This is a genomic window from Luteimonas sp. S4-F44, from assembly GCF_022637415.1.
GTDB lineage: Bacteria > Pseudomonadota > Gammaproteobacteria > Xanthomonadales > Xanthomonadaceae > Luteimonas.
Genome location: NZ_CP093340.1, coordinates 3,171,097 through 3,228,767 on the forward strand (window position 1 = coordinate 3,171,097; position 57,671 = coordinate 3,228,767).

Genomic DNA, 57,671 nt, shown 5'->3' on the forward strand with positions numbered 1-57,671 from the left:
GGCATCGTCTCCTCGACCCTGCTGACGCTGCTGGTGCTGCCCGTGCTGTACCGCTGGGCGCATCGGCGTGAGCGCCGGACCGCGGAGGCGGGTGTGTGATCGAAGCCCGCGCCGATGCAATGTCACATCGGCGCGAACCGGCCACAGCCGCGCAGTACCAGCCCAATCGAGAGCCATGCTGCCTGGAATTCGCAGGCGAGGTTGACTAGAGTCTGCAGATCAACCGCGCGTTCAAGCATTCCGACATGGCAGCAGGCCCGTCCTCAGATCGCTAAGCCGCAGCGACGTGTTCCATCAGTCGTTGCGGCGGTCTTTCCTCGATCTCGAATCACCGAGCAGGCAGATCGCCGCCAGATTCCACTCTGCGCGGGTGCTTTGCCATGTCCGAGAATAAATCCCCTACCTGGGGCTACTCCCTGCCATCGACGTTGCTGCTGATGGTGCCCTTCGATCTGCTCGCCTCACTGGCGATGGATGTGTATCTGCCGGTCGTCCCGCAGATGCCGGCCGCGCTGGTCACCTCGCCGACGATCATCCAACTCACACTCAGCGTCTACTTGCTGATTCTCGGCCTGGGCCAGCTCCTCTTCGGCCCGCTCTCCGACCGGATCGGGCGCCGCCCCGTGGTCCTGGGCGGTGCAGGCGCCTTTGCACTCGCCTCCTTGCTGCTGGCCATCACCAGCAGTGGCGGCCAGTTCCTCGTGCTGCGCGTGATCCAGGCCATGGGCGCCTCCGCCGCGCTCGTCGGCACGTTCGCCACGGTCCGCGACGTGTATGCCGACAGGCCCGAGAGCGCGACGATCTACGGGGTGTTCAGCGCGATCCTGGCGTTCGTGCCCGCGTTGGGCCCGATCCTGGGCGCGGTGGTGGCGCTGACCCTGGGCTGGCGGGCGATCTTCGCCCTGCTTGGCGTGATCGCTGTACTCGCGCTCGTCCGCGCATGGCCGCGCTGGCATGAAACCCGCCCCAGGGCGGCATCGAAGCAGCGGCCGCGCCTGGCATCGATCCTGCGTAACGGGGCCTTCTGGGTCTACACGCTCGGCTTTGGCACCGCGATGGGCAGCTTCTTCGTGTTCTTCTCCATCGCGCCCCGGGTCCTGATGGACGGCGCGGGCTGGAGCCAGATGGCATTCAGCCTGGCCTTCGCCTCGGCGGCAGTGGCGATGATCCTCACCACGCGCGTCATCCCCGCATGCGTCAAGCGCTGGGGTATCCAGGGCTGCTTTGTGCGGGGAAGCTGCACCCTGGCCACCGGCGCGATGGTGCTGGCCGCATTGTCCGCGTCCACCGCCCCCGGCTTCGTCACCTTCGTCATGCCGATGTGGCTGATGTGCGTGGGCATCGTGCTGGTCGTGTCCGTCACCGCGAACGGCGCTCTTGGTGATTTCGCGGATGCGGCCGGCACCGCCGTCGCGCTGTACTACGCCATCCAGAGCCTGATCGTCAGCGGCGTGGGGACCCTGTCGGTGCTGATGTTCAATGGCGCGACGCCCTGGCCGCTGGTGGCGTACAGCCTGGCTATGTCGACGGCAAGCCTCGTCGGCCTCGCAGCATTGCGACGGAGATCCGCCTAGCGGCTGCATCAGGAGGCTGAAATGTGACGCGTGTCGCGAGCTACGACCTCCGGACTAAGGGACACCCCTAGTTCGCGGGCCACGCACACCACTGGAGAATAGAGCAAGCGCCCCGATGGGCGTTGCCCATGCCAGCCAGGGAGCGAACCGATGGCGATCGATGGTATCAACGCAGCCCGCGTCTCCGACACCTCCAGCGTCCCGGCCGACTACACCTCGCCCAGCCGCGCCGAGCTCACCGAACTGGCCAAAGCGCTGCACGATGTCGGCGAGCGCAGCGGCAAGAAGGACGACTACGACCGCCGCCTGCAGGCGCTTGCATCCGAATTCCTCCCTACGCTCAGCCAGGAGGATCGCGGACGCTTCATGGGCGCGATCCTGGATCGCGACAAGGGCGCGCTGAAATCCTGGCTGCAGAGCGACCGGCTCGACAAGCTGGTCGACGATGGCCGGCTCGGCGAAAGCGACCGGAAGCGGGTGGTCGATGCCGTCGAGCGTGGCTATGCCGACCAGCACGTGGAGCAGGACAAGGCGTCCGAGTTCATCGACACCGCCAAGGTGGACAAGGCGAGCGATCGGCCGTCGGACGCACCGAGCAAGGACGACCTCGTCGACCTGCACAAGTCGCTGCACGATGTCGGCGAGCGCCGCGCGCGCAAGGACGACTACGACAAGCGCCTCGCGGCGCTGGCGACCGACGAACGCTTCCTGAGCGGCCTGGACGACAACGACCGCGGCCGGTTCATGGGCGTGGTGTTCGAGCGCGACAAGGGCGCGCTCAAGTCCTGGCTGCAGAGCGACCGTCTCGACAAGCTGGTCGACGAGGGCCGCATCGACGATAAGGATCGCAAGCGCGTCGTCGACAGCGTCGAACGCGGCTATGCCGATGGTCATATCGACGAGAGCCGCGCATCGGAATTCATCGACACCGGCAAGGCCGACGACCGCTCACGCGCATCATCGGCCGACGATGACAAGGACAAAGACAAGGCCGCGCCGAAGTCCGTCACCGAGGACGGCTACAAGGTGGCCGGCGCCAAGGAGGACGTGGTCTACGACGACATCAAGAAGGTCTCGTATCCCGGCGAATTCGACGGCGGCTGGCTGCGCGTAGACACCAAGGGCGGCGACAAGCTCGCGGTCGGCCCCTCGGACGCGCCCGACCTACACGCGCTGGCCGAGCGCAAGTATCTCGACGAGGGACAAGGCACCGTCGACCAGACTCGCAAGGACGCCCGCCTGCCCGCGACCAAGGACACCGACCTGTTCGCCATGAAGACCGACGTCGAACAGGATGGCGACAAGCTCAGCGTCGGCGAGGCCGCGATGAAGCTGACGATCGACGAGATCAAGGGGCGCAGTGACCTCTATGACGGCAGCGCCCAAGCCCAGTTCCTGCGCCTGGTCGAAGCGCGCAGCGCGGTCACCAACGGGCGACCGATCCATCCGGTGTATGAGGACCGCATCAGCGGCGCGTTCAAGAGCACCCGGACCCGCACCGAGAATCTCGTCCGGCTCGAACAGGCGGATATGCAGGAGATCTTCGACGAACGCGCGCTCAACCGCGAACTCGATTCGGCGATGCGCAACGAACAGGTCGCCGAACTCTACCAATCCAAGCTCACCGAGGCGGTCGGCAAGGTCCCGAAGGACGAGCGCAACAAGCTGGCCGACCGCCTGGAAAAGGTCGTCGGCAGCGCCGATTACGTGACTGCAGCCAACCAGCTCGAGGAGAGCGAACGCCCGCTGGCGAAGGCCGACGTCGAGGACGCGCTCTCGCAACTGGCGCTGATCGATCCCGATCGCGCCGGCGAAGCAGGCCAGACCTTCGCGCTCAATGCGCTCGCCGGCGAGATCGACAAGGTCTTCGCCGACCCCGCGCTCGTGACTTCGGAAGCACGCGTGGATGCCGTGGATGCCGGCCTGGGCGCGATCAAGAACGGCATCAGCAAGGCCAAGCTGCCCTTCGACATGGCCGGCAAGCTCGACAGCGTGCTGAAGGCCGACAAGACCGTCAAACAGGACTTCTCCAAGCTGCTCGACGGCATGCGCAAGGGCGGCCACGACGACATCGACCAGGTCTTCTCCGACACCATGTTCGCCAGCGACAAGAGCGCCCAAGCCGACATGCGCAGCCTGGTCGGCGATCTATCGTCGAATGGATTGCTTCCCGCGATCACCGGCGCCATCGGGATGACCCAGACGATTCGCTCGCTGGTGAGCAACGGCCTGGGCGAAACGCCCGAAGAAATCCTCGGCACTGTCGGCGGCGTGCTGGGCATGACCGCATCACTTGAAAGCGGGCGCACCCTGCTCAAGAACGTGGCGTCGACGCTCGACGGGTCGGCGACCGACCTGCTGGGCATGCGCAGTGAAGACACCAAGCGCCTGGGCCTGGACAGCGTGCACACCAACCAGGCCACCCGCGCCTACCGCGACGCAGTCGCCGACGCGCCGCACGGCCCCGGCAAGCTCGCCGTGCCGGACCAGGACAAGATCGCCCACGGCCTCAAGGACCGACTGGGTGATGCCAGCGACAGCAAGTTCGACCGGCGCGTGGACGCGACGATGAAGGTCGCCTCCAAGCTCAAAGGCCACGCGGCGGGCATGCTTGGCGTCGTCACCGGTGGCATGGGCCTGGACGACACCGCCTCGGACGCCGACCGCGCGGCCGGCGTGCTCGGCGTCATCTCCGGCTCGACGGACGCACTCGCCGGGATCGTCGGCGAGCTGACCAAGGATGGCCAGCTGCGCCCGGGCGTGAACCGGTTCCTGGCCGCCGCCGGCGGCGAAGGGGCCGCGGTGGCCGGCCAGCGGATCGCCGGCGCAATCGCGCGCGGCGCGGGCCCAGTGGGCTTCGTGCTTACCGCCGTCTCCGAACTGGTCTCGGTGTTCACCGGCAACGCCAAGGCCAAGCAGACCGCGAACGAACAGCACGGCTGGTTCAACGCACTGGCCGACGACGGCGTCATGCAGTCGGACTGGAACGTCAAATACGACTACGCGCGCACGATGCTGGGCGAGTTCGACAACCTGCACAACGACCACGTCAAGAACGCCCGGGCGCTCAAGAGCGCCGACTGGGGCGGCCGTCAGGCGCCGGAGGACCGCAGCATCTTCGACTTCCACCGCGACGAATTCGCGCACTTCAAGCAGGAGTGGGAGAAGAACCGCGGCGCGCCGACCTACGTGACCTTCCTCGACCCGGGCAAGCGCAAGGCGGACTTCAAGCGCGAAGCCGACGCCATGGACGAGGTGAAGGCCTACAAGAAGGAGTACCCGACCTATCACCCGGGGTATAACGATTGGGTGCTGGAGCCGTAGTATCACTCGTCGGCGCCAGCTCATGAATTAAGCCCGCGATGGGCCCATCGCGCCCGGATCTTAGACTTCCTCCAATCTCCATCTGCATCTCTGCCCTTGCTCATTCGATCCATCATTGTCTCGAAGTATCTGGGCCGGCGCAGCTTCAAACCAGCAGTTGATAAATGCCGCAAGCTACGATCTGAATGAACTTCTTGCGCGCCGACCAATCAACATAAAGATAAATGGCCCGACTATTACCCTCATTGCATCGGTCAACGCAGCTCGAATCATATGCCCTTGTAACCTCATCACGCGAGAAGCACCAAAGAATCCAGAGAATCGGCCACGAAGCGCTGCACGAAGATAACTGCGGATAGCGGCATCATATTTTTTATCAACAGATTCATGATAATAAGCAAAAGCAAGGTCAACCTCTGGAGATCGCTTGATTTCACCTGCCGCCCGAATTGCCTTCAATGCCGACGCTTCATTGGAAGCCCCTCCCATTCGCAATAACGCGCTTGCTAAATACAGCAACGGCGCAGAATCTTCGTCTCCAACGAGATGGACAACATGACGGTAGTGTCGAACCGCCTTACTAAGGTCGGCCTCGACATCGTCGCCTCCATACTCAAACGCGAGACCTTTCATAAAATGAGCTGCGACCTCATGAGAGCTGTTGCGCTCCGCTAACACCGCATCCAGAAGACTGAGGCACAACTTGATCTGTCCTGCTTCAAGAGCCCTTGTGGCAGCGCGAATCGTCTCGTATGCGCTCACGGCCCGCTCCATATAGGTCTTGCAGTCTCCCCTGCCTGCCTTGATTGCTCGCTAATACGCTGACGATTCTGACGATCGCTTACCCACTGATCAGGTCTACCATCTCTTCCTGGAGCACATGTTCCCAGAGCGACACATACTTGAAAATCGCGCTCCCTCACCTGAGGCGACCTGCATATTGCGGCTCCTGCGGCAGCCATCTCGGGCCCAACTGCGACCGCAGTAGCACCGCCCATTAGCGTGCCGTAGCTCGCGGCGCCAATAAAGACAGGACCTGAGATCGCGTGATTCATTTGTGCCGTCAAATCACTGGGAAGCTGGTGCGCGGAACGCTTCATGAGGTTTCGAGCATGCGGAAAAAATTCGCGCCCATCAGGATCAACATGACTAACCGGATTACCTCCGGCATAAGCGTAGGTATTCAATCCGCCCGCCAAACCAATCGGATCGCTCTACAAATAAGATCCCGTGCACCCGTCGTAATCGCGGAAGCTGTTGCACCAGAAGCCTGTCTCCGTGCACACATCTACCCCATCTTCCTCGATTCGGAGAAGCGCAGGGTCTGCGATATTCACAATTCCGAGCTAGAGGCTGAAGGCACCTGTCATTTTTCGCCTACTCGACTACCCTCTTCACCTATAACCCTTTGATCCGACTAAAGCTAGATCAGTTTTTCTGATTCGATACTCCCCGCCTCCGCCAACAACGTTCTCGAAATGCGGCACACGCCTAGGCAAGAAAACGACTATGTAAAATTCTTCTGTTTGGCTAACACCCATATCGTAATTACCCGGCTCTCGAGAGAACTCCAAAAGTTTTTCTGCCCCCTCAACAACAGGATGACCCGAATACTCAGAAGCTAAATCAATCTTGAATTTCTCATAAGCAATACTAGCCGCCTTAGCAATATCCGAACCATGGATCATCCGCTGACCATCAGAGTTAGCGTGCGCCATCGATGCAAGCAACATAAAACCGGAGAACACTGCTCGACATCCAAAATTCATGACCCCTCCATCATATGCACGAGCAATTGCCAATATTACTTCTGGGCTCATCAAGCAACTCTACGCGCGGCCGACCAAGCAAATTATGACTGTACTTCTTTATACTTAAAGAAGGCGTTCCGAGATAGCCTGCACCCCCATGGTCGAAGCCGTTATTGTAATAGACCCGCCAATCACCTTGGGAGAAGTTTTCAGTATCGTAATAAGAACTAGGCCCGCCGTGAGTGTGATAGAAGCCAACGGCTCCTGAAGGCCCAGGCCCCAGATCAACTTTACTCCGAACACCGGCATCGGGTTCGGTGTATGAGTAGCCACCACCTTTTAACGAATGCACCCACCCGCCATACTCAATGTTTTTGCGGATTGATATGGGATTAGAGTCAGCAATGGCGGCAGCTCCTGCATCATCGCGGGTCTGATAGCAATCTCTTGGAGCCAATCCCAATGGGTCGACTAAGTTGACTGGGCTGCCCATAACATAAGAAGGAGCACCCGACCTATCACCCGAGGCATAACGATTGGGTGCTGGAGCCGTAGCGTCACCTATAGGTCCGTACCGCCCGTCACTTGGCTTCAATACGACACAACGACCAACTTTAAATTGAAACAGCGGCACTCGATTCTGCAGACACTGCACTAGATGATTAATAACCCCAATCAATTTCTATGAATCCTTTGATTCGCAATCCTTAACCACTCCATCTTCGTTGACCCTGTACCTCTCGCGCCCCTTCAAGCCTCGCTCCAGGACTGGCTTAAGTACTATCCATCTCTGCGTGTAGTCCCCCCTGGCACCATTCGCCCTCAGCCGAGGATTTTGGGGTGGCGGTGGCTCTATCACGAACTGATATAGAAATGGGCCAAAGACCGGCACTAGAAGCAGCACACCTCCTGCAAACTTTTCAAAGATGCTCCGCTCACTTCGGAAAAGCCTAACCAAAAGGATCAGACCGAAGATCCACGCGATAGCCACCAATGAAAACATCACGCAGTTCATACCTTATAAAAATCTCTTGCCACACTAGAAAAAAATGAAGTCCCGACCAAAAATCCATCTCCAATAGTCAATAAAAACCCAAAAGCCGCCTCATATCCAGATTGGACATAAGCCCCACTTAAATATATCAGCACACAACCAAAAATAAGCAACGAAACAAGTATAATCCTCGCCCAGCGCTTGAAAAAGTATAAGCCCGCATATGTCAGCATATACATCACGAACAGTATTTCACTTATTACCTTCAGCCAGTCACCGCTGATCGCCGAATCAGCGCCATCGAAATAGGCGGCAGCCTCTAGATTTTCGCCGTACAGTAGCCCCCACGGAAAGAAGAACCAGATCACCTGCCCGACCGCCAGAACAATGAGGCATACCCTGTAAAGGATCTTGATATTCATCATAAGCATTCCATCAAGGTGGCGAGATCACACGCATCTGATTCGGCCGACAAGAACACCCGGCCTGCGATACCGAAGTTGATGCGCTAGGGCATGAATTCTGCTCTGGACACGCGCACTGCACCACCTCAACACTACAGAAATATGCATCACAACCCTTTACTGTTACACCCCCCCCAAGGGTCGGGCGCATCCTGTCCTGCATTAAAAAGGTCGGGATTTCTTCCCATTTCTTCAAGTTGAAGCTGCCTATAGATCCAGCGCATCTCCGCCCGGGTCAACCCAATGCCCCCGTTTCTTTCTTGAAAATGATTCCACGAATTCCGAGGTCTATTAGCTCGAGCACCTTTCAGACCGAGAGGATCGATAGAGCTGACCGGATTGCCCTCTACATACGCATAGCTATTCAACCCACCCGTCAAGCCAATCGGATCGCTCTGCAAATAAGTCCCGGTACGCCCGTCGTAGTCACGGAAGCCGTTGTACCAGAAGCCGGTCTCCGCATCGTAGTACTGCCCGGGGAATCCCAAGTTGTAGTCGCCGATCGTGCTGCCGAGCACGGCGCGATCATAGGCATAGTTGGCGGCAAGAGTGATGGTTTCGGTTCGTGTCACTGACCACTTCCGGCCGCCCGCGGCGGTCCGTATGAGTGAAGTAAAGCTGCCCGCCGCGCGTGAACCCGATCGGCTCACTGCCTAACCAAATATGGTCTGTCCACTGCCCACTCGTCACCTCTGACATCAAGGTGTTCTGGCCGCCGTACACGAACCGAGTGCTGACAAGCGGCCCGCTCTTGGCCGTCCGCTGACCGAGCGCATTGACCGCATACGTCGTGGTGCCAGCCGGCAGATGGATATCAGCATAGTTGGGGTTGGTATAGGACGCAGCGACGTCTCGCTGCACCGACACCAGCCGGTTGAAGCCATCGTAGCCATAGGTGGTTGTCGAGCCTATGAATTGCTGTTTGGCGCGATTTCCACGACCATCGTAGGTCAGGGTTTGGTTTGCCGCCACAATCGCCCGATTGCTGCCGGTCGCGACTTGGTATGCCTCGCCATGATCCCATTGGTGAAACGTCCGATTTCCATTCGGGTCGAGCGTGAAGTATTGATTTCCTACGGGCGAACCGACACTCACAAGTCGAGAGACGACGTCGTACTCGAAGTTCTGGCTGTACTGTGCTCGCGACCAGTTCTGGATCCATGTCACTTCGTCGATCGCGTTGTAGCTATAGGTGTGGCCTAGCAAGCCATAGTCGTGCGTCACCGTGAGGCGTCCATCTAGGTCGTATTCGCGATCCTTCACGATACCGTTGCCGTAGACCAGCCGCTTCATCGCCCCTACTGGTGCGTGCTGAAACTGATCGGCCACAGTGCGGGTCACGCCATTGATCGTGGCCTGGATCACAGCCAGCCGGCCGCGGTGGTAGCCGTAACCGACCGACGTGCCACCCGGGTAGCTGACGCCACCAAGACGACCGAACGCATCGTAGGCGTAATGTGTCCAGTCATCCGAATTGGGCGTCACATCACGTGTGACGGTGATTGCGCCCGCAGCCGTGTAGCCGAAGTGGCGCGTGCCTGTTGCAGAGTCCGCGTTACACAGGCGGCCCTTGCCGTTGTCGCACCAGTCGTACCCATACGCAAGGCTGGCAGTGCCACTGTTCGTCTCGGCCAATCGCCCGAGCCCATCGTAGGTATAGCTCAACCAGCTGCCATCATTGCGCGTCATCCGGGTGCTCAGCCCTGCCGCGTTGAACTGGAACGTCGTGACGCCAGTGTCGGGGCTGGTCTGCTTCAGCACCTGGCCGAAGCCGTCGACGACATAGACGGTGGCGTTGCCACGTGGATCTGTGACCTTGGTCAGCAAGTCGAGCGCATTATACTCGTAGTACGTCGAATGGCCCAGTGCATCGACCGTCCTGACCACACGGTTCAGCGCATCATAGTGATGCGTTGTGACATGGTTGTAGGCGTTCTTCTCGGTCAGAACGTTGCCATTGAGATCATAGGTGTAGGTCGTCAGCTGACCATTGTTGCCCCGTACCCCGCGCACGCGGCCGAGTTCGTCGTAGTCGACGATTCGACGGTAGGCGATACCGTCAGTGGACGACAGCGCGCCTACCGATGTCCGCGGGCCGGAGACGATATCGATCTCGATGCCCACCGGCTGCTGACAGATGCCCGTATTGGGATTGCACCACCCGCCTCCGCCCGGCGGTGGGTTGGGAGGTGGGTTGGGCGGCGGATTCGTGCTCGACATCGCCGGAATCCGGAAGCTACCGGAATTGGCAATCGTCAGATTCGGATTGCCGGACGGCGAGATGCCGTGGACATAGATCGTTCTTCCACCATGCTGCTGGCGCATAGCGGTCGTGATAGGGATACTGAACCGGTGCGCGGCGCCTTGCGATTCACAGGCTGCCGCAACAGCGGACTCGCTCGGCAGGTTGGCGTTGTAACCGCTGAAGCCAGTACCCGACCCCGCCGGACCGCCCAAGTACATATGCACCGGGATCGGCGCGTCGTAGTAGGACGCGCACGCCCACCCCGAGACCGAGTACCCGGCACCTTCATTACCGAAGACTCCATCGATCACGCCACGAATGGTGCTGTCCGGCGGCGCGGGCTGCAGGCCGCTGCGCACGACCGTCTGCGTCACCAGCGACATCGGATCAAGGGTGTACTCGATTACCGCGTGGCTGCCGCCATCCTCTGGCTCAGACTCGGCCACCAGGCGCCTCGCGGCGTCGTAAGTGTAGGTGCGCACCTGCCCATCGGGTCGTGTAACCGCACCCAGTAGTCCGCTGGACAGATATCGATATGTGGTATCGGCAGCGGTGCCAGTCGGGAAACGGCGGGCCCGGACCAGGCGGCCGCGCGCGTCGTATGCAAACTCCGCCACGTCACCATTCAAGCCGGTGACCTTGCCAGGTTGCCCAAGTGCGTTGTGGTCGGCGAAGGTCACAGCGCCGATGCTGCTTTCCTGGGCGGTCAGCGCCCCCGTTGCGTCGTAGCGACTGACGACCTGATCGCCGGTGCCGGCGATCGGCCGGTCGACGGTCGTCGATGCCAGCATGCCATTGCCGTGTGCGGTGTATGCAAAGGTGGTCTTGCGCACTTGTCCGGCCACGCCGTTCGCACTGAGGTTCTTCGCGGCGACCGAAGTCAGCCGGTCCTTGCTGTCGTAGGTCCACGTGGTTTCGACCTGCCCCGGCAATGTCTGCCGGGTCATCCGATTGGTCGAGCTCCAGGCGTAGGTCGTGGTCCGTTCGACTGGGGTGCCGACCGCCTCGCGCAGTTCCAGCAGCTGGCCCTTGGCGTTGTAGGTCGTGTAGGTCAGTTTGCCGTTGAAGTCCTCGGAAATCGACGGGTAACCGTTGGCATCGTAGACAATCGCCTTGCTGGCCGCAGCGCAGTGCGCCGACGCGAGCCCGATAGTCGCGATCAGCCTGCCGTTCTCGAACTCGTAGCTGGTCTGCTTGCCCAGCGGATTGGTCACCATCGTGCGCCGGATGGTGCCGGTCGGCGCGCTCGCGGCCACCGCCATCGGCGCCATGGCGGCCGTGCGCAGACGGTCGCCGATCGAGAGCGGATGCGTGCAGCGGCCCGTGTTCGGATCGCAGCTGCCACCTGCCGGCGGCGGAGGTGGAGGCGGCGGTGCCGGGGATGTGGACGGGTTGAGTTCGTAGGCGAACGTGTAGCGCTCGACGCCGCCGGCGTGCTCACTCAGTGTGGCGTCCATTCGCGTCGTAAGCAAAGTTCGAGTAGCGCACGCCGTTGAACGACTTACCGGTTAAACCGCCCGGAAAGCACGAATCCTCATAGTGATACTGCACGGTCGTGCCGGGCGTACCCGGCGGAGTCACCGTCGCCAGCCGATGCCGGCCACTGCCGAGCGCATTGGCGGTGTAGGTGAAGGTGTAGGCATTGCCGCCCGGGTCGGTCACCTTCGTCAGCTGCCCATTGGTCCAGGTGAACTGGACATAGCGCCCCGAGGTATGGGTCACCCGCTGCAGATAGTTGTTGCTGTAGCTGAAGGTCCACGCCACGCCCTGCCGGCTGGCCAGGCGCGTGATGTAGCCGTTGGCGTTGTACTGCTCGACCAGCCCGTCTTCGCTGTTGTGCGTGTAGACGTTGCCCGACAACGTGACGTAGGCGATGGCCTGCGCCTTGGCCTCCTCCCAGCGCCCCGAGGCGGTCCGCTGGAACTTGATGCTGCGCCCATCGGGACGCTGCAGCCAAATATTGGCCGAGTTGGGGCCCGGCTCCGCCGATGTCAGCGAGTAGTCGAAGTTGCTCAGCCAGTGCCGGCCAAAGATCCCGGTGCCGGTCCAGTAATGGTTATAGGTGCGCGTGAGCGAAAGGCCCATCTCGACATCGGCCGCGAAGTCCGTCTCGAACTCGACCTTGTTGCCGGTGGAGAAGACGACCGGATTGCCTGCGGTCATCGGCGCGCCGGTGGTCTGATCGCATTGCATCTCCGGGTCGCGGCTTTGGCTGGGCGCGCCTCGATCGCCGAGATTGGGCCGGATCGCGCTCACGCCCCCCAGCATCGGAATCCGACCGCCACCGCGAACCCCGATGACCCGGACCGCGTCGAAATTCACGATCCCGCTGCCGCTGCTTACACGAGGCGTCGTGACGCGTACGGTCTCCATCGTCGTGGGCGCGCTGACGTTCTCCGAGACTTTGACGGTGTCAAACGTCGCTGCCGCCATGAGCCGCCGCGTCTTCCCACTGCCGGTCTGCACCGGCCCGCCCTTCCTGTGCATGCACCACTCCCTGGCACAACCAGCGGATGCCCCCTGCATTGCGCCGCGTGCGAGCAAGGAAACTGCGCCTCGTAGGTATCGATGTCAATAGGCGTGGAAGCTTGTAGTCAAAGCGTTACATGGGACCGCTTCGTCCAGCGCGGAGTCTGAGCGGATCCCGGTGTTTCGACAACGCCAAGGCCAAGCAGACCGCGAACGAACAGCACGGCCGGTTCAACGCACTGGCCGACGACGGCGTCATGCAGTCGGACTGGAACGTCAAGTACGACTACGCGCGCACGATGCTGGGCGAGTTCGACAACCTGCACAACGACCACGTCAAGAACGCCCGGGCGCTCAAGAGCGCCGACTGGGGCGGTCGTCAGGCGCCGGAGGACCGCAGCATCTTCGACTTCCACCGCGACGAACTCGCGCACTTCAAGCAGGAGTGGGAGAAGAACCGCGGCGCGCCGACCTACGTGACCTTCCTCGACCCGGGCAAGCGCAAGGCGGACTTCAAGCGCGAAGCCGACGCCATGGACGAGGTGAAGGCCTACAAGAAGGAGCACCCGACCTATTACCCGGGGCATAACGATTGGGTGGTGGACCCCTGATGCCAAACCGCTATCGGACTGATCGCGCGCCCGGCTCCCAGCATCCAGGGCTAATTGGAGCTAGTCAGCGGCAATAGATCTGCTGCGTGCGCTCAGATTTATGGTCCCCGCCTCTCGATCGAGATCGGGAGGCACCATGCCGAAGTCTAGTGGGATCGCAGCGCGAGATGATCGTGCGGAAGCTTGCTGCCCCTCTACCGAGCCAATGATTCTCAGAATCGATGTCTACCCGGAACAAGAAGTACTGGCGACCGCCGCCATCAAGAATTCTGGATTTCTGCGCATAACCCTAACTAAATCCCCCTGCTCGAACAAACATCACAAGTGAGATCAAAGCGAACATCACAAACAAAACATGAGAGATCAGGAACAAGACAAGCACGAATCGATCAAGTAAGCCTGACGTCCTGTACACGTCGGCCCAACCGATGTATGGAAACTTCTTCAGGAAGACATCTCTCTCCAAGAACTCAGGCCTTCCAAACCGCTCCCAATCACCACGTCTTCGCACCCGAAGACGGAAGACCGCCGTCTCTCTTGTCACCATCATGACGAGAATAAGAAACATACATAACATTGATATCCAGAATATCATCTGCCGCACCCACACTGATTCGAAACCGGCGTTCCTATGATCTTGGCGCCACCATACAGAGGCGACATCGACGCGTCCCATCCTGCCTGCCCACCGACACCGACACTTGCGACAGAGCCCAAACGTACATGTGTGGCAGCCGCAGCACCACCCACTGCCAAGCTTGCTCCGGCCTTAGATCCGGTTGCCACCCCCGCGCTGGCAAGGGCTATCGTCGCGCACACCATCTGGTCATGCACGCACTCGGACATCCGACTCGCTAATTCCATGACTGCCCCCGAAGGCTCATAGCACGATGGGCTCACCGCCCATCCAGATGTAGTCAGTCCATTGCCCGTTGGCCAGCTCCGACATCAGCGTGTTCTGGCCGCCATGAACAAACCTGCTGCTTCCCAATGGCCCGCTCTTGCTGGTGCGCTGCCCCAGTGCGGCCGCCAGGCACCGGAAGACCGCAGCATCTTCGACTTCCACCGCGACGAGTTCGCACACTTCAAACAGGAGTGGGAGAAGAACCGCGGCGCCCCGACTTACGTCACCTTCCTCGACCCGGACAAGCGCAAGGCGGACTTCAAGCGAGAAGCCGACGCCATGGACGAAGTGAAGGCCTACATGAAGAAGCACCCGACCTATCACCCGGGGCACAACGATTGGGTGCTGGAGCCGTAGGACGGCATACCGGAACCCGCGTCAATACAGAAACAAGGGCCGATAAATTCTTATTCTGAGATTAAACAGAATGAAAGAACGGGCGAGTGCTGAACGGCTGAAAAGTCACGCAATGCGATCGACCGCATTTCTCCACCTCTCCAAACAGGCCGAGCATATCCTTTCAAAAGCTCCACGCCCTATTAAAGTTGCGTAAACCCGATCAAAGCGCTGCCATCCACAGGCGAACCGCTCACTGCATTAGTAATCTTCCACTTCCAGGAACAAGGAAAATCCACGGCCAAGCTGATGAGGCTCAACTGCTACTCAATCACCACCCGAGCCTGCGACCTGCCAATCAGCTTGCACGACGAAGTCAACTTGCGCGCCCAGCACCCCTTAGCAATTAATTTGATTTCTCGTGAGCCCTAGCCATGCACTTACCAACGGCCTCATCATCTGCTGCCCTCTTTATACAAATATAGTCCTTCCTGGTGTAAGTTCGCCCCTCCACGCACCCCCGCATTCTCACACCCCTTCTGCGCTCGAAATAGGAATAGTCAACATCTTCGCCGAATAAAGATCTTCTAAAATCAGCCTCGCGATCAAGAACAAGTTCGCACTCCTCAGAACTCAGCCGTGTACCGCAAGCAGCCAAAGCAACCAAGATCAACGAGAAAATGAAGGCCCTAGATGGCCAGTTGAGGGAATTCCTAAGGGCAGCCACCGCCCTACCGCACATAGCTGTTCCCAAACGCAAGAACATCACGAACATTCTGCTCATTGACGGAATCCCCAGAAAGACCATTTTCCTTCATAATGCCGGAGCCGTGATCCAAACCCAATAAATGCCCGGCCTCATGCGCAAAGGTCGCGCCACCCCAGGAGTTTGACATGTACCAAACTCCCCAGTTTCTGTCCGACGTTTCAACCCAAGACGTATCTGACCCGGCGTTCACGGCAACTTGGTTGGCATTCCCCGGGTCCCATACCGCCTGCGGCAAGACCACTGTTTTTACGTTTAAACTGCCGAATCTCCCAGACCATCTGGACTCGATATTTCTGGCAATTTCCCCTACTTGCTCTGGGGTCGCCCCTTTGAAATTGATGGGTATTGCAATACCCACATTTTCACCCCTCCTGCATATATACCCCACAAGACCAAGAGGATCTATCGCATTAATCGGATTTCCTGAAACATAACTGTATGTATTAGCCCCGCCTCTCAACCCAATCGGATCGCTCTGGAGGTAAGTCCCGGTACGCCCGTCGTAGTCGCGAAAGCCGTTGTACCAGAAGCCGGTCTCCGCATCGTAGTACTGGCCGGGGAGCCCTAAGTTGTAGTCGCCGATCGAGCTGCTCAGTACAGCGCGGTCATAGGCATGATTGGCAGCGAGCCAACGCGGAGACTGGTTGCCATCGCTCACGACTTCGGGCCGCCCAAGCCGATCGGTGTGAGTGAAGTAAAGCTGGCCATCTCGCACCAGACCGATCGGCTCGCTTCCCATCCAGATGTAGTCGGTCCATTGCCCGTTGGTCAGCTCCGACATCAAGGTGTTCTGACCACCATAAACGAACCGGCTACTCCCCAATGGGCCACTCTTGGCCGTTCGCTGACCGAGCGCGTTGACCGCGTACGTGGTTGTCCCCGCCGGCAGGTGGATATCGGCGTAGTTCGGATTGGTATACGCCGCCGCAAGGTCTCGCTGTACGGACACTAGCCGGTTGAACCCGTCGTAGCCATAGGTCGTCGTCGAGCCCTGGAACTGCTGTTTGGCGCGATTCCCACGTCCGTCATAGGACAGGCCCTGATTGGCGGCCACTATCATCTGGTTGCTGCCGCCTGCGATCTGATATCCCTCTTTATGATCCCACTGGTGAAGGGTGCGGTTTCCGTTGGCATCGAACCAGAAGTGCTGATTGCCCACCGGTGACTCGATGCTGGTCAATCGCGACAGCGCGTCGTATCCGAAGTCCTGATTGAATTGCGGCCGTGACCAATTGTCGATCGCCACAAGCTCGTCGATGGCGTTGTAACGGTAGTTCTGTCCTAGCATCACGTGGTCGTGTGTTTGTACCAAGCGGCCGTCCAGGTCGTGGGTGCGCTCCTTGGGCAAACCATTGCCGTACACCATCCGCGTCATCGCCCCCGTCGGCGCGTACTGGAACTGATCGGCTACGGTGCGAGTGACGCCGTTGGTCGTGGCCTGGATCACGGCGAGTTTGCCGCGGTGGTAGCCGTAGCCAACCGCAGCGCCGCCAGGATAGACGATGCCGCCAAGACGACCGAGCGCGTCATAGGCGTAACCCGTCCAGTGGTCGGAGCTCGGCGTTATATCGCGCGTGATGGTAATTTGACCTTCGGCGGTATAGCTGAAGTGACGGCTGCTCGTTGGCGAGTCGGCGTTGCACAGGCGGCCCTTGCCGTTGCCGCACCAGTCATACCCATAGGCAAACGAGGCATCGCCGGTGGTCGTCCCGGTCAGCCGCCCCAGCCCATCATAGCTGTAGCTCAGCCAGCTGCCATCATCGCGCGTCATCCGCGTTTTCTGTCCCGCTGCGTTGAATTGGAACGTCGTGACGCCGGTATCCGGACTGATCTGCCTCAGCACCTGTCCGAAGCCATCGATCACATAGACCGTAGCGTTACCGCGCGCGTCTGTAACCTTGGTCGGCAAATCGAGCGCGTTGTACTCGTAGTACGTCGAATGGCCCAGTGCATCGACCGTCCTGACCACACGGTTCAGCGCATCATAGTGATGCGTTGTGACATGGTTGTAGGCGTTCTTCTCGGTCAGAACGTTGCCATCGAGATCATAGGTGTAGGTCGTCAGCTGACCATTGTTGCCCCGTACCCCTCGCACGCGGCCGAGTTCGTCGTAATCGACGATCCGACGGTAGGCGATACCGTCAGTGGACGATAGCGCCCCTACCGATGTTCTCGGGCTGGACACGATATCGATTTCAATCGCCAAGGGATCGTTGCAAATTCCAGTCCTGGGATCACACCAGCCGGGCCGATCAGGCCAAGGTGGATTCGTACTGGGCATCGTCGGGATACGGAAGCTTCCGGAAGCTGCGATCGTCAGATTTGTGCCGCCAACCGGTGAAATGCCATGGACGTAGATCGTCTTGCCGCCATGCTGTTTGCGCATGGCCGTCGTGATCGGGATATTGAATTGGTGTGCGGTTCCCTGTGACTCGCAGGACGCAGCAACGCCAGGTTCACTGGGCAAGTTGGCGACGTAACCACTGAATCCGACCCCCGAACCCGCCGGGCCGCCCAAGTACATATGCACGGGGATCGGCGCGTCGTAGTAAGACGCACACGCCCAGCCCGAGACCGAATACCCGGTGCCTTCGTTACCGATGACGCCATCGATTACGCCACGAATGGTGCTGTCCGCCGGCGCGGGCCGCGCACCGCTGCGCACGACCGTCTGCGTTATCAACGACATCGGGTCAAGGGTGTACTCGATTACCGCGTGGCTGCCGCCATCTTCCGGCTCGGACTCGGCCACCAGGCGCCTCGCGGCATCGTAGGCGTAGGTTCGCACCTGGCCATCGGGTCGTGTGACCGCGCCCAGTAGCCCGCTGGAGAGATATCGGTATGTGGTGTCAGCCGGAGTGCCCGTCGGGAAGCGGCGGGCGCGCATCAGCCGGCCGCGCGCGTCGTATGCAAATTCCGCCACTTCGCCGTTCAAACCGGTCACCTTGCCCGGCTGCCCAAGCGCATTGTGATCGGCGAAGGTCACGGCGCCGACGCTGCTTTCCTCTGCGATCAGCGCACCCGTCGCGTCGTAGCGACTGACGACCTGATCGCCGGTGCCGGCGATCGGCCCGTCGACGGTCTTCGATGCCAGCATGCCATTGCCGTGTACGGTGTATGCAAAGGTGGTCTTGCGCACCTGCCCGGCCACACCGTTTCGCGCTGAGATTCTTCGCAGCGACCGAGGTCAGCCGGTCCTTGCTGTCGTAAGTCCACGTGGTTTCGACCTGGCCGACCAGGGTCTGACGCGTCATGCGGTTTGTTGCGCTCCAGGCGTAGGTCGTGGTGCGCTCGATCGGCGTACCGACCGCCTCTCGTGTCTCGATCAACTGCCCCCTGGCGTTGTAAGTCGTATACGTTTTGTTGAGGTTGAAGTCCTCCGTGATCGATGGATAGCCGTTGGCGTCATAAATGATGGCCTTGCTGGCCGCCGCGCAATGTGCCGACGCGAGCCCGATGGTCGCGATCAGCTTGCCGTTCTCGAACTCATAGCTGGTCTGCTTGCCCAGCGGGTTGGTGACGATCGCGCGCCGAATTGTCCCCGTTGCTGCATTTGCGGCCGTTGCCGTCGGCACGCTGGCGGTGGTGCGAAGCCGGTCGCCGACGGACATCGGTACGCTGCAGACACGCGTTCTCGTGTCACAAACACCGCCAGACGGCGGTGGCGGTGGGGGACGCGGCGCGGGCGGAGCCGAGGCATTGAGCTCGTAGGCGAACGTGTAGCGCTCGACACCGCCGGCGTGCTCGCTCAGCGTGGCGCGCCCGTTCGCGTCGTAGGCAAAGTTGGAATAGCGCAACCCGTTAAACGACTTACCGGTCAAACCGCCCGGAAAGCGCGCATCCTCATAGTGATATTGCACAGTCGTGCCGGGCGCACCGGGCGGCGTCGCCGTCGCAAGTCGATGTCGGCCGCTGCCGAGCGCGTTGGCCGTGTAGGTGAAGGTGTAGGCGTTGCCGGCCGGATCGCTCACCTTTGTCAGTTGGCCATTGGTCCAGGTGAACGGCACATAGCGGCCCGAGGTGTGCGTAACCCGCTGCAGATAGTTGTTGGTGTAGCTGAAAGTCCACGCCACACCCTGGCGGTTGGTCAGCCGGGTGATGTACCCATTGATGTTGTACTGCTCGATCAACCCATCTTCGGCGTAATGCGTATAGATACTGCCAGATAGAGTGACATAAGCGATGGCCTGCGCCTTGTCTTCCTCCCAACGGCCCGATGCGGCTCGATTGAACTTGATCCGCCGCCCATCAGGACGCTGCAGCCATACATTGTCCGCGTTCGCGCCGGTTTGCGACGCCGTCAGCGAGTAATCGAAATTGCTCAGCCAGTGCTGGCCAAATAGCCCGACCCCGGTCCAATAATGGTTGTATGTTCTCGCCAGCCTGAGCCCGAATTCCTCGCTCGACTCAAAGTCTGTTTCGAACTCGACCTTGTTTCCAGTCGAGAATACGACCGGATTCCCGGCTAACGTCCCGCAACCGATCTTTGGATCTCGCGATGCCGAGGGCTGCCCACGATCTCCTTCGTTTTCTACGATCGCTTTAACAGGCGGGAAGGTCGGTATTATGCCGCCACCTCCACCCCCGCGACCACCTCCACCGCCGCCACCGCCGCCCCCACCACCCCAACCTCCCCAGCCGCCACCGGATGGCAGCCTGGGAGTAGTCACTTTGATCGTCTCCTCAGTACAACCGCCCTGAGAGTTCTCGATACCATTTGGGCAACTCGTCCCGCTTGAAACAAGCGCCCAAGCAGAACTCATGGAGAGCGCGGACACGCCGAACAACAGAACTAACGAAGACAGCTTTCCAAAACCAGCGCCATCAAAATCTGCCGTCCTATGCATATGTAGGTTCCTAGCACGGCCAGTCGATGCCCCCTGCATCACTTCGCGTGCAAGCAGGAAGTTGCGCCGCCCAGTTACCAATGTCAATAGGATGTAAAGCGCCTCCTTTCAGCTGATCGGCACTTGTGTGGGAGGACCCTAGCAAGATGGACATGCACCAACAGCCATGACCTACGATCCCCTGATAGATCACTTCACTGACGGAGCATCGCGAATCACGGCAGATACTGACTTCACGCGCTGCGACACTCAGTCGCACCCAACGCGTCCTCATGCGCGCCTCAACCCTAACGCTCGCGGCTAGACTTCCGTCATGTCCGGGAGCCGCCGTTTCAGACGCGCATTCGCATGGCTGTCGCTGACGGCCATGCTGCTGCTCGCGTTGCTGCCGTCGGTCGGCAGGCTGGCTGCTACACACCATGAGGCTCCGCGCACGATCCTGGTGGAGCTGTGCACGACGGGCAGCGAGAAGCTGGTCAGCATGGTCGACCCGTTCGCGCTGCTGGACACGCCACCGGCCGCGCCGATGGATCACGGCGACATGCCGGACTGCGCCTACTGCCCCCTGCTTGCGACCACGCTGATTGCGGTGCTGTGGCTGGCGTGGTCGCTGGCGCCGCACATCGCCTCACCACTGCCCGTGCTGCGCACGCCACGCGTGCTGACGCGGCATCCCTGCGGTCTGGGCTCGCGCGGACCACCGCTGGCAGCCTGATCCGAGCCGCCGCGACCTCCGGGTCGCTTCCCTCTTTTGCGATGGCCGCGCGTTGCGCGGCATCGTGCGTGCGCGCGTGTCCAGGCCGCGTCGCACGCAACACCGGATCCTGCCCATGCTCCGTTCCACCTCGTTCGGGCTGTTGTTAGCCCCCGCCGCGCCGTGCGCCTTTCGATCGTTGGGTCCGCTCGCCGGGCTGATGGCCCTCGCGCTGTCGCCTTCCGCACTGGCGCAATCGACCCCGCAGTCCAATCCCTCACCCACTACGCTGGACGCCTTGCAGGTGCGCGGCCAACGCCTGCGCACGCTCGATGCGCCGCAACACACCGGCAGCCGCTTGGGCCTCACCCAGCGCGAGACGCCGGCCTCGCTGCAGGTGATCGACCGCGAGGAGATCGCACGCCGGGGCGCCCGCACCACCCGCGAGGCCTTCGAGCTGGCGCAGGGCGCAATGGTCGGCAATGTGCCCGGCAACCCCGCCGTCGTGACCCTGCGCGGCTTCAGCGGCAACACCGTCTCGGTGCTGCACGACGGCGTGCGCCTGGGCGCGTCGACCTTCGTCACGCGTGATGTCGACACCTGGTCGCTGGAACGCATGGAGGTCCTGCGCGGCCCGGCCTCGGTGTTGTACGGCGAAGGTGCGATGGGTGGCGCGATCAACCTGGTGACGCGTCGGCCCAGCACCGACGGCGCAGCAATCGACGGCATGCTCGGCATCGGCAGCTTCGGCACCCGCCGTGCCGGGCTGGGCATCAACCAGCCGATCTCGGACACACTCGCGGTTCGGATCGACGCCAGTGGCTTGCGCGCCGACAGTCTCTACGACATCGAGCGCAACGCGGTCGAGACGTCCACGCTGTCGGCAAGTGCGGCATGGACGCCGCGCGAGTCACTGTCGATGCTGCTGTCCTGGCAACACGCGCAGGACAAGAGCGCCGGGACCTATCAGGGCGCACCGATGATCGCCATCGAGGACGCGATCGCGCCATCGCGTGTGGTGCGCAGCGCCGATGGCCTGGTGATCGACCGCGCCACCCGCCACACCAACTACAACCCGATCGGCGCCTACACCAGCGCTCGCAGCAATCTCTTGCGCTGGCACACCACCCTCGCGCTGTCGCCGACCTGGCAGCTGCGCAACGATCTGGCGTATTACCGCGCCGATCGCGATTTCGTCTACTCCGACGACTGGCGTTACGACCGCGGCACCGGCCTGTACGCCCGCAGCGTTGAGCGCGTGGTCCACGATCACCGCTTCTGGAACGAGCGCCTGGCCCTCGCCTACCACGGCCCGCTTGCGGGGCGGCGCAACCGCTTCACCGTCGGCGTGGAGATCAACGACACCGACTTCATCAATCCACGCCAGAGCGGCCTCACCACACCGGTCACACCGATCGATCCAGTACTGGGTACGTTCCCCGGCGCCGATTCGAACGCCTTCACCAGCGACCAGGTCTTCCGGACCGGGCTACGCACCCATGCGGTGTTCGTGGAGGACGCCTTCAACCTCACGCCGCGCTGGCTGCTGGTCGGCGGCGTGCGCTACGAGCGGATCGACCTCGACCGCGCCATCGACGATCGCATCAGCGGTGCCCGCACGACATTCGCGCCGCGCTACACGCCGCTCTCGTGGCGCCTGGGCAGCGTGTTCGACCTGCGCGACCACCTGCAGCTGTACGGCCAGGTTTCCACCGCGGCCAGCCCGGTCTCGAGCATGCTCACGTTGCAGACCGCGTCGGGCCGCTTCGATCTGACCGATGCACGCGCAGCCGAGGTTGGCCTGAAGGCCGAGGCCTGGGATACGCTCCTGTCGCTGACCGCCGCCGCGTACCGTATCGAGCGCGACGGCATCCTGACCCGCGATCCGGCCAACCCGATGATCAGCGTGCAGGGTGGCCGCCAATCCTCGCAGGGCCTGGAGCTGGCCGCCGACCTTCAGGCGACGCGCGGCCTGCGGCTGGAGGCTTCGGCCACGTGGGGCCGCGCACGCTTCGATGAGCTGATCGAAGCCGGCGGCTTCGACCGCCGCGGCCGTCGCCCCAGCAACGTGCCCAATGGCACCGCATCACTCGCAGCAACGTATCGCTTCGCCAGCGTGCCCGTCTCGCTCGGGGCCAGTGGCCACCACGTCGGCGGCTTCTACACCGACAACGCCAACACCTATTACGTGCGCGGCCGCACGACGTTCGATGCCTGGGCCGGTTACGACTGGCCCCGCGTGTCGCTGGCGCTGCGCGTGCGCAACGCCGGCGACGCCCTCTACGGCGAGTACTCCGGCTACCCCGCCACTCATGTCTATCTCGGCGCGCCGCGCAGCGTCGAGATGACTCTGCGCACGCGGTTCTGAGCATGGCCAGGTCCATGTCCGCCCCCGCACCGCGCCCCGGCAGCGGCCGCTATCGCCTGTTCTGGCGCTGGCACCTCTATGCCGGCCTGTTCGTCGCGCCTTTCTTGCTGGTGCTCGCAGTCACCGGCGCGATCTACCTCTTCAACGATGAACTCAACGACGCGTTCTACCCGCACCTGCGCTTCACACCCGCGCCCTGGACGGAACGCGTGTCCCTGGGCGACATGATCGACGCCGCCCACGCCACCGTACCCGACGCCACGCCGACACGGATCGACCTGCCGGCAGACAATCGCCGCGCCGCACAGGTGCGTCTTGAGCTGGCCGACGGTGCAAGCCGCATCGCCTATGTCGACCCCGCCGACGGCACCGTGCTCGGCGTCCTCGCACCTGCGCGGACACTGGTCGGCATCGCGGACCGGCTGCACGGCTCGCTGATGCTCGGCACGTTCGGCCGCTACGTGATGGAACTCGCGGCGTGCTGGACCGTAATGCTGATCATCAGCGGTCTGTATCTGGGCTGGCCGCGCGCAGCCGACGGGCGCGGGTGGCGCATCGCATTACCGGATCTGCGCGCCCGCGGCCGCCGGCTGTGGACCTCGCTCCATCGCGCCACCGGGCTCTGGGTCGCGCTGCTGGTGCTGTTCCTGGTCGCCACCGGCCTGCCGTGGGCGGTGTTCTGGGGCGGCTGGATCCGCGGTGGCGCCGAACTCGTCGGCGAAGGCTACCCCGCGGTCTACCGGCGCTATGCCGCGCCGCAGGCACCCCAGGTCGGCGACGCCTTCAACGACGTGCCGTGGACCCTGCAACACGCACCGATGCCGGCCGCCGATCCAACATCGGGCCACCACGACCATGGCGCGTCCGCACCACGGCCCGGTGCTCGGCACTGGACGACGGCCGGCCTGGAACGTGCGATCGCCCACATCCGCGCCGCCGGCACCGACGACGAGCTGCGCGTGTTCCTGCCCAGCCAAGCCCGCGGCGCACTGATGGCCTACACCTATCCCGCGCGGCCGCAGGGCCAGGTCACCTACCACTTTGATCGCGAGGGCGCGCTGCTGGTCAGCACCGGTTTCGACGACTACGGCGTCGTCGCCCAGGCGATCGAACTAGGCGTGCAACTGCACATGGGGAACTACTTCGGGCGGCTCAACCAACTGGTGATGCTCGCGGCCTGCATCGGCGTGGTGGTGCTGGTCGTCACCGGCACCACGATGTGGTGGCGTCGGCGTCCGCCTGGCCGTATCGGTGCACCCGCCTCCAGCACCCGCATCCCGACCCGCGCCCTGCTCGCGCTGCTGCTGATCTCGGCCGTTGTGCTGCCGCTGCTCGCCACCTCGCTGCTCGTGGTACTCGCGTTCGACCGCTGGGTGCGGCCGCACATCGCGGCCTTGCGTTGGCTGCGCTGAGTGCGTCTTGCCGGGCCGGGACGTGCACACCTCGAGCTTGGTTGAACGTGAAATGTAATGTTATTACATGATAGATTGCGCGCCCGCGCTGGCCCCCAGGTCGGCGTTTCCCCCGTCCCAATGCGACTCCCCATGCCCGCCCACCCCCTGCATCTCGCCCTGATGGCCGCCCTGACCAGCGGCGCTGCGCACGCCCAAGCGGTCGACACCACGATGGGCACCCTACATGTGCACCAGGGCCGCGGACAGCTGACCGCGCACGAAGTGCTGACCTCGGTCGACGTGCTCGGCGCCGAACGCATCGAAGACCAGACCGTAGCGCAGAGCTGGGAATTGCTCGGCCAGATGCCGGGCATCCAGCTCACCGAGACCCGCCAGGGCGCCGAGTCGGGCAAGGTCAGCTTCCGCGCCTTCAATGGCGAGGGCTATCTCAACGCCATCAAGACCCTGATCGACGGCATCCCGAGCAACGTCAACAGCGGCAACCAGCGCTTCATCGACATGCTGTTTCCGCTGGAGATCGACTACATCGAAGTCGTGCGCGGCACCAACGACCCGCGCTACGGCCTGCACAACATCGGCGGCAACATCAACTTCGGCACGCGCCAGGGCGGCACCTACACCGATGCCCGGCTCACCTACGGCAGCTTCGCCACCCGCCAGGCACAGCTCGCTGTGGGTCGCGAACACGGCGACGTCGCACAGAACTACTTCGTCGGCGTCCAGGCCTCGGACGGCTATCGCGAGCACGACCACTCGGAAAAGTACTCGCTGGGCGGCAAATGGTTCTACGGCAGCCTCGAGGACGGCATGCGCATCGGCCTGACCGCACGCGCCTACCGCCATCAGGCCGACGAGCCCGGCTTCATGACCGCAGACGAATTGCAGGCCGGGCGCCGCCGTTCGGCGCTGCGCAATGCCCATGACGGCGACGACCGCAGCATGCGCCAGTTCGGCCTGCACATGGACCTCGCCCTGACGGAAGCACTGGTGCTGAGCACCAAGCTCTATCACAACCGCTACCACGACGACCGCCGCATCACCTTCAGCGACGTGCCCACCGGCAACGCCCCGCGCCAGCGGCGCGTCTGGGACGAAGCGCAATCGGGCCTGCTCGCCACACTCACCTGGGCGGCCCACCCGGCCCTCACCCTCGAGGCCGGCGCGAACTACGAGCAGCAGCACAACGGCTACGTGCGCGAACGGTTCGCCTACAGCGCGCCGACCGACTTCGATGCCACCCCCGCACGCATCCAGAACGACGACCACCACACCTTCCACAATGCAGGCGCGTACCTGCAGGCGATCTGGCAACCCACCGCGTCGCTGAAGATCGTGCCGGCCTATCGCATCGACCGCTTCGATGGCGCAACCCAGCTGCCCGGCGGCGTGCGTGCCGCCTTGCAGGACTACGGCACGATCGGCCAGCCCAAACTCAGCGTGGTCTACGGACTCGATGCCGACACCAACCTCTATGCCAACTGGGGCCGCACCTTCCAAGTGCTGACCGGCAGCACGCCACCGGCCTACCTCACGCCCGGGCAGGCGGCGATGCGCCCCTCCACCAACACCGGCATGGAGGCCGGCCTGCGCTTCAGGCCGTTCGCCGGCACCCGCGGGCGCCTGGCGGTGTGGCAGCAGGATGCCGAGAACGAAATTTCCAACATGCCCGCCACCGGCACCACCGTGGTGCTGGGCAAGACGCGTCGGCGCGGCGTGGACCTGCAGCTCGATGCGCAGATCGGCGAGAAGTGGACGCTATGGGCCTCGCACGCCTACCAGGAGGCGAAGATCGAGCGCGACGGTCGCGCCCCGAGCGTGTCGATCGAAGGCAACGAAGTCGCCGCCACGCCCCGCACCATCAGCACCCTCGGCCTCGACTACCGCGCCACGGACGCCCTGCAGTTCGGACTACAGGGACGGGCGCAGGGCGACTACTACCTCGAAGAGCGGAACCTCACCGACAAGTTCGGCGGCTTCGCAGTGCTCGATCTGAGCGCCAAGCTCCGCCTCACCCCGCGTACCAGCGTGGACGTGCAGCTGCGCAACGTCACCGGGCGCGAGTATGTCTACGCCTGGTACGACAGCTTCTTCTGGGAAGAGGCCCGGCCCATGTTTTCGCCGTCGGCGGGGCGGAGTGCGTTTGTGTCGGTGACGGTGAAGCTGTAGGCGGTGGGACCACACGCAACGCTGTCCCTTTGAGGCGCGGCCTACATAACGAAGCGCGCGGCGCGATGATGGCCTACACCTATCCCGCACCGCCGCACGACCAGGTCACCTACCACTTCGATCGCGAGGCCGCGTTGCTGGTCAGTACCGGTTACGACGACTACGGCCTCGTCGCCCAGACGATCGAGCTGGGCGTGCAGCTGCACATGGCAACGACTTCGGGCACGTCATCAGGTAGTGATGATCGCTGCCTACATTGGCGTCGTGGTGCTGACCTCATCAGGCTTGCTTCCAAGTCACCCGCAAGCTCATCGGAACGGCATCATCGGCTCGAATACTAACCTCGTAACCCCTGCCCCAATGCTTACCTCCCGGGTCACTTCCACAATCACTTCCCCAGACTGACCCTCATGCACTCTAGGCACGACACGTAGATCTTTACGACCGGCCAAGAAATCGCACACCCCGTCCCCGCCCACTTGCTTAAGCGATAGCGATCTCGGCTTATTCCAAGGAGGGAATGGTCCATTCAAGAAACCATCAACCAGAACAGAATCCCGAACAATAGTCAGCCCAAAGACTTCCTCCCCAGACGACAAATCCGTCGAATAGGCAGCTATCAACAGCGGCGCTTGGCAAGCAAAGCACACATAATTAGCGCGGCACTCGCCACCTCCACTAATTTCTCTCAACCCCACCTATTTCGATATCTTTCCAGCTTGCTGAACGTGCGTCTCGAAGATCAATCAAATCCTGCAATTTCATCTGCGGCCATCCCAATTGAGTCGACGAACGGCAGAAGCCTTTGGCGTAGTGGCGCGCGCAAAGATTAACCACAGCCGCCTGCTGGTTATTTCCATCCGCTCAATAGATGCAGGGCCGCCCATGCCTGCCAGAATATGAAGCTCAACCGTCAAGGTCCCATGCGAGCTTGGGGCGATTGAAGGCAACGAAGTGACCGCGACGTCCCGCCGTCAGCAACCTCATCGACTACAGGAATCAACGCCCTGAATGTCGGGCTGTAAGGCTTGGCGCAGGGCGACTACTACCTCAAATAGCAGGCAACGACTAATGTTCGGCTGCTTAGACCGCTCGACCTAACCTTGTCTCACCCACGCGCTGACGTGGACCCCAGCTCGGCCACTATAGTAGTTAGTGGATGCAAGAACGCGAGCCGCCTTCAGCACGGAGTTAGCTCTGAGGCTGCCTACCCTCTATCCATTCTACCAACCTGCCCCTTTCCTCTGCGGCAAATCCACAGTATCTGGCATCGCCATCTGTTTTGTACGAATAGTCTAACCTCGACGAGGAGAACTGCCCCCTACGATCACCATCCCCGGAGAAATCTATAACTATGTAATGATCAAAGCCGCCACTAGGGCGCTCCCCATCATTGCCGCAATGCCTAGGGAGCGTGTCGCGCAACTCGCGCATTCCCGATGCATCTTCAACCGAGAAATGCACCGATGGGGAACTACGAAGCACTTCTTCAGAAAACTCCACCGGCGAGAATGAGTTGAAATTTCGATAGTAAATTTCAGCGCGATTGTAATCGCTACATAAGTAGTCCTTACTAAAATCTTCTCGGCAACCTGAGATAATTACCAGTAGCGATAAAGAGGTAGCCGCCCGCAACACATCTGACCTCGAGACCTTCAATCGCAATTTGGAGTCGAACATCTGAATTCAACCTCTCGTCCAGAGTGATTATCCCTCATCCCTTCACCCAACTTCTCGGCCGCAGGACGCTCCCACCCTTAAATTACATTACGCTCCTCTTGAGTGTTATAATTCGAATCTCTGGTATTTGCATCCAGCTTGAATGCTCCCGGAGCAACGATTTTATTTACAGCGCGCTCGAACTCATGACCCTAAGTTAAATAATGATAATTAGAACTCATCCTGGCGATTGTCGGTAAATAGAATAGTCACAACCGCTGTAATGAGGATAAACATCCCCATAGCAGTACCCCTCGAGATATTCTAAAACTCCTTCTCTAATAAATATAATGAACCCTATCTCTTCGCAATTCTTGCTTCTTGCGAACACATCGCCCAAGTGAAAACTCGGCTTACCTTCCAATCCTTCAACGCAACCATTTAGCTCAAACACCACGTAAACACCAGCTGGGCTCTGCGTCCTTTGCACTGCCAGAATCGATTCAAACTGTCGACGCAGCGCACATTGTAGATCGCCACTCCCCTCAAGAAGCATTCTTATTGCTTCCTGCTCAATCATAGGAATATCTTCAATCCTCATATCTAAAATCGCCTTTCAAAGTTTAATAGGAGGTGTCGGGGGTGGCGGCGGCTTAATGAATGCGGTTCCTATCTTAACCTGGCCATCTATCACATTACCCCTTACCGTCACCTGCTCACTTCCAACCTTAACTATAGTTTCAAACCTTCCCGCCTTCGACACGTCCACCGACTTCACAGTTGCGCTTTCGATAGCCCTAAACGCCTTAACCTCGCCACCCAAAGATCTCGCCAACCCACCCAGATTATGTCTCGACTGCGAGAAAATATGATGGATCTTGTTGGTCAGCGCCAGAGATATTCCAGCCTCTCTCATGAAGAATCGACCAACCATCCCACGGGCGTTGCCTCCCGCACTTACCGAAAGGGCAAGTTCCGCTTGAGCTTTCGTCAGCTCCATGGCAACCCGTTGTTCGCAGGCATTGCTACCCCCGCACGCCTGCTGAACTGCTGGCCAAGGGTTGGATGTGCCGGTATTGGACCAGCTCTGCCGACCATCAGGGTCGATGAATCTATACGGGTTTCCATCGGCATATCTATAGCGATGAAACTGTCCGACTGGGTTGCTGTGGGCACTCACGGGATCAACGCTCAAGAAGATTCCAAGCATCGGGTCGTAATAGCGCTGCTGCATGTACACCAACCCAGTCGCCCCGTCCTGGCGATGCCCGGTGTAGCCGATCCCGTCATAGTTGGGCTTGCCAACCGCCGCCCCGTATGGCGCCCAGTGCGTTCGATCGAGCACGACCCCTGCTTCGTTCGTTACGGCTACTGGGCTTCCCAACAAGTCGGTATGCTGATACTTCACGTGAACATCGATCTGATCGCCGTCAGCACTGGCATCCCGGATGGCGACCTGGCGATCGCCCAAGTACAGATCACGCACGACTTCTGCAAGCGCAACAACGTTAGCAGTTGTTGGTCGAATATCGCGCCGGCAACGCCGGTCACACCGACGTTGCCGAACGGTTCAGGCTACAAATGACAAGCCGCCGATATAGTGGGCTTAGGCGTGAGAGCCGAGAACTCATCCAATGAATTGTGCCGTCATGATTCCTTTCGGAGGAATACAAGCAATCCTTCGGCCGTTGGGATTGGAGCTGGGGCATCAAGCTGAATCAGCTTTTCTGAGATCAGGAAATTAGCAGGGAAATCTGCAATGACCTCAGTAACTACGCACTGCATGGCTTCCTGTTCATCCATCTCTATGTCTCCATCCACAAAAAATGCGACCTCAAACTCTGTTTCAGTCTTAACAAAGCAAACAACAGCGCGAAGTTTAGGGAAGACCTCGCCCCACAAGGCCTTCATTGTCGCTAATAGAATATCTTTTCGGAGTTCCGTGTTCATGGGTCTGGCCTCGATGGAACGATATTAATTCCATTACTTCCATAATGAATTATTCCATTTTTTTTCGGCGATGAATTTCCAGCGCGATCTATGGTCGTTCCTATTTCCTGACCGAAGTTGACACGCTCTCTCGAGCCAGGCAACCCTACCGGGATGTTATTGACCTGCTGGCCAGCACCTGCATGTCGTCCGAGTTCGGCAGGATTCGCCGTCAAAATGCTCCTGCCAGGCTGATAGTTGTTATGCCCGACTTGATGCTTGCCTTGCTGGCCAAGATTAATCTTTGGAGACGGCCCATGCATAGGCCCAGCGCCGGATTTCCCACGCGTGACCCGTGCCATGACAACAACTGTTGCGAGCGTTGCAACAGCCTCCTTCGTAACCCTAGGTTCAGCAGCAAATGTTTTTACTCCATCCATCATTGCCGCTCCTTCGAGAGAGCGGCTGCCTTCTGTGGTAGCTGCACGTTCACCAGCTTCCCAAACTTTACGCTGCTCAGGCGTCAGCATCAGGCTGGCTCCTGCACCATAAGCGCGCTCTTGACGGCCATCTGGATCTGTAAATCGATAAGGGTTGTTCGCGGCATACCGATAGCGATTGAATCCAGCAATTGGCAGGTCATACGCCGTCACCGGATCCACGCTCAGAAACCTCCCAACTTCAGAATCGTAGTACCGCTGCTGCATGTACACCAACCCAGTCGCCCCGTCCTGGCGATGCCCGGTGTAGCCGATCCCGTCATAGTTGGGCTTGCCAACCGCCGCCCCGTATGGCGCCCAGTGCGTTCGCTCGAGCACGGCCCCTGCTTCGTTGGTCACGCCACAGGGCTTCCCAACAGGTCGGTATGCTGATACTTCACGCGGACATCGATCTGATCGCCGTCAGCACTGGCATCCCGGATGGCGACCTGGCGATCGCCCAAGTACAGCTAGTTTTCACGGCGGCCGGTCCGGTGGTTCTGGCTGAAGTACAACTTGCCATCCCGTCCGTACTGCTGGTAATTGCAGGCGGTCGGCCCACAGGCCAACTGGCGACGCCCATAGGCGTCATAGGCGTACCACTCGCGGCCGGAAACGTGGCGCAGGCGGTTCCCATAATCGAACTGGTGATCAACGCCATCGCGTTGGCTCAGATTGCCCTGGAGGTCGTAGCGGCAGACGCCGAAAGCGACACAGCAAACGCCAGCGTCCAGACGCGAGCGCGCCCGAATTTCCTATGCATCCTGGTTTCCCTCCTGTCACGCGATCCCATCGGCGCCGCTAAGCGAACACCTTGCAGCGCCTCGAACGCTGGTGAACGAACTTCGAAGTGCGATGCGTGATCGCGACCTTAACAGAATTTCACACAGCTGAACGGGCTTGCCGTGTAGTAATTCGCCCTATTCAGTTGTAGGAAAAGTCTGAGCGCCACGGAGACGCTTCGTCCGACTTGCGCGCGACGCTTTCACTCCGCCCTGTGAGAAAGGGGCAGCAAGCGAAGACGGAAGTCAGCGGAGCGGTCGCCTTGGCTCTACGCGTTGCTGATCAACGCGAGAGCAGCATTCGGCTCGAAAGGGATGTCGCATCAACGCGGAGCAAGCTCCTGACCACATCGGGAGGCAGGCGCGACACGCATACGATGGCGATGCGGATATCACGTCTCGGCGGACTGTTTGAGCGCGCTTGCTTCTAGCCAGACAGGAGCCTGGTGCGGACCTGCACCTTTGGCCGACTCAGTCTCTGAGCAAGAGCGTGGCGAACCGTTGCTCTGCTTGAAGCGCAGCGGATGGTTGCAGCGCTCGGCTCCAAGCAACGCCAGCCAGTCGGTACCAGCTAGAGCTCAGTGCTTTGTAGAAGGGGAGACGACAACTGCGGCCAACCACCGCCTGCAGGCCCTACCCCTCGCCCACCTCACGCTGCCGCTGCCGTTCCAGCGCGTCCTTCTTCTCTTGCTCGTCCTTCTTCGCCTGATCGTGGTGCCACTTGATGGCGTAGAACATGCCGACGCCGAGGACGACGACCTTGAAGATGATGAAGACGATGGGGAACCAGTCGTACATGGGAGGATGTCCAGGTCTCGATGCCACCTGTCGTGAGGCGCGGAGTTGGCCTCGCAACGCCGCGTGAGCGGGGCAGTAGCATCGCAAGGTCCCATTTTAGGCCGCCCGTCTTGCGCCTCCGCGCGACAGTTTGTCGCACCCGGTCGACGGTGCGGCATGCGTTCATGGGCCGCGCGCATGCCCTTGCACATGAGCAGCAGCTGCTACCGCCATACCGGAAGGCGCCCGTGCCCCCACGCGGCGCACGGCGCGCGGTGATCACCCCCGCACCAGCAGGGACGGTGATCGCCCGCACGGCATACCTGGTCTGCGATCGCCGCACACCGGCGCGGATGGTCCTGCGTTCGGCCGCCCCGAACGGAACCGCGTACGACGTTGCCTGTCTCCGCCGCCCAAAAGCAGCCTCACCCGCCGGAACGTTGTAGGATCCGTAAGCGCCTCACGCCGAAGGGATTTCTGCGATGAACGCGGATTCAAAAAGAATCTACACGCATCGGACGCTCAAGCGCGCACTGCGCGCTGGCCGCTACGCACCGGGCGAACATCTGGACGTGGCGGCACTCGCGGACGAGTACGGGGTCAGTGGCCTCCCGATCCGGGCAGCGCTGCAGCGACTGCTGGGCGAAGGCCTGATCGAGGACCACCAGCGCGAAGGCATGCACGTGCCGCTGCCCGGCGAGTCGGAGTTGCGGCAGCACTATGAGTGGATGCAGCGGCTGACGATGATGGCCTGCGACATGCCCGTCCGCCCCGCCGCGCCGGCCCCATCGACGCCCGCGCCGGACAGCACGAACGTCGCCGCCCAGACCTGGGCGCTGTTCGACAGCATCGCCGAAGCCATCGACCTGAAGGACATGCGCGCGGCGATCCGGCTGGCGAACGATCGGCTGGCGCCCATCCGGCACGCCAAGCTGGACCTGCTGCCCAATGCCGAGGCCGAACTCGCCGAGCTGTATCGCCTCTGGCAGCAACGCGACCTGGCAAGCCTCAAGGCCGAACTGCACATCTACTTCGAGCGCCGCAAGGTCATGGCATCACGCATCGTGGCGACCCTGCAGGCGCGGCGCGCGCAGCGATAACAACACCGCCTGCGGCATCGCGCAGACGCAATGGCGCCAAGCGCCGTCGTTGAGTCGGATCGCGGACGAACTGCTTTCAGATGCGGAGTGCGTCCGCATCACCGAAACCGCGAGATGTCAGGCAAGTCGATTGACGAGCCGGAGTACATGACTCTGTTGGCGCTGCCGATCGAAGCGCGCAGTACAACCCGGCGCGCCAAACGAAACGAGCGTTGCGCGACTGCGGTCACAGATCACCCCGGCGGCTCGCGGTAGTGGTTCCACACAGGACGCATTTTTCAAGCCGAAACGGAGGTCTGCGATGCACACACCGCCCAAGCACGCGCTTGTTTTCGACGGTATCCAAGCCGGCCTGCGGGCAGGCCGTTTCCTGCCCGGAGAGCACCTCAAGGCGCCCGCGCTGGCGCGCGCATTCCATACCAGCACGATGCCGGTCCGATACGCGTTGTATGGGCTTTCGGGGACAGGTCTGATCGACTGGAATCCCGGTCGCGGCTTCTATGTGCCGATGCTTGACCAGTCCCACCTGGCAGGCCGGTACGACTGGATGGGAAGCCTTCTGCTCGAGGCCATCGAGCGAGGCAACGCGGCGCATGCCATCACGCCGCTGCCCACCGCGCTAGAACCCCAGGACACACCGAACGCGACCTGGCGGCTGTTCGATGCGATCACCGAGATCACCGACAACGACGAACTGCGCGCACCGCTCAAGCGCGCCAACGACCAGCTCGCGCCGGTGCGGCACGCCAAGGAAGCGCTGCTTGACGATGCCCATGACGAACTGGCCGCGCTGTACGGCTGCTGGGCGGCGCGCGATCTCCCGTCGCTCAAGGCCGGCTTGCGCGATTACCAACGTCGCCGCAGGGCGATGGCGCCGAAGATCGTTTCGCATCTACGCCAGAAGCTGGCGGCCTTGCACTGACTGACTGCGGCATCGCTCCCATCCAACACACCGGCATTCGCGACCGCTGTCACAGACTCGAAATGATCACCACGTGATCAACAGAAATCATTTGAGAATCACCGCATTCGGCTCCTAGCTTGAAGCCGCCATGGATGTCCATGGCTTAGTAAGGAGACCGTCATGAACAACAACGACAACACCCGCACCCAGGTGCAGGACGACGTGATCGAGCTCGGCGTTGCGAGCGTCGAGACGCAGGGCTTTCCGGGCATGCCCACCGAAGGCGTGAACCTGCGTATCGCACCGGGCATTTCGGAAGACTGACCGAACGGGCGCACCGAAAGGTGCGCCCACGGCCCGGACGCCGACCATGGCCTACGCCCTTCGACAAGACCTGTCGTACTGCCTGATCGATGGACGGGCGATCTTTCTCGACATCGAGAGCGATCGTTACTTCCGGCTCGGGCCCGCACTCGAAGCTGCCTTCCTTCGCCATGTCAGCGGCGCCCCCATTGATGCGGCACCGCTAGAAACACTGCTCCAACGCCGAATCCTCACAACCGACACGGCCGGCGAGACGTGCACTGAAGCGCGATGTCCCACACCCAGCCGAAGTGTGCTCGAGCTTCATACCAAGGCGCGGACACTCGGAGTCTCGGCGCTGATCGAAGTCGCCGCGACCGTCATCCGCACACGCCGGCACCTGCGGACGAAATCCCTCAAAGCCATCGTCATCACGCTCGATCAGAAGCTGACGCAGTGTGCGCAACGCGCCCCACGCTCCGAGTACGATGAAGCACGGCTACTCGATGCCGCGGGCGCTTTCGTCGGCGCACGGCTGCATGTCCCCATCGAGACCTGTTGCCTGCTCGACTCACTCGCCATGGCGCACTTTCTGGCAAGGCGTGGGTTCGCAACGAACATCGTCTTCGGTGTCATCGACGATCCCTTCTCCGCCCACTGCTGGGTGCAAGCCGGCGATCTGGTGCTCAATGACACGGTGGGCAACGCAACGTCGTACACGCCGATACGGGTACTCTGATGCCCTACCGCTACATCGCAATCATGGACGACAGCCCGCCGGCCGCCACAGATCCTGTTGAAGCGGGCCGGAAGCTCAACGAGATCGGCCTGCCGCTGCGCCTGTCCAGCGCCACGGTGCGGCTGTACGCCGACAAGCACACGCCTGTTCTAGAAGCGCCAGGCGGCGGCGCGATCATCGGTCATCTGTTTCGACGGGACGGCGCGCCAGTGCGACGGCCGGAAGACCTTCCGGGGTTGAACAGCGCAGGAGACCTGCGGTCCGTCCTGTTGACGCAGTGCTGGGGCGACTACCTGCTCATCCAGCCGGGCGATGCGTCGAGCGGCGCCCTGTCGATCACCCGTGATCCTTCCGGCGGCGTCCCCTGCGTCTACGCGATTGGTGCACGTGGGGGCTTCGTGACCTCGGACGTCTCGCTGGCAGCTCGCATCGGCCTGTATCGAAGAGAGATCGACTGGGACTTCCTGCCCGTGTGCCTGACCTACCCTCACGCAATGACCGCCCGGACATCACTGGCGCAGGTCACCGAGTTGCTGCCGGGCTGCACACTGCATGTCCGCGGTTCCAGCCCCCACATCGAGCAAGTCTGGTCGCCCTGGGATTTCGTCACCGACGAACGCCGCGTGCGGAACCCGGAGGAGGCCGCCCGCCGCGTCCGCGATGCCGTGCTGTCGTCGATCCAAGCCTGGGCCGGAATCGACAGCAACATCCTGGTGGAAGTATCGGGCGGCCTCGACTCATCGATCATCGCGGCATCCCTGGTGTCGACAGGGGCGGATGTGAGCTGCCATACGCTGTTCACGCCGGTCCCTGGAGCGGACGAGCGACAGTACGCCACGCTCGTTGCCAACATGCTCGGCGCGCCGCTGCATGCCCGGGAGCTCGACTTCCCGACGGCCCGCTTCGACGCTGCACCGCCGCCGTGGTCGGTGGCCCCCCGCATCAATGTGCTCCAGCACGCTCTCAACGAAGCGATGGCCGTCGCCGGCGGCAGCGAGACCAGCCCGGCCCATTACTCGGGTGGCGGGGGCGATGTGATCTTCTGCTACTTGGGCAACGCTGCGCCCGCCGCCGATGCGGTCAGGGCGCGTGGCCTGCTGGCGGGATCACGGGCCATCAGCGACCTCTCACAGTTGCACCAGTGCACCCGCTGGAAAGCAGCACGTCTCACCTTCAACAAGCTCACGCGGCCGCCCAAGGCGCCTTACGATGCCGACCGCACGCTGCTGCGCGAGGACGTGCCGAGCGGCGCGCTCGACACCCACCCGTGGTTTCAAGCACCGGATGACGCACTCCCCGGCGACCGGGAGCGCATCCAGTACCTGGCGGGCACCCAGCTTTACCGGCACGGCATGTGGCGCGGCCCGGCGCGGCAGCTGCGTCTGCCCTTGCTGTCACAGCCGGTCGTCGAAGCCTGCCTGACGGTCCCCTCCTGGATGTGGGTCGCCGGCGGCAGGAACCGATCCGTTGCGAGGGCGGCGTTCTCGGACCGCCTGCCTACCGAGGTACTCAACCGCAAGAGCAAAGGCGACTTCGCGCAGTACCTGGGCGCCGTCTATCGCCGGAACAGCGAACGGATGCGTCGCTTCCTGCTCGATGGCGAACTCAACGCCCGCGGCTTCCTCGCGACAGCCGAGCTTGACGCCTTCTTTCGCAAGACCTTTCCGTCGCGAGACCAGTCCTTCTTCCGCATCCTCGACCTGTGCATGATCGAGAACTGGGTCCGCCACCAGCGCTAATCGCGGCCTCGATCACCCTCAGAGCTTGGCCGCCCCTCCGCTTGCTGCTTCATACGATGCCAGCGCGCATATTCGGGGGCCTTTCCTGCACCGTCCCGCTCGACGCCTTGCAGCCAGAAGCAGAACCAATCCAGGTTCCGCTCGTAGGCCGCCAGTTTGTGCTGCGGCTCGAACTTCATGTGCGGCGCGGTCGGGAACAGATAGAGATCGGCCTGACCGTCGCGCACCATTGGGATGATGTAGTCCAAGGCGTACAGGTACTCCTGCTCCGGCATTTGAAACAACACCGGCGCCCTCACCTTCTGCCGATTGAAGGCCAGCGACAGCCGCCTCCATGCCTCCGGCGTGGCATCCGGCGCGCCAAGCCCCCAGGCCGCCTGCAGACCGGTCGCGAACCGCTCGCCCTGCAAGCTGCCCATCAGGTGGTACAGCGGCGTGACCGCTGGCGATGTCACCGAGGCCGCGGCCAACAGATCCGATTCCGCAGCCATCCAGAGCGTGACCTCGCTGCCGAAGCTGAAACCTCCCATTCCCACACGGCCCGGATCCACCACCCCCTCGCCCGCCAGCAGGTCCACCACGCTCCGGACCGCGGACATGCCCTCGTCGTAACGCGTGATCGGGTCCGGCTTGTGCGGGAGTGCGGTGATGCACAGGGCCGCAATGCCAGCCTGAGCAAACGACGCCAGCGGCCACTCGTCGCCGGTGCCACCACGCAGGAACCCGCTGCAGGTGTAGTACGTCACGAACAAGGGCCGGGGGGAGGCGGCCATGCCCCGGCCAAGTAGAAGCTGGCCGGTGAACTCGCGGCCCTCGGCATCCCGCCAGCGCAGGAACCGGGACGACACGCCCTGCGCAAGATCGAACGCAAGCGATGCGTTCGGATCGAACAGCACCTGCCGCTGACCGGTGTCGATCTCGATGCGCTCCAGGCGCGGCGGGCGGTCGGCCTCCGTAGCCACGCACACCATCGCATCGGCCGCCACGCCGCACGCACTCGCCACTTCTCGCCCACCATTGAGCAAGCCGCGCGACGACGCCACTACCGTCACCGCGCCGGTATCCACGCTCCAGCGAAACACCGTCTGCGCCCGGCCCGCCTCGACAGGGCTTGTGGTGAACAGCAGCTCATTGCGCCCAGGCCGCCATTGCCCACTGGTGATGTCCGCCCCGGTACAGGCGGGCGCCGTGCACTGCGCGATCTCACGTCCACGCCGATCCAGGACCGCCAGGGTCGCGACCGGCTCGGTGTACGGACCACCAGGCGCCAGCGCACGGGTCAAGGTGGCGGTCCGACCGCTTTGCGGGTCTCGGACCCAAGTCCGGTCCAGCGGCACGGCCCCGGCCACAGGGCTGGCTGCCGCCTTCGCCGCAGGCGGCGCGAGCTCGCGGCGCGCGCCCGTCCGCAGGTCGATCTCGAACCAGCGCTCGGGCACGTCGTCCAACAAACCTTCGCGGTCGAAACCGAGCCCCGTGAACCGCTGCGTCGCCAACCGCCCCTCGTGATGACCGGAGCGGAAGACGCCCTGCCCGATCGGAATCGAGGCATCGACATGGATGCCACGCGCGTACTCCGCCTGCTCCGCGTCGACGATGTCCGCGCGAGGCGCGCCCACGCTGTACTGCAGCGTCGTGGCGTCCTCGCCGAGCCTGAAATCGCGCACATTCGCCGGATCCCGCGCGACCGGTTCTGCGCCCGAGCCGTCCACAGCGGCGCGCCAGACCTCGATGCGACCGTCCAGCAACGCCCGGTAGAAGATCGAGCGCCCATCGGCAGACCAGTGCGCCACGGCAGGCAATGCGCCGCCGGAGCTGTTGCGCAGCGGCACGCCACCCTCCGCGACCCGACGTGGCGGTGCCCTCCCATCCACATCCTGGACGTACCACACCGAATCGTAGGTGTTGCGCTCGACAGACGGCTGATCCGCCCGGAAGGCCACCTGTCGCCCATTCGGCGACACGACCAGCCCGGAGAGATCCACCACCTCCACCAAGCGTCGCGGCGAGACAGCCGCCGCCTCGAAAGGGGCCAGCACCATCGCCAACACGACCGCCAACATCACCGCAGCGCGGCCATTGCGCAAACAGACCATCACCATCCCATGCACTCCTTGACGAAGCATCCATCGCCGTCGCTCACCAGGACGACGGGAGGACGGGCCGCAGTTCAGAACCGACGTGTGATCGAGACATCGAGACGCCGCCCGATGCCCGAGTAGTTGGTCGAGTCGTAGGGCAACCAGGTCGGATCGGTGACGCGATGCCGCGGCGGCGCACGATTGAACAGGTTGTGCGCGGACACCGAGACATCCCAACCGGCCAGCGGATCGCGTTGGCTGTCGAACGCGTAACGCAAGGTGAGATCCGCAGTGGTGAACGATGCAGTCTTCGTCCCGTCCACGGTGCTGCGCACGCCGCTGGTGTGGTTCGCAAACAGCGAGGCACCGAAGCCACCCTGCTGCCAGACCATGCCAATCCGGCCATTGACCTTGGCCGGGCTGTACAGCGTGCCGGCCAGATCGAACGCACGATCCGCCGGGCTGTTCTCACGCGTGCTGTCCAGCCAGCTCCCTGCACCGCGGACAGTCAACCGGCCGGGCCCGAGATCGAACCGGTACGCACCCGACAGGTCGACGCCGCGAATCCGCTCCCGCGCCACATTGACGAAGTGGGCGTACAGCAGCGCGGTGACATCGGCCGGGTCGTAGCTGCCGCCGGTGTAGTTGTAGAAGCCCGCCGCCGCCTCGATGATCCGGGCCTGCCCCTCGGCGGTGGGCGAACGATCGACAAACGGCGCGTAGATCGGGTTGGTCAGCGCCTCGGCGTAGTTGCCCACGGGCTGGACCACGCGGTCCGTGTAGTCGATATCGAACACAGACAGTTCCACCTCAAGGGCGGGCAGCGCACGCGGATGCAGTGCCAACGTGCCCGTCCAGGTCCGGGCGCGCTCGGCGTCCAGCTGCGGATTGCCGCCGAAGACCGCGAGTACCGTGGCATCGCTGTCGGCGCTGCCACCAAACACCGCCATCGGGTAGAGCAAGGCGTTCTGGCGCTGGTACTGCTGAAGCAGCGTCGGGGCCTTGAACGACCTGCCCCATGAGGCCTTGAGCGTGTAGTCGCCAGTGGGGCTGTAGACAAGCCCGAGCTTGGGCGTGGCGACACTGCCGAAGCTGTCGTACGACTCACGCCGGACGGCAGCCGTCAGCGTCAGCCGCTGTGGCCCATTGCCATTGGAGCCCGCCAGCAACGGCAGGCTCAACTCGGCATACGCGAAGCGACTGCGCTCGTCCCCTTCGATCAAGCGCTCGCCGGACACGACATTGCGCTGCACGAAGTCGTTCTCACGCTGGCCTAGGCCCGCCGCAAGACGCGCCTCCCCGGCCGGCAGCGCGAACAGCGGTCCTTCCACACCCGCCTCGTAGGCGCGGCTCTCATTGCAGTAGCAATCGTCATAGGGCGACGGCAGCACCTCGCCGGTGGCGACCATCGTCATCCATTCGTCCTGGACACGACGATCGCGCCCCCAGGTGGCGCCGATGGCGAGCTGCCAATCGTCGGCGAATGCGATCTCCAGGCTCGGGGCCACCAGCGTGGTCGTGGTGACGGGCGAGAACCGGCTGTAGTAGCTTGAGATCCCGCTGAAATAGGCAGTGGACCGCTGCTCCCGCTCAGTTCGCAACGCATCCAGGCGCAGTTCCACCGCATCGCCGATCGACTGGTGCCCGCTGACCAACGCGCTGCGCAAGTGGCTGCCCGGATAGATCGTGGTCGGCTCGGGCATGTGGGCCGTCAAGGCCCGCTGGCTGGCCAGGATGGGCTCGGCGGCCGCGTACTTGTAGGTCGCAATCAGCCCGCCGCTGGACCAGGCTGTGCCTGCCGTGGCGGTGTAGCCATGGCTGGCCAGTCCGCCATCGGCTGTGCGACCGTACTGTGCGCCGACCGCTGCGCCTGTGTACTCCCGCTTGAGAATGACGTTGCCCACACCACCCACAGCATCGGAGCCGTAGATGGCCGAGGCGCCATCGGCCATGATCTCGATGCGCTCGACCGCATCGACGGGGATCGCATCGATGTCCACCGCCTGCGAGAAGCCACCGTAGGCCATGCGTCGGCCGTTGAGCAGCGTCAGCGTCGCATCCGCGCCCAGGCCCCGCAGGTTCAACGACGAACCGCCGGTGATGTTCTGGTTGGCGACGCCCCCTGCCCCAGCCGTCGCCCCGGCGGCCACGCCGGGATTCTGCCCGCCCGAGAAGTTCTGCGGCACGCTGCGGATCACCTCGCCCAGGTCGCGAAAGCCCTCTTCCTGGATCCGCTCGGCACCAAAGGCGATCACCGGCGACGGCGTGGTACCGCCGCGGATGCGCGTGCCGGTGACCTGGACGGTGTCGAGCTGGGTGGCGGCGGCCTCGGTCTCCCGGGCGTCCGCGGGGCGATCGGGCTCAGGTACCGCACCGGTCTCCTGTGCGGCGGCGGCCAGGGGGAGCAACGCGATGACGGCGGCTGCGAGTGCATTCGCGGCCAGCCGGCGCGAGGTCGGCCGTGCGGATGGCCACCCCAGCGCCCCTGCTGCCTGCACCACCGCCCGGCCAGTTGCTGGTGTGGCGATACGGACTACGCGCGTCGCAGGCGCCGAGACGGCGGAGCGACACCTTTCCAGCGGCAAACCACGCACAACAGCCGACGCGTTCGACATGCGATCTCTCCATTGAGTGAGGCGGCCGGCCGGGGCGGGAAGAGACGCAACAGCGTCGTCGCGCGTGGCCGGCTCACGGCACATGGCCTGGATCGAGCATATCTAGTTTTCGGATATATGGAAAGCAGATTTAGGGTAGGCCTGGCCTTCAACCCAAGGAGCCTGCAATGACAAGCAAGTCGATCTACAAGCCCGAGTATCAGATCCTGGTGAGCCTGCTGAAGGAGAGCCGGAGGAAGATCAGCGGCATGACCCAGGCCAGGCTGGCCGAGGAGCTGAACCGGCCGCAGTCGTACGTCAGCAATGTGGAGCGCGGCCGCCGACGGCTGGATGTGCTCGAGCTACGCGCGCACTGCAAGGCCTGTGGCCAGAGCCTGTCCGGCTTCATCAGGAAGTTCGAAGCCGCAGTGGCCAAGACCCTCCACTGATCCAAGCCATCGAGGCCGGCACCGCACGGTGTCGGCCTTCTTGCTGCATGCCCGTCGCACCAGAATCGGGGACGTCGCACGTGGACGCGCTGACGGGGCGATCGAGAGCGCCCCGCCAGGTCTGCGATGCCGCGCGTGGTGCGAGCGCGATCTGCCTCCCCGGAGCCGCGCTATGTGGCAGCGGCGACCGCTTGTGTGATCTGGACGGGATGCTGGAACGAGATCAACACCCCCAAGTCCTCGTCAGGCACTACGCGGCCGGCGCCACGCGCGAAGCCGCCAGAACGGCGAAGTACCCGCAGCCGCAGAAATCCCTGGCGCCATAACCAGAAAAATCTGACACGGGCCCGCGGCGCCCACCGACGCCCATCCTAAGCCGGAACTTGCATCCTAACCTCCGTCAGCAACGCGCGATCCTTGCCTTCGGGCCAGTCGCCAGACGCGCGGGCCGGGGCAAGGAGCACCCCGGCTGCTGGCGCCTTTAGCGGAGGTGGCCGTGCCATGGACGACAACCACAATGCCTGGGCAGTCCCCCATCTCGTACGACACCGCCGCGGCCGAAGGAACGCGCTATCCTCCTTCGAGGGGAGGTGCTAATGGCGTTCTGGTGGGTCAATCACAAGCAGACACGCGACCTTGAAGTCCGCGGAGGCTACCTCTGGTCGCCGTTCCGCAACGCCAACGGCGCGTTCAACCAAACGTACGAGAACATGACACTCGTGCGTCCCGGCGATCTGGTGTTCTCGTATGCCGATGGCCAGATCGGCGCCATTGGTCAAGTGACCGAAGCCGCGTCCGCCAGCCCAAAGCCAACCGAATTCGGCAAGGCGGGCGACGCTTGGGCCAACGAAGGTTGGCTCGTCAGCGCGTACTTCACGCCAGTTCCCAAGCCGCTCCGGCCGACAGAGCATGTAGCCACCATCGGCCCTCTGCTGCCCGCCCGCCATTCCCCGATACGCAGCAATGGCTACAGCAACCCAAGCTGCTATCTCGCAAGCATTTCGAATGCGCTGGGACATCGGCTGCTCCACCTTCTCGGGATCGAAGCAACACCCTTACTTGCGTCACGCTATAGGGTCCAGGATCCTCAGCACGATGCTTCTTACTGCTGAACGCTCCTGATGATGCGGGGCCTTACCCGAAGTTGAGTACCGCCTCCAACCGCTGGCGACATAAAGCCAGCGCGTGAATCCGATTCCTTCGCATCGCGCAGCTGGCGTGTTCCTACGAGCAAAGAGCATCATGTGTGAGATACGGTGGGGCGAAAGCTGTCAGTTATCACGCTACTTGAGGCTTCGGCACTATGCTCGGCGATTCCTGACGTTCACTAGCTTCTAAGCGACCTGCACTTCTCTCGCTTCTAGGGTGGAGTCGAGCAGGGATCCATCACGCGCTGGCTTCGGGTGACCATGGGCAGGGAGAAGATACGAATGCGGATTCTTTTCAACGTGTTGACAGTGTTGTCCTCGTGCCTGATCGCACAGGCCCTGGCGAAGCCGCCGGCCGAGACAGCGTTTGAAGAATGGCTGAGTGCGTTCAACCGCAACGATCGCGTTGCGCTGACCGAGTTCAACGCACGGCGTTTCGGTGAGCCCGACCACAACATCGAGTACCTACTCGACAGCCGAGAAGAGACGGGCGGCCTGGACGTGGTCAAGATCGAACACAGGGATCCATTGAAATTCGTCGTTTTGACGCAGGAGCGTAGCTTTCCTGTGCAAAGACGCATCACCGTGGAAGTCGACGACGCAGCGTCGCTTCGCCTCCACCACATCACGCAAGAGCCACTGCCAATCTCTCCGAATGAAGCGCTCGACGCATTCGACGCCTTTGCCACACAGTTGGCGGCAGCTGATCGCTTCTCGGGTGCGCTCGTCATTGAGCAAAATTGTCGACGCCTCTACGCCAAGTCTTTCGGATTAGCGAACCGCGAAGACAACACATTAGCGCAACTGGACACGCCATTTCTGTTCGCATCGCAAGGCAAGATGTTCACCGCGGTGGCGGTGCTACAACTGGTCGCCGCCGGCAAGATCGGACTGGACGATCCAATCGGCAAGTATCTGAAGGACTACCCCAACGAGGCGATGGCGGCCGTCACCGTCAGGCAGTTGCTTTCGCATCAGGGCGGCGCGGGTGACGTCGGCGTGCTGCAGCCGGACGAAGACGCCAACCGCGCCTGGGTGCGATCCATCGCCGACCTGATCAAGCTCAACGGCAACCGCGCACCGGAGTTTCCGCCGGGATCAGCGTTCGAGTACTCGAACTATGGCTTCCTGCTGCTCGGCGCAATCGTGGAGGCAGCCAGCGACCAGGGCTTCTACGATTATCTGAGCGAGCATGTCTTTGCGCCGGCTGGCATGTCCGCCACACGCTTCCCGACTCTGGAGCAAATGGATGGCGTTGCGCGAGGTTACACGCAGCGCGAGGACGGCACGCTGGTGCAGAGCGCCGATCAGCTTCCATGGCGCGGCACACCTGCTGGCGGCGGTGTCACGACCGTAGACGACGAAGTGCGATTCGTCCAAGCGCTTAAAGCCGGCAAGCTGATCCCGCTGCCGCTACTGGCCGAAGCTATCAAGCAGCAGACCGATTGGTATGGCTACGGCTTCATTTCCTCGGGCCCTGACGAGTTCCCGCACTGGGGACATGGCGGCGGTGCGCCCGGCAACAGCGCCGCTCTCTCGATCTACCCGACCAATGACATGACCATGGTCTGCCTCAGCAATCGCGACCCGCCTGTCTGCGATCGCCTGCTGGCTCGGCTGCATTGGCATCTGTCGCCACCCTCTGGGCCGGGAGAGGCAGATGAGGACTGAGGCTGGGCGCGCATGCGGCAAGATTGAAGCTGTGGCCTGCCCGCTTTCTCCGAGACATTGATTTCTAGGAAGATGGTTTCCGCCCGAAGAAGAGCCCATGAAGACGAGTCGATTTTCAGTGACCTGCCCCCGGCAGCCGTACTAACAGCTACTGGGAGAGTCCGGAGTTGAAGGGTACTTCGATCTGCAGCTGTTGGGCTCGGTGCTTGGCAGCGAACCGGGCTGGCGGCGTAAGCCCCCCGGTCAAGCGGACACTTCAAACGTAGAAATTTCAGCCTTTCGGTTGCGGTACTCGACGGGCGTCAGGCCGCCGAGAGAGTCGCGGGGTCGCCAGCCACTGTCGTTGGCAACCGCACCAATGCAATATGGAGCATAGGCTTCGTCAGCGGCGAGCTGGCAAGTTAGCGTCGATCTAAGGGCCTGCCCGTCACCGAGAACTTCACCAATGAGTGAAGCCGGGACTGCAACTAGATTCCGGCCACAGCGGCTAAGGACGTGCTCCACCAGCCCAGTTCGATATCAGTCACCATCCAAGCCCATCAATTCGAAGCATCCTTCAACTTCTGGCTCCAGTAGGCTGCTGTATGCCCTTAGGAGAAGTCCCGGGCTCTCTCTGCGCTGGCACCACGGACAACAATTCGAAAAGGCTAGATTCGTCATGCAGCTGCTTGCCACGGCACAGCAGCGTTGCGGAAAGGCTAAGCTTGCGGCTGGAACAGCTTCACAGAGGGATGATCTGGCCACGCCTTCTCTCAGTCACTGATCGCAGCAGTGACACTGATTGCTCAGAACAACCGAATATGGTCTCATTCCGAAATGCCTTCGACACAGAGGTTCTGAAACTGGGGCCACTTCTGATCAAGAATCGTGCCTTCTCGACCCAACTACGGGATCCCTCGTGAGCACGCGCCACGAACATTAACTTTAATCTAGGAAGATGGACCTACTCATGAACGATGGCCGTGCAATCGCCAATATGATTCTAGACATAGCCGACTCCAACGGGAGAGAAGTAACCAATCTGTCTTTACAGAAGATTATTTTTTTCTGTCACGGTTGGTGCATTGCAAAACTAGGCAAGCCACTCATCAAGCAAGATTTTGAAGCCTGGCAGTACGGCCCTGTACTTCAACATGTATACAGAGAATTTAGATCTTGCGACCGCTCGCCTATCAAAATTCGAGCGAAGCAGCTAGATCCAATTTCAGGCAATAGAATAGAGATACGGGCAAAATTAGAACCCGAAATTGAAGAGATAGTCCGTGAGTCCACCCGATTTTATTCAAGGTTACGTCCAGGCACGTTGGTTGAAATGAGTCATGCGCCCGACGGACCTTGGGATAAGGTATGGAACCACAGCGGAACCATAAATCCTGGAATGCGCATGTCCAACGAGGATATCGGAAAGTACTTCTCGTCACTCAGGGCTCCATTCTAACGTCTAGGATCCAGCAATGGCGAAGCTAAAAGTACCCTCACTTCAACACCTCGCACGCGTTTGGCATCCAGATCCCGTTCGAGTTCAGAAAGCATTAGTTGCGCTTGTAAGGAACAGTCCAACTTTTAGCTACGAGATTGTTTTCGAACTTGTGCGAGACTTGATCCACCTGAAAGTACCCTATGCTCAGGTCGTGCACTCCGTGACCTCGAAAGTTCGACGCGAAGACGTGCGAAGCAACTTTCTGAGCTTACTTCCGCTCGTGCGAGATCACTTTGAGAACGCCGAAATCAATTTTGTGACGCAAGTTGCCAGGCGCTTCTACCCAGTTGGACGAGGTATTTCTATACCTTTCAGCCCCCCATTTATTTACGGATCGGCCGGGTCTATACATCTTCCTTGGTTCAGCTTCTGGCGGTCCAATCCGCTCGACAAGGAACGACTTTCCTTATTCATAACTGTCATTGACGACATCCTCGCTCAGGATCCAGACCTGGATTCAGCAAAATTCTCTTTCCTAGATTTCAGCGCTAAAAACCCCAGATCTAACCGATCGCTAAAGGTCCTCGCTGGCAGCGAAATCCCGCGAGTAAGCAAGCAGCAGCGAGATGAAATGCTAATGGTTTTCGTTCGTGGCTTTCAATTAGCCCAAAGTGAACTGAGCAATTCCGTAGTGAGCGATGCCGTCGCAGTTAGACGACCAGACGACGACGCTGATCAACTGGGACTTTTCGAATAGGATCCGGAGTAAATTTAGAACTCGGCAGCTTCTAGCATCCGCTAGAATTTGTCACAAGCAATGAATTATAGAATCGCCTGTTCCGCTTCATACTTCGATCAAAAATTCGCGCTTCAGTCGCGCTGTGGATTTAGTGGAATATCACTCTATCCTACTTTCGCTTGATCTTTGCCGCCGCGACACGAATAAGAAAGGCGGCCTAAGCCGCCTTTCTCGCCGATTCGTGCGAAAAAATCAAACCCCAACCGGGTTCGCCTTCTCCGGATCGATCTTATACAGCTTGATCGCCCTGGCAACGTCTTTCCCCGTCATCTTGCCATCCTTCGCCAGCGCGTCGATCGCCGCCTGGGCGATGTAGTGGCGGTCCACCTCGAAGTGGCGGCGCAGGTTGGCGCGGGTGTCGGAGCGGCCGAAGCCGTCGGTGCCGAGCACGGTGTAGGTGTGCGGTACGAAGGCGCGGATCTGGTCGGCGAAGGCGCGGACGTAGTCGGTTGCGGCGATCACCGGGCCGGGGCGCCCTTCGAGCTGTTCGGTCACGTAGGGCTTGCGGCGGGTCTTGGCTTCGGGGTTGAAGCGGTTCCAGCGCTCGGCGTCGAAGCCGTCGCGGCGCAGCTCGGTGAAGCTGGGGCAGGACCAGATGTCGGCGGTGACGCCGAAGTCCTTGTCCAGCAGTTCGGCGGCGGCGATGACTTCGCGCAGGATGGTGCCCGAGCCCATCAGTTGCACGCGCTGCTCGCCCTTCTTGGCCTTGCCCGCGTCCTTGAGCAGGTACATGCCCTTGATGATGCCCTCGGCGGCCTCGGGGGTGACGGCCGGGTGCGGGTAGTTCTCGTTCATCAGGGTGATGTAGAAGTACTCGTCGCGCTGTTCGTCGAGCATGCGCTGCATGCCGTACTGCAGGATCACTGCGACCTCGCCGGCGAAGGTGGGGTCGTAGCTGCGGCAGTTGGGAATGGCGCCCGAGAGCAGGTGGCTGTGGCCGTCTTCGTGCTGCAGGCCTTCGCCGTTGAGCGTGGTGCGCCCCGCTGTGGCGCCGAGCAGGAAGCCGCGGGCGCGCATGTCGGCCGCCTGCCAGGCGGCGTCGCCGATGCGCTGGAAGCCGAACATCGAGTAGTAGATGTAGAACGGCAGCATCGGCAGGTCGTTGGTGCTGTAGCTGGTGGCCGCGGCCATCCAGCTGGCGAACGCGCCGGCTTCGGTGATGCCCTCTTCCAGCACCTGGCCGGCCGCGTCTTCGCGGTAGTACATCAGCTGGTCGCGGTCCACCGGCTTGTACTTCTGGCCCTGCGGGGCGTAGATGCCGAGCTGGCGGAACAGGCCTTCCATGCCGAAGGTGCGCGCCTCATCGGCGACGATCGGCACCACGCGCGGGCCCACCTGCTTGTCGCGCAGGATCACCGAGAGCGACTGCACGAACGCCATCGTGGTACTGATCTCGCGCTCGCCGGTGGCCTGCATCAGGCGGTCGAACACCTTGAGCTCGGGGGCCTTGAGGCTTTCGGTGCTCTTGCGGCGGCGCTGCGGCAGGAAGCCGCCCAGCTTTTCGCGGCGCTCGAGCAGGTACTGCACTTCCTCCGAGTCCTTGCCGGGGTGGAAGAACGGGATATCGCCGTCCTTGAGCGCGGCGTCGGAGACCGGGATCTTGAAGCGGTCGCGGAACGTGCGCACCGCATCGTCGTCGAGCTTCTTGGTGTTGTGGGTCGGGTTGAGCGCTTCACCGGCGCTGCCCAGGCCGTAGCCCTTGACGGTTTTGGCCAGGATCACCGTGGGCTGGCCCTTGGTGTCCATCGCGTTCTGGTAGGCGGCAAAGACCTTGTGCGGGTCGTGGCCGCCGCGGTTGAGGCGCCAGATGTCGTCGTCGCTGAGGTTGGCGACGAGGTTGGCGGTCTCGGGGTATTTGCCGAAGAAATGCTCGCGCGTGTAGGCGCCGCCGAAGGCCTTGCAGTTCTGGTACTCGCCGTCGACGGTCTCCATCATCAGCTTCTTGAGCATGCCGTCCTTGTCCTTGGCCAGCAGCGGGTCCCAGTAGCTGCCCCAGATCGTCTTGACGACGTTCCAGCCGGCGCCGCGGAACTGGCCTTCCAGTTCCTGGATGATCTTGCCGTTGCCGCGCACCGGGCCGTCGAGGCGCTGCAGGTTGCAGTTGACCACGAACACCAGGTTGTCCAGGCCTTCGCGGCCGGCCACCGAGATCGCGCCCAGGCTCTCGGGTTCGTCGGTCTCGCCGTCGCCCAGGAAGCACCAGACCTTGCGGTCGGACTTGGGCATCAGGCCGCGGGCTTCGAGGTACTTCCAGTTGCGGGCCTGGTAGATGGCCGCGATCGGCCCCAGGCCCATCGAGACGGTCGGCAGCTGCCAGTAGTCGGGCATCAGCCAGGGGTGCGGGTAGGACGAGACGCCCTTGCCGTCGACTTCCATGCGGAAGTGGTCGATCTGCTCTTCGCTGATGCGGCCTTCCAGGAACGAGCGGGCGTAGATGCCCGGCGAGCTGTGGCCCTGGGTGCAGATCAGGTCGCCCGGGTGATCGGCGGAAGGGGCGCGGAAGAAGTGGTTGAAGCCCACGTCGTAGAGCGTGGCGCTGGAGGCGAAGCTGGCCAGGTGTCCGCCCAGGTCGCCGGGCTTGCGGTTGGCGCGCACGACCATCGCCATCGCGTTCCAGCGGATGATCGAGCGGATGCGCCATTCCAGGTCGCTGTTGCCAGGCATCTTCGGCTCGAGGTGGGCCGGGATGGTGTTGACGTATTCGGTGGTCGGCGCGAACGGCAGGTGCGCGCCGGCGCGGCGGGTCAGCTCGACCATGTTCTCCAGCAGCTGGTGCGCGCGCTCGGGGCCGCCGACGTCGATGACCGCCTTGAGCGACTCGATCCACTCGCGGGTCTCGGTCGGATCGGGGTCGTTCTGCAGGACGTCGTTCAGCCAGTTCATCAGATGTGCTCCAGCGCGGCGCGCACGGCCGCGTGCAAGGGGTCGTTGTCGAACGGTCGATTCTAACAGGCGCGTTCTGCCGGGCGTGCTGGTTGCGGGGGTCGGGGACAGCGCGTTCCAGCGGTATGCCTGCCGGGGTCGGGCGCGTCTGCCGGACGGGGCGCGAGGACCGCGCAGCCATTGCCCGATTGCGGGCGGCCCGGCCGTCCGCCATGATCCCGTGTTCAGGGGAGGATGCGGCATGATTGCGGCCCCCCGCCCGCGCCCGAGCCCATCCCAATGCCCCATACCGCCTCGCGTTCCAGCCGTTGGCAGTTGCCTGCGCTCGGGGTGGCGATCGTGCTGATCGTGGTCGGTCCGTTCCTGATCATGCGCGCGGCGATCGGCGAGGCCGAAGAGGCCACGCTCGAGGTGGTGCACACCCGCGAGATCCAGACGCTGGTGCAGGCGGTCTCGGCCGATGCGCGCAGCCTGGAGGCGGCGGCGATCGCGCTGACTCGCGGGATCGATTCGCCGCTGCTGCGCGAGCGCATCCGCGATGCGCGCGAGCGGATCCTGCCTAATGTCGAGGCGGTGCTGGAACTGACCCAGGACAACCCGGCGCAGCAGGCGCGGCTGGGCGCGCTGCGCAACATGCTCGAGCAGCGCCTGGCGCGGATCGACCAGGTGATCGCCGCCGAGGAGGCGGCGACCAACCGGCAAATCGACGAGATGATCGTGCTCTACCCGATCCAGCGGCTGGTGACGGAAGCAGTGGCCGAGGAAGAGGCGCTGCTGCTGGACCGCAAGGCCGTGGCTGCGCGTGCCAATCGCAATGCCGAGCTGTCGAGCTGGGCGGCGATGGTGGTGCAGTTGCTGCTGCTGGCGGCGGCGAGCTACTTCGCGCTGCGCCAGCAGACCGGCCGCGTGGTGGCTGAGCGGCAGGCGATGAACGCCAGCAGCCGGGCGCTTGCAGTGCTCGACAGCGTGCGCGAACCGATCGTACTGGTCGACAGCCGGCAACGGGTGGTGATGCACAACGCGGCGTTTGCCGAGCTCTACGGCGTGGAGGAGGACGCACGCGGGCGTGCGCTGTCGGAGATCGGCGACGGTGCCTGGAAAGATGCCGAGACGCTGCGCCGGCTGCACGATGTGCTGGCACGCAACCGCGAGCTGTGGGACTACCGTCTCAGCCAGTCGACCGCCGATGGCGTGGAGCGCACGATGCTGCTCAACGCCCGGCGCATGCCGCTGCCCGACCGCGACGACACCGTGGCGCTGATCACCGCGTCCGACGTGACCACGCAGAGCATCAGCGAGCGGCAGATCCGCGAGCTCAACCAGCAGCTCGAGGGCAAGATCGAGCAGGTCTCCGACGTCAATCGCGAACTGGAGGCCTTCAGCTATTCGGTCTCCCACGACCTGCGCGCGCCGCTGCGGCACATCGCCGGCTTCGCCGACAAGCTGGGGCGCCATCTGGGCGAAAACATCGACGAGAAGAGCACCCACTATCTCAACGTGATCGGCGGTTCGGCGCGGCGCATGTCCACGCTGATCGACGACCTGCTGGTGTACTCGCGCCTGGGCCGCAGTGCGCTGCGACTGCAGAGCGTGGACCTGCAGACGCTGGTGTCCGATGCACGCGCGATGCTCGACAGCAACGCGAAGGCCGAGAATCCCGACCACCGCATCGAGTGGACGATCGCGCCGCTGCCGATCGTGGTGGGCGATGAGAACATGCTGCGGCAGGTGTGGTTGAACCTGCTGGGCAATGCGGTCAAGTACAGCAGCGGCAGCGAGCCGTCGAAGATCGAGGTCGCCTGCCGGCGGCTGGAGGACGGCGGCTACGCGTTCGCGGTGCGCGACAACGGCGCGGGGTTCGACATGCAGTACGCGGGCAAGCTATTTGGTGTGTTCCAGCGTCTGCACTCGGCCAGCGAGTTCCCCGGCACCGGCGTCGGCCTGGCCAGCGTGCGCCGCGTGCTCGGCCGCCACGGCGGGCGGATCTGGGCCGAGTCGGCGCCGGGCCAGGGCGCCACGTTCCACTTCACCCTCCCCGCCTCCACCCAGGAGCCGGGCCTTCTGTCCTCACCAGGAAAACAGCAATGAGCGAAATCCGCACCATCCTTCTCGCCGAGGACAGCCCGCACGATGCCGAGATGGCGATCGATGCGCTGCGTGAGGCCAATCTCGCCAACCCGATCGTGCATGTCGAGGACGGCGTCGAGGCGGTGGACTACCTGTTCCGCCGCGGCAAGTTCGCCGATCGCGCCGAGGGCGACCCGGCGGTGCTGCTGCTCGACATCAAGATGCCGCGCATGGACGGCCTGGAAGTGCTCAAGCAGTTGCGCGACCACGAGACGCTCAAGCGCATGCCGGTGGTGATCCTGTCGTCCTCGCGCGAGGAAAGCGACCTGGCGCGCAGCTGGGATCTGGGCGTGAACGCGTATGTGGTCAAGCCGGTGGACGTCGACCAGTTCTTCGACGCGGTGCGCACGCTCGGCAAGTTCTGGGCCGTGCTCAACGAAGTGCCCGAGGAAGAGTGAGGCCGCATGGGGGAGGATGAGGGACGCGATGCGCGGGCCGGACGCCTGCGTGTGCTGATCGTCGACGATTCGCGCGACGATGCCGAGCTCGCCGAACTGGCTCTGCGCGACGCGGGACTGGCGGTCGAGACCCGGCGGGTCCATAGCGAAGCGGGGCTGGTGGAGGCGCTGGAGACCTTCGCGCCCCGCGTGGTGCTGTCGGACGTCAATCTGCCGGGGTTTTCGGGCGCCGAAGCGCTAGCGCTCACCCGCCGGCTGCGTCCCGGGGTGCCGGTGGTGTTCATGACCGGCTCGGCCTACGGCCTGCCGGGCGATGTGATGCCCGAAGGCGATGCGTTGGTCCACAAGGACCAGCTCGACCGCCTGCCGGCGGCGCTGGCCCAGGTGCTGGCGATGGGGGACAGCGAGGCGGAGTGAGGGTGGCGGGGCTGCGCGCAAAGCCATGCCCCCACCCGACACGCTGCGCGTGTCGACCTCCCCCGCGATGCGGGGGAGGTGACGGGCGCCGGTCAGGCGCCTTGTTGCTGGGCCTTGCGGATCTGGGCGTCGACGGCGGCGATCGCGGTCATGTTGATCACGCGGCGCGGGGTCGCTGAGGGCGTCAGGATGTGCGCGGGCTTGTTGACGCCCATCAGGATCGGGCCCAGCGCCACGCCGCCGGTCATCACCCGGATCATGTTGTAGGTGATGTTGGCCGCGTCGATGTTCGGGAACACGAACAGGTTGGCGCGGCCGCTCAGCGTGGTGTCGGGCAGCATGCGGCGGCGCAGGGATTCGTCCCACGCGGTGTCGCCCATCATCTCGCCGTCGAACTCGAGCCTGGGCGCGCGGCGCACGAGGATCTCGCGCACGTCGCGCATCTTGCGGGCGCTGGGGTCGTCGTGGCTGCCGAAGTTGGAGTGCGAGAGCAGCGCGATCTTCGGCTCGATGCCGAACAGCTTCAGCCGGTAAGCGGCCTGGATGGTGCTCTCGGCGATCTGCTCGGCGGTCGGGTCGGGCTGGACGTGGGTGTCGACGAAGAACCACAGGCCCTGGTCGTTGACCACGCCGGTCATCGCCGAGGTGCTCTGCAGGCCGGGGTCGAGCGCCAGCACGCTGCGCACGTAGCCGAGCTTCTTGTGGAAGCGGCCGACGATGCCGGTGATCATCGCGTCGGCCTCGCCGCGCTCGACCATGATCGCGGCGATCAGCGTCGGGCGCGAGCGCAGCAGGTTCTTGGCCGAGTCGGGGGTGACGCCGCGGCGCGAGGTCATGGCGTGGTAGTGCTGCCAGTACTCGTTGAAGCGCGGGTCGTCGTTGATGTTGGTCAGTTCGAAGTCGCGGCCGGCGACCAGGCGCAGGCCCAGGCGCTTGATGCGCATGTCGATGACGTCGGGGCGGCCGATCAGGATCGGGGTCGCCAGGCCTTCGTCGACGACGGTCTGCACCGCGCGCAGCACCACTTCCTCCTCGCCCTCGGCGTAGACCACGCGCTGGCGGTCGCCGCGGGCGCGGTCGTAGACCGGCTTCATGACCAGGCCGGTGCGGTGGATGAACTGGCCGAGCTTTTCGCGGTAGGCGGCCATGTCCTCGATCGGACGCAGCGCCACGCCCGACGCCATCGCGGCCTGGGCGACGGCCGGGGCGACGATGGTCAGCAGCCGCGGGTCGAACGGGCGCGGGATGATGTACTCAGCGCCGAAGCTGGGGATCTCCTCACCATACGCGGTGCCCAGGTCGCTGGCTTCTTCCTTGGCGAGCTGCGCGATGGCGTGCACGCAGGCGAGCTTCATCGCCTCGTTGATGCCGGTGGCGCCCACGTCCAGCGCGCCGCGGAAGATGTACGGGAAGCAGACCGCGTTGTTGACCTGGTTGGGGTAGTCCGAGCGGCCGGTGGCGATGATCGCGTCCGGGCGGGCGCGCTTGGCGTCCTCGGGCATGATCTCCGGGTACGGGTTGGCCAGCGCCAGGATCACCGGGCGCGGCGCCATCGTGGCGACCATCTCCGGGGTCAGGATGCCGCCGGCCGACAGGCCGAGGAACACGTCGGCGCCGGCGACGATCTCGGCCAGCGTGCGCGCCGGGGTGTCGCGGGCGTAGCGGGCCTTGGCCTCGTCGAGGTGTTCGCGGCCGGTGTGGATCACGCCGTCGCGGTCGAAGGCGAGGATGTTCTCGGGCTTCAGGCCCAGGGCGACGAGCATGTCCAGACAGGCGATGCCGGCCGCGCCGGCGCCGGTGGTCGCCAGCTTGACGTCCTCGATGCGCTTGCCGGCCACTTCCAGCGCGTTGACGATCGCCGCCCCGACGATGATCGCGGTGCCGTGCTGGTCGTCGTGGAACACCGGAATCTTCAGCCGCTCGCGCAGTTTGCGCTCGACGATGAAGCATTCCGGCGCCTTGATGTCCTCGAGGTTGATGCCGCCGAAGGTCGGCTCGAGGCTGGCGATGATCTCCACCAGCTTGTCGGGATCGCGCTCGTCGACCTCAATGTCGAACACGTCGACACCGGCGAACTTCTTGAACAGCACGCCCTTGCCTTCCATGACCGGCTTGCCGGCCAGCGCGCCGATGTCGCCCAGCCCCAGCACCGCGGTGCCGTTGCTGATCACCGCGACCAGGTTGCCGCGCGCGGTCAGTTCGCTGGCGGCATTGGGGTCCTTGACGATCTCCTCGCAGGCGTAGGCCACGCCGGGCGAATAGGCCAGGGCGAGATCGCGCTGGGTCAGCATCGGCTTGGTCGCGCTGACAGTGATCTTGCCGGGCGGCGACAGGCGGTGGTAGTCGAGGGCGGCCTGGCGGAAATCGTCGTTGGACATCAGATTGGTCTTGAGTATGGGAATCGGGGCAGGCTCGTGATTCTACCCCCCGCGCCCGCGTCGGACCCGACGCGGGCGGATGGTGCGCATCGCACAGGTCAGAACACGACCTGGGCGCGGACGTTGACGGTGTTGCCCGAATCCGGGCCGCGGTAGCTGCCGACCTGGTTGTCGGTGGTCCAGTGCACGTAGTTGAGCATCAGCCGCGACCAGTTGTTGAGGTACCAGTTCACGCCAAGCGTCCAGGCATCGCCCTCGCCGCCGCGCGCGGCGTCGGTGAAGTCCATGCGGTCGAAGCGCGCGGCCAGTTCCCAGGCGCCGATGCCGCCGTCGGTGACCGGGCGCGCGACGCGGGTAGTGCCCCAGACGCCGGAGCGGGCGCTGAATCCGGGCGTTTCGCCGGTGAGCAGCCAGCCGGCGTAGACCGAGGTCGCTTTCTGGGTGAAGTCGTCGGCGGTGCGCGAGGCGATCGTGCGCTCGGCGTACTCGGCAAACGCCCAGCCGCTGCGCCAGGTGCCACCGAGTTCGGCGCCCCAGATGGTCTCGCGGCTGACGTCGGCGATCGAGCTGGCCGACACGCGCACGTTGTCGTTGAAGTTCGAGGCGATGCGCGGGACCTTGTTGATGCTGGTCACGTCGCGGCCGAAGTCCTCGTACACCGCCCAGCCGCCCAGGTGCACGAAGCCCTGCGCCCGCTTGATCGGGTTCCAGTGCGCACGCGTGGTGACGGTCTGCGAATCGCTCTGGGCGCCGGCGTTGCCGATGTCGTCGCCGGTGAAGCCCAGACTGTAGTGCCAGTTCTGGCCGATGAGCTTCATCTGCGCGCCCAGGCCGAAGTAGCCGCTGTTGGGCGCGCCGATCGAGGCGACCGCGTTGCGCTCCATGAAGGGCGTGCGGGTGAGCGTGGTGCTCGCGTCGATCGCGCGGTCCTTGAGCTTGTTGCCGAGGTAGAACTCGGCCGGCAGGTTGCCCAGGCGCGTGTCCCACGACAGGTAGGCGTCCTTGATGCTGACGTCGTTGTCAGCGAAGTCGGCGTCGATCTTGTAGCCCAGCGCGCCGATGGTGCCTTCGGCGCCCAGGCGCACCTGGCGCATCTCGGTGCCGCCGATGTTGCGGTCGGCGAAGTTCGAGCCGTTGGTCGACGACCAGTCCATCATCACCCGGCCGCGCGGGTGGAAGGTAAAGCTGCGGTCGGCGTTGCGGAACTCCGGTCCGCCGCGGCGCCAGCTGGTGTTGCCGCCGCCGGTGCCGCCGCTGGCGGCCAGTTGCGCGACCTGTGCCTGCAGGATCGCCAGGTCGTCCTGGCGGGTGTCGGCGACGGCCGCGGCGACCTGGGCGTCGGTCGCGGACACAGCCGAAGGCGACGTGGCGACGGCGGTCGCCGGTGCAGGCCGACCCGCTTCGAGCGCGGCCAGGCGCGCGTTGAGCTGTTCGAGCTGGGCGGCCTGGGCCTGCAGCATCTGGGCCTGCTGTTCGACGAGCGTCCGCAGCGCGGCCTCGTCCTGGGCGGTGGCGTCGAAGGCGGCCGTGCCGAGTGCAAGGCCGATGGCGGCAGCGAGTGCCGCAGAGCGCAATGGGTGCATGTGTGTCCCTCCCCCGGGATAGTGGCGTGGGCGCGGCGGTCAGTCGCCGTCCGCGTCGTCGATGTCTTCGTCCGGCACGTTGGTGGCCGGCGCAGGTGCGGTATTGCCGATCAACGGCTGCAGCGAGACCGGCGCGTCCTGCATGAAGCCGTGGCTGCGCGCCCAGGTCGCGAACAGGCGTGGCCACTGCGCGACCAGCGCGCCCGGTCGCCCCAGGCCCCAGCTGTGGCCGCCGCGCTCGAAGATGTGCATCTCGGCCGGCACGCCCTTGGCGCGGGTGGCGTTGAACATCGTCAGGCTGTGGCCGACATCGGCGATCGGATCGTCGGCGGCATGCGCCAGAAACACCGGCGGCATGTCGGCGCGCACGTGCGATTCGACCGA

The 57,671-nt window shown here is 62.9% G+C and carries 42 protein-coding genes and 1 pseudogene (2 of these 43 only partly in view); 23 read left to right on the top strand and 20 right to left on the bottom strand.

Going from position 1 to position 57,671, the window contains the following annotated elements:
* The 3 genes from MNO14_RS14325 to MNO14_RS14335 all read left to right on the top strand — a co-directional run.
* Positions 1 to 99, top strand: the 3' portion of a protein-coding gene (locus MNO14_RS14325) for a CusA/CzcA family heavy metal efflux RND transporter (RefSeq protein WP_241944363.1). The gene continues 3,081 nt to the left of window position 1, outside the view; the window shows 99 of its 3,180 coding nt (coding positions 3,082-3,180); its start codon lies off the left edge, out of view; it ends in the stop codon at positions 97 to 99.
* A gap of 281 nt (positions 100 to 380) precedes the next feature.
* Complete coding sequence (cml, locus tag MNO14_RS14330; RefSeq protein WP_241944364.1) at positions 381 to 1,574, top strand: CmlA/FloR family chloramphenicol efflux MFS transporter; 1,194 nt, start codon at positions 381 to 383, stop codon at positions 1,572 to 1,574.
* A gap of 150 nt (positions 1,575 to 1,724) precedes the next feature.
* Entirely contained in the window at positions 1,725 to 4,898 is a 3,174-nt protein-coding gene (locus MNO14_RS14335; protein WP_241944365.1) for a hypothetical protein, read from the top strand.
* A 174-nt stretch (positions 4,899 to 5,072) separates the two neighbouring features.
* Here the strand turns inward: MNO14_RS14335 and MNO14_RS14340 are convergent, their stop codons facing one another.
* The 6 genes from MNO14_RS14340 to MNO14_RS14365 form a co-directional block, all read right to left on the bottom strand.
* Positions 5,073 to 5,660, bottom strand: coding sequence for a hypothetical protein (locus MNO14_RS14340; RefSeq protein WP_241944366.1), 588 nt, complete (start codon positions 5,658 to 5,660; stop codon positions 5,073 to 5,075).
* A 632-nt stretch (positions 5,661 to 6,292) separates the two neighbouring features.
* The gene (locus tag MNO14_RS14345) at positions 6,293 to 6,718 is read right to left on the bottom strand and encodes a hypothetical protein (RefSeq protein ID WP_241944367.1); all 426 of its coding nucleotides are present in this window, start codon (positions 6,716 to 6,718) and stop codon (positions 6,293 to 6,295) included.
* A 942-nt stretch (positions 6,719 to 7,660) separates the two neighbouring features.
* On the bottom strand, positions 7,661 to 8,065 hold the full coding sequence (locus tag MNO14_RS14350; RefSeq protein WP_241944368.1) for a hypothetical protein: 405 nt from the start codon (positions 8,063 to 8,065) through the stop codon (positions 7,661 to 7,663).
* Positions 8,066 to 8,214: 149 nt separating this feature from the next.
* Entirely contained in the window at positions 8,215 to 8,679 is a 465-nt protein-coding gene (locus MNO14_RS14355; protein WP_241944369.1) for an RHS repeat-associated core domain-containing protein, read from the bottom strand.
* Positions 8,633 to 11,809, bottom strand: a complete 3,177-nt coding sequence (locus MNO14_RS14360) for a hypothetical protein (protein WP_241944370.1) — start codon at positions 11,807 to 11,809, stop codon at positions 8,633 to 8,635. Before MNO14_RS14360 ends, MNO14_RS14355 begins: the two co-directional genes overlap by 47 nt.
* A complete protein-coding gene (locus tag MNO14_RS14365) occupies positions 11,790 to 12,839 on the bottom strand; it encodes a DUF6531 domain-containing protein (RefSeq protein ID WP_241944371.1) in 1,050 nt (349 codons plus the stop codon). The genes MNO14_RS14360 and MNO14_RS14365 overlap by 20 nt, the downstream gene beginning before the upstream one ends.
* Positions 12,840 to 12,958: 119 nt before the next feature.
* Between MNO14_RS14365 and MNO14_RS14370 the strand changes: the two genes are divergently transcribed.
* Both MNO14_RS14370 and MNO14_RS14375 read left to right on the top strand, forming a co-directional pair.
* Positions 12,959 to 13,432: a hypothetical protein gene (locus tag MNO14_RS14370; RefSeq protein WP_241944372.1), complete on the top strand. Its 474-nt coding sequence runs from the start codon at positions 12,959 to 12,961 to the stop codon at positions 13,430 to 13,432.
* Between the two features lie 967 nt (positions 13,433 to 14,399).
* Positions 14,400 to 14,693 carry a hypothetical protein gene (locus tag MNO14_RS14375; protein WP_241944373.1) on the top strand — a complete coding sequence of 98 codons (294 nt, stop codon included), beginning with the start codon at positions 14,400 to 14,402 and terminating at the stop codon, positions 14,691 to 14,693.
* A gap of 710 nt (positions 14,694 to 15,403) precedes the next feature.
* On the opposite strand, the gene MNO14_RS16705 is transcribed toward MNO14_RS14375, so the two are convergent.
* Together MNO14_RS16705 and MNO14_RS14385 are read right to left on the bottom strand one after the other, a co-directional pair.
* A complete protein-coding gene (locus tag MNO14_RS16705; protein WP_343226425.1) occupies positions 15,404 to 18,328 on the bottom strand; it encodes an RHS repeat-associated core domain-containing protein in 2,925 nt (974 codons plus the stop codon).
* Entirely contained in the window at positions 18,291 to 20,219 is a 1,929-nt protein-coding gene (locus tag MNO14_RS14385) for a DUF6531 domain-containing protein (protein ID WP_241944374.1), read from the bottom strand. The genes MNO14_RS16705 and MNO14_RS14385 overlap by 38 nt, the downstream gene beginning before the upstream one ends.
* A gap of 382 nt (positions 20,220 to 20,601) precedes the next feature.
* On the opposite strand from MNO14_RS14385, the gene MNO14_RS14390 reads away from it, so the two are divergent.
* The 5 genes from MNO14_RS14390 to MNO14_RS14410 all read left to right on the top strand — a co-directional run bounded on the left by MNO14_RS14390 (position 20,602) and on the right by MNO14_RS14410 (position 27,272).
* Positions 20,602 to 21,003 (top strand): DUF2946 family protein, encoded by a 402-nt coding sequence (locus MNO14_RS14390; RefSeq protein ID WP_241944375.1) that lies wholly within the window; start codon positions 20,602 to 20,604, stop codon positions 21,001 to 21,003.
* Between the two features lie 115 nt (positions 21,004 to 21,118).
* Positions 21,119 to 23,350, top strand: a complete 2,232-nt coding sequence (locus MNO14_RS14395) for a TonB-dependent siderophore receptor (RefSeq protein WP_241944376.1) — start codon at positions 21,119 to 21,121, stop codon at positions 23,348 to 23,350.
* Positions 23,351 to 23,364: 14 nt separating this feature from the next.
* Positions 23,365 to 24,762 carry a PepSY domain-containing protein gene (locus MNO14_RS14400; protein ID WP_241944377.1) on the top strand — a complete coding sequence of 466 codons (1,398 nt, stop codon included), beginning with the start codon at positions 23,365 to 23,367 and terminating at the stop codon, positions 24,760 to 24,762.
* 132 nt (positions 24,763 to 24,894) lie between these two features.
* Positions 24,895 to 26,931, top strand: a complete 2,037-nt coding sequence (locus MNO14_RS14405) for a TonB-dependent receptor (protein WP_241944378.1) — start codon at positions 24,895 to 24,897, stop codon at positions 26,929 to 26,931.
* Between the two features lie 65 nt (positions 26,932 to 26,996).
* Positions 26,997 to 27,272, top strand: coding sequence for a hypothetical protein (locus tag MNO14_RS14410; protein ID WP_241944379.1), 276 nt, complete (start codon positions 26,997 to 26,999; stop codon positions 27,270 to 27,272).
* Between the two features lie 1,556 nt (positions 27,273 to 28,828).
* On the opposite strand, the gene MNO14_RS14415 is transcribed toward MNO14_RS14410, so the two are convergent.
* The 5 genes and pseudogenes from MNO14_RS14415 to MNO14_RS14440 form a co-directional block, all read right to left on the bottom strand.
* A complete protein-coding gene (locus MNO14_RS14415) occupies positions 28,829 to 29,191 on the bottom strand; it encodes a hypothetical protein (RefSeq protein ID WP_241944380.1) in 363 nt (120 codons plus the stop codon).
* Positions 29,192 to 29,206: 15 nt separating this feature from the next.
* Complete coding sequence (locus tag MNO14_RS14420; RefSeq protein WP_241946382.1) at positions 29,207 to 29,590, bottom strand: hypothetical protein; 384 nt, start codon at positions 29,588 to 29,590, stop codon at positions 29,207 to 29,209.
* Positions 29,591 to 29,743: 153 nt separating this feature from the next.
* Positions 29,744 to 30,076 (bottom strand): annotated as a pseudogene (locus tag MNO14_RS16710) (RHS repeat-associated core domain-containing protein); the annotation flags it as partial.
* A gap of 161 nt (positions 30,077 to 30,237) precedes the next feature.
* Positions 30,238 to 30,540 carry a hypothetical protein gene (locus tag MNO14_RS14435; RefSeq protein ID WP_241944382.1) on the bottom strand — a complete coding sequence of 101 codons (303 nt, stop codon included), beginning with the start codon at positions 30,538 to 30,540 and terminating at the stop codon, positions 30,238 to 30,240.
* Entirely contained in the window at positions 30,537 to 31,358 is an 822-nt protein-coding gene (locus tag MNO14_RS14440) for an RHS repeat-associated core domain-containing protein (protein ID WP_241944383.1), read from the bottom strand. Before MNO14_RS14440 ends, MNO14_RS14435 begins: the two co-directional genes overlap by 4 nt.
* 26 nt (positions 31,359 to 31,384) lie before the next feature.
* Here MNO14_RS14440 and MNO14_RS14445 point away from each other — a divergent pair, with 26 nt between their 5' ends.
* Entirely contained in the window at positions 31,385 to 31,861 is a 477-nt protein-coding gene (locus MNO14_RS14445; protein WP_241944384.1) for a hypothetical protein, read from the top strand.
* Between the two features lie 552 nt (positions 31,862 to 32,413).
* Here the strand turns inward: MNO14_RS14445 and MNO14_RS14450 are convergent.
* Complete coding sequence (locus tag MNO14_RS14450) at positions 32,414 to 32,578, bottom strand: hypothetical protein (protein WP_241944385.1); 165 nt, start codon at positions 32,576 to 32,578, stop codon at positions 32,414 to 32,416.
* A 461-nt stretch (positions 32,579 to 33,039) separates the two neighbouring features.
* Here MNO14_RS14450 and MNO14_RS14455 point away from each other — a divergent pair, with 461 nt between their 5' ends.
* From MNO14_RS14455 to MNO14_RS14475, 5 genes are all read left to right on the top strand, one after another.
* The gene (locus tag MNO14_RS14455; protein ID WP_241944386.1) at positions 33,040 to 33,657 is read left to right on the top strand and encodes a GntR family transcriptional regulator; all 618 of its coding nucleotides are present in this window, start codon (positions 33,040 to 33,042) and stop codon (positions 33,655 to 33,657) included.
* A gap of 301 nt (positions 33,658 to 33,958) precedes the next feature.
* The gene (locus MNO14_RS14460; RefSeq protein ID WP_241944387.1) at positions 33,959 to 34,579 is read left to right on the top strand and encodes a GntR family transcriptional regulator; all 621 of its coding nucleotides are present in this window, start codon (positions 33,959 to 33,961) and stop codon (positions 34,577 to 34,579) included.
* A 162-nt stretch (positions 34,580 to 34,741) separates the two neighbouring features.
* Positions 34,742 to 34,885 carry a benenodin family lasso peptide gene (locus tag MNO14_RS14465; RefSeq protein WP_241944388.1) on the top strand — a complete coding sequence of 48 codons (144 nt, stop codon included), beginning with the start codon at positions 34,742 to 34,744 and terminating at the stop codon, positions 34,883 to 34,885.
* A gap of 46 nt (positions 34,886 to 34,931) precedes the next feature.
* Complete coding sequence (locus MNO14_RS14470; RefSeq protein ID WP_241944389.1) at positions 34,932 to 35,603, top strand: lasso peptide biosynthesis B2 protein; 672 nt, start codon at positions 34,932 to 34,934, stop codon at positions 35,601 to 35,603.
* Positions 35,603 to 37,342, top strand: coding sequence for an asparagine synthetase B family protein (locus tag MNO14_RS14475; RefSeq protein ID WP_241944390.1), 1,740 nt, complete (start codon positions 35,603 to 35,605; stop codon positions 37,340 to 37,342). The genes MNO14_RS14470 and MNO14_RS14475 overlap by 1 nt, the downstream gene beginning before the upstream one ends.
* Here MNO14_RS14475 and MNO14_RS14480 read toward each other — a convergent pair.
* Together MNO14_RS14480 and MNO14_RS14485 are read right to left on the bottom strand one after the other, a co-directional pair.
* On the bottom strand, positions 37,339 to 39,441 hold the full coding sequence (locus MNO14_RS14480) for an Atxe2 family lasso peptide isopeptidase (RefSeq protein ID WP_241944391.1): 2,103 nt from the start codon (positions 39,439 to 39,441) through the stop codon (positions 37,339 to 37,341). The two genes, MNO14_RS14475 and MNO14_RS14480, sit on opposite strands and share 4 nt — an antisense overlap.
* Before the next feature lie 68 nt (positions 39,442 to 39,509).
* The gene (locus MNO14_RS14485) at positions 39,510 to 42,035 is read right to left on the bottom strand and encodes a TonB-dependent receptor (protein ID WP_241944392.1); all 2,526 of its coding nucleotides are present in this window, start codon (positions 42,033 to 42,035) and stop codon (positions 39,510 to 39,512) included.
* Positions 42,036 to 42,202: 167 nt separating this feature from the next.
* On the opposite strand from MNO14_RS14485, the gene MNO14_RS14490 reads away from it, so the two are divergent.
* The 4 genes from MNO14_RS14490 (at position 42,203) to MNO14_RS14505 (ending at position 46,720) form a co-directional block, all read left to right on the top strand.
* The gene (locus MNO14_RS14490; RefSeq protein ID WP_241944393.1) at positions 42,203 to 42,463 is read left to right on the top strand and encodes a helix-turn-helix transcriptional regulator; all 261 of its coding nucleotides are present in this window, start codon (positions 42,203 to 42,205) and stop codon (positions 42,461 to 42,463) included.
* A 596-nt stretch (positions 42,464 to 43,059) separates the two neighbouring features.
* On the top strand, positions 43,060 to 43,575 hold the full coding sequence (locus MNO14_RS14495; protein ID WP_241944394.1) for a hypothetical protein: 516 nt from the start codon (positions 43,060 to 43,062) through the stop codon (positions 43,573 to 43,575).
* 318 nt (positions 43,576 to 43,893) lie between these two features.
* Entirely contained in the window at positions 43,894 to 45,282 is a 1,389-nt protein-coding gene (locus tag MNO14_RS14500) for a serine hydrolase domain-containing protein (RefSeq protein WP_241944395.1), read from the top strand.
* A gap of 949 nt (positions 45,283 to 46,231) precedes the next feature.
* Entirely contained in the window at positions 46,232 to 46,720 is a 489-nt protein-coding gene (locus MNO14_RS14505; protein WP_241944396.1) for a type II toxin-antitoxin system antitoxin SocA domain-containing protein, read from the top strand.
* A gap of 973 nt (positions 46,721 to 47,693) precedes the next feature.
* On the opposite strand, the gene aceE is transcribed toward MNO14_RS14505, so the two are convergent.
* Positions 47,694 to 50,384, bottom strand: coding sequence for a pyruvate dehydrogenase (acetyl-transferring), homodimeric type (gene aceE / locus MNO14_RS14510; RefSeq protein ID WP_241944397.1), 2,691 nt, complete (start codon positions 50,382 to 50,384; stop codon positions 47,694 to 47,696).
* Between the two features lie 279 nt (positions 50,385 to 50,663).
* On the opposite strand from aceE, the gene MNO14_RS14515 reads away from it, so the two are divergent.
* From MNO14_RS14515 to MNO14_RS14525, 3 genes are read left to right on the top strand one after another with little or no spacing between them, the layout of a single operon-like run.
* Positions 50,664 to 52,472, top strand: coding sequence for an ATP-binding protein (locus tag MNO14_RS14515; RefSeq protein ID WP_241944398.1), 1,809 nt, complete (start codon positions 50,664 to 50,666; stop codon positions 52,470 to 52,472).
* The gene (locus MNO14_RS14520) at positions 52,469 to 52,909 is read left to right on the top strand and encodes a response regulator (protein ID WP_241944399.1); all 441 of its coding nucleotides are present in this window, start codon (positions 52,469 to 52,471) and stop codon (positions 52,907 to 52,909) included. Before MNO14_RS14515 ends, MNO14_RS14520 begins: the two co-directional genes overlap by 4 nt.
* A 6-nt stretch (positions 52,910 to 52,915) precedes the next feature.
* Positions 52,916 to 53,326: a response regulator gene (locus tag MNO14_RS14525; RefSeq protein ID WP_241944400.1), complete on the top strand. Its 411-nt coding sequence runs from the start codon at positions 52,916 to 52,918 to the stop codon at positions 53,324 to 53,326.
* A 92-nt stretch (positions 53,327 to 53,418) separates the two neighbouring features.
* Here the strand turns inward: MNO14_RS14525 and MNO14_RS14530 are convergent, their stop codons facing one another.
* From MNO14_RS14530 to MNO14_RS14540, 3 genes are all read right to left on the bottom strand, one after another.
* Positions 53,419 to 55,704: an NADP-dependent malic enzyme gene (locus tag MNO14_RS14530; protein ID WP_241944401.1), complete on the bottom strand. Its 2,286-nt coding sequence runs from the start codon at positions 55,702 to 55,704 to the stop codon at positions 53,419 to 53,421.
* 98 nt (positions 55,705 to 55,802) lie between these two features.
* Complete coding sequence (locus tag MNO14_RS14535; RefSeq protein ID WP_241944402.1) at positions 55,803 to 57,287, bottom strand: porin; 1,485 nt, start codon at positions 57,285 to 57,287, stop codon at positions 55,803 to 55,805.
* Between the two features lie 39 nt (positions 57,288 to 57,326).
* Positions 57,327 to 57,671, bottom strand: the 3' portion of a protein-coding gene (locus tag MNO14_RS14540; protein WP_241944403.1) for an alpha/beta hydrolase. It continues 675 nt past the right edge of the window; the window shows 345 of its 1,020 coding nt (coding positions 676-1,020); its start codon lies beyond the right edge, outside the window — the gene reads right to left on this strand; the stop codon is at positions 57,327 to 57,329.

Bases quoted from the DNA above. Each gene is read 5' to 3' on its own strand.
- MNO14_RS14470 (WP_241944389.1), top strand. From the start codon at position 34,932: ATGGCCTACGCCCTTCGACAAGACCTGTCGTACTGCCTGATCGATGGA.
- MNO14_RS14435 (WP_241944382.1), bottom strand. From the start codon at position 30,540: ATGAACACGGAACTCCGAAAAGATATTCTATTAGCGACAATGAAGGCC.
- MNO14_RS14335 (WP_241944365.1), top strand. From the start codon at position 1,725: ATGGCGATCGATGGTATCAACGCAGCCCGCGTCTCCGACACCTCCAGC.
- MNO14_RS14535 (WP_241944402.1), bottom strand. From the start codon at position 57,287: ATGCACCCATTGCGCTCTGCGGCACTCGCTGCCGCCATCGGCCTTGCA.
- MNO14_RS14460 (WP_241944387.1), top strand. From the start codon at position 33,959: ATGCACACACCGCCCAAGCACGCGCTTGTTTTCGACGGTATCCAAGCC.
- MNO14_RS14525 (WP_241944400.1), top strand. From the start codon at position 52,916: ATGGGGGAGGATGAGGGACGCGATGCGCGGGCCGGACGCCTGCGTGTG.
- MNO14_RS14500 (WP_241944395.1), top strand. From the start codon at position 43,894: ATGCGGATTCTTTTCAACGTGTTGACAGTGTTGTCCTCGTGCCTGATC.
- MNO14_RS14390 (WP_241944375.1), top strand. From the start codon at position 20,602: ATGTCCGGGAGCCGCCGTTTCAGACGCGCATTCGCATGGCTGTCGCTG.
- MNO14_RS14455 (WP_241944386.1), top strand. From the start codon at position 33,040: ATGAACGCGGATTCAAAAAGAATCTACACGCATCGGACGCTCAAGCGC.
- MNO14_RS14375 (WP_241944373.1), top strand. From the start codon at position 14,400: ATGAACAAACCTGCTGCTTCCCAATGGCCCGCTCTTGCTGGTGCGCTG.
- MNO14_RS14365 (WP_241944371.1), bottom strand. From the start codon at position 12,839: ATGCACAGGAAGGGCGGGCCGGTGCAGACCGGCAGTGGGAAGACGCGG.
- MNO14_RS14415 (WP_241944380.1), bottom strand. From the start codon at position 29,191: ATGAGGATTGAAGATATTCCTATGATTGAGCAGGAAGCAATAAGAATG.
- MNO14_RS14465 (WP_241944388.1), top strand. From the start codon at position 34,742: ATGAACAACAACGACAACACCCGCACCCAGGTGCAGGACGACGTGATC.
- MNO14_RS14515 (WP_241944398.1), top strand. From the start codon at position 50,664: ATGCCCCATACCGCCTCGCGTTCCAGCCGTTGGCAGTTGCCTGCGCTC.
- aceE (WP_241944397.1), bottom strand. From the start codon at position 50,384: ATGAACTGGCTGAACGACGTCCTGCAGAACGACCCCGATCCGACCGAG.
- MNO14_RS14345 (WP_241944367.1), bottom strand. From the start codon at position 6,718: ATGAGCCCAGAAGTAATATTGGCAATTGCTCGTGCATATGATGGAGGG.
- MNO14_RS14490 (WP_241944393.1), top strand. From the start codon at position 42,203: ATGACAAGCAAGTCGATCTACAAGCCCGAGTATCAGATCCTGGTGAGC.
- MNO14_RS14520 (WP_241944399.1), top strand. From the start codon at position 52,469: ATGAGCGAAATCCGCACCATCCTTCTCGCCGAGGACAGCCCGCACGAT.
- cml (WP_241944364.1), top strand. From the start codon at position 381: ATGTCCGAGAATAAATCCCCTACCTGGGGCTACTCCCTGCCATCGACG.
- MNO14_RS14485 (WP_241944392.1), bottom strand. From the start codon at position 42,035: ATGTCGAACGCGTCGGCTGTTGTGCGTGGTTTGCCGCTGGAAAGGTGT.
- MNO14_RS14450 (WP_241944385.1), bottom strand. From the start codon at position 32,578: ATGTACGACTGGTTCCCCATCGTCTTCATCATCTTCAAGGTCGTCGTC.
- MNO14_RS14495 (WP_241944394.1), top strand. From the start codon at position 43,060: ATGGCGTTCTGGTGGGTCAATCACAAGCAGACACGCGACCTTGAAGTC.
- MNO14_RS14420 (WP_241946382.1), bottom strand. From the start codon at position 29,590: ATGGAGCTGACGAAAGCTCAAGCGGAACTTGCCCTTTCGGTAAGTGCG.
- MNO14_RS14350 (WP_241944368.1), bottom strand. From the start codon at position 8,065: ATGAATATCAAGATCCTTTACAGGGTATGCCTCATTGTTCTGGCGGTC.
- MNO14_RS14530 (WP_241944401.1), bottom strand. From the start codon at position 55,704: ATGTCCAACGACGATTTCCGCCAGGCCGCCCTCGACTACCACCGCCTG.
- MNO14_RS14405 (WP_241944378.1), top strand. From the start codon at position 24,895: ATGCCCGCCCACCCCCTGCATCTCGCCCTGATGGCCGCCCTGACCAGC.
- MNO14_RS14475 (WP_241944390.1), top strand. From the start codon at position 35,603: ATGCCCTACCGCTACATCGCAATCATGGACGACAGCCCGCCGGCCGCC.
- MNO14_RS14400 (WP_241944377.1), top strand. From the start codon at position 23,365: ATGTCCGCCCCCGCACCGCGCCCCGGCAGCGGCCGCTATCGCCTGTTC.
- MNO14_RS14505 (WP_241944396.1), top strand. From the start codon at position 46,232: ATGAACGATGGCCGTGCAATCGCCAATATGATTCTAGACATAGCCGAC.
- MNO14_RS14410 (WP_241944379.1), top strand. From the start codon at position 26,997: ATGATGGCCTACACCTATCCCGCACCGCCGCACGACCAGGTCACCTAC.
- MNO14_RS14445 (WP_241944384.1), top strand. From the start codon at position 31,385: ATGCTGATACTTCACGCGGACATCGATCTGATCGCCGTCAGCACTGGC.
- MNO14_RS16705 (WP_343226425.1), bottom strand. From the start codon at position 18,328: ATGCGCGCCCGCCGCTTCCCGACGGGCACTCCGGCTGACACCACATAC.
- MNO14_RS14370 (WP_241944372.1), top strand. From the start codon at position 12,959: ATGGGACCGCTTCGTCCAGCGCGGAGTCTGAGCGGATCCCGGTGTTTC.
- MNO14_RS14395 (WP_241944376.1), top strand. From the start codon at position 21,119: ATGCTCCGTTCCACCTCGTTCGGGCTGTTGTTAGCCCCCGCCGCGCCG.
- MNO14_RS14360 (WP_241944370.1), bottom strand. From the start codon at position 11,809: ATGGACGCCACACTGAGTGAGCACGCCGGCGGCGTCGAGCGCTACACG.
- MNO14_RS14480 (WP_241944391.1), bottom strand. From the start codon at position 39,441: ATGGTGATGGTCTGTTTGCGCAATGGCCGCGCTGCGGTGATGTTGGCG.